Annotated in this window: 58 protein-coding genes (2 of these 58 only partly in view); 23 read left to right on the top strand and 35 right to left on the bottom strand. The window is 59.2% G+C overall.

Features of this window, described 5'->3' with window-relative positions; genetic code table 11:
• The 3 genes from JXR15_RS06115 to JXR15_RS06105 all read left to right on the top strand — a co-directional run.
• A protein-coding gene (locus JXR15_RS06115; RefSeq protein WP_422052361.1) for an outer membrane protein assembly factor BamE crosses the window boundary here: on the top strand, window position 1 shows a 1-nt sliver of it. 473 nt of this gene lie to the left of the window's left edge; a 1-nt sliver of its 474-nt coding sequence is all that appears in the window; its start codon lies off the left edge, out of view; the stop codon is cut by the window's left edge — 1 of its three bases falls inside, at window position 1.
• 84 nt (window positions 2–85) lie between these two features.
• Entirely contained in the window at window positions 86–826 is a 741-nt protein-coding gene (locus tag JXR15_RS06110; RefSeq protein ID WP_422052360.1) for a GNAT family N-acetyltransferase, read from the top strand.
• Window positions 827–875: 49 nt separating this feature from the next.
• Window positions 876–2,690, top strand: coding sequence for an ABC-F family ATP-binding cassette domain-containing protein (locus JXR15_RS06105; RefSeq protein WP_422052359.1), 1,815 nt, complete (start codon window positions 876–878; stop codon window positions 2,688–2,690).
• Between the two features lie 101 nt (window positions 2,691–2,791).
• Here JXR15_RS06105 and JXR15_RS06100 read toward each other — a convergent pair whose 3' ends face one another.
• From JXR15_RS06100 to JXR15_RS06085, 4 genes are all read right to left on the bottom strand, one after another.
• Complete coding sequence (locus JXR15_RS06100; protein ID WP_422052358.1) at window positions 2,792–4,300, bottom strand: leucine-rich repeat domain-containing protein; 1,509 nt, start codon at window positions 4,298–4,300, stop codon at window positions 2,792–2,794.
• Between the two features lie 239 nt (window positions 4,301–4,539).
• Entirely contained in the window at window positions 4,540–5,718 is a 1,179-nt protein-coding gene (locus JXR15_RS06095) for an MFS transporter (protein ID WP_422052357.1), read from the bottom strand.
• Between the two features lie 354 nt (window positions 5,719–6,072).
• Window positions 6,073–6,831 (bottom strand): hypothetical protein, encoded by a 759-nt coding sequence (locus JXR15_RS06090; RefSeq protein ID WP_422052356.1) that lies wholly within the window; start codon window positions 6,829–6,831, stop codon window positions 6,073–6,075.
• Window positions 6,832–7,027: 196 nt separating this feature from the next.
• Complete coding sequence (locus JXR15_RS06085) at window positions 7,028–7,918, bottom strand: AraC family transcriptional regulator (protein ID WP_422052355.1); 891 nt, start codon at window positions 7,916–7,918, stop codon at window positions 7,028–7,030.
• A 159-nt stretch (window positions 7,919–8,077) separates the two neighbouring features.
• Between JXR15_RS06085 and JXR15_RS06080 the strand changes: the two genes are divergently transcribed.
• A complete protein-coding gene (locus JXR15_RS06080) occupies window positions 8,078–9,031 on the top strand; it encodes an SDR family oxidoreductase (protein WP_422052354.1) in 954 nt (317 codons plus the stop codon).
• 198 nt (window positions 9,032–9,229) lie between these two features.
• Here the strand turns inward: JXR15_RS06080 and JXR15_RS06075 are convergent, their stop codons facing one another.
• Window positions 9,230–10,246 carry a ribose-phosphate pyrophosphokinase gene (locus JXR15_RS06075; RefSeq protein ID WP_422052353.1) on the bottom strand — a complete coding sequence of 339 codons (1,017 nt, stop codon included), beginning with the start codon at window positions 10,244–10,246 and terminating at the stop codon, window positions 9,230–9,232.
• Between the two features lie 107 nt (window positions 10,247–10,353).
• On the opposite strand from JXR15_RS06075, the gene JXR15_RS06070 reads away from it, so the two are divergent.
• Genes JXR15_RS06070 through JXR15_RS06060 form a run of 3 tightly spaced genes read left to right on the top strand, consistent with a single transcriptional unit; the run spans window position 10,354 to window position 12,131 of the window.
• Window positions 10,354–10,953, top strand: a complete 600-nt coding sequence (locus JXR15_RS06070; RefSeq protein ID WP_422052352.1) for a 2-hydroxychromene-2-carboxylate isomerase — start codon at window positions 10,354–10,356, stop codon at window positions 10,951–10,953.
• A 16-nt stretch (window positions 10,954–10,969) separates the two neighbouring features.
• Window positions 10,970–11,770 (top strand): alpha/beta fold hydrolase, encoded by an 801-nt coding sequence (locus JXR15_RS06065; RefSeq protein WP_422052351.1) that lies wholly within the window; start codon window positions 10,970–10,972, stop codon window positions 11,768–11,770.
• Between the two features lie 46 nt (window positions 11,771–11,816).
• A complete protein-coding gene (locus JXR15_RS06060) occupies window positions 11,817–12,131 on the top strand; it encodes a hypothetical protein (RefSeq protein ID WP_422052350.1) in 315 nt (104 codons plus the stop codon).
• A 79-nt stretch (window positions 12,132–12,210) separates the two neighbouring features.
• Here the strand turns inward: JXR15_RS06060 and JXR15_RS06055 are convergent, their stop codons facing one another.
• The 6 genes from JXR15_RS06055 to JXR15_RS06030 form a co-directional block, all read right to left on the bottom strand.
• Complete coding sequence (locus tag JXR15_RS06055; protein ID WP_422052349.1) at window positions 12,211–12,894, bottom strand: hypothetical protein; 684 nt, start codon at window positions 12,892–12,894, stop codon at window positions 12,211–12,213.
• 229 nt (window positions 12,895–13,123) lie between these two features.
• The gene (locus tag JXR15_RS06050; protein WP_422052348.1) at window positions 13,124–13,342 is read right to left on the bottom strand and encodes a DUF6500 family protein; all 219 of its coding nucleotides are present in this window, start codon (window positions 13,340–13,342) and stop codon (window positions 13,124–13,126) included.
• Between the two features lie 4 nt (window positions 13,343–13,346).
• A complete protein-coding gene (locus JXR15_RS06045) occupies window positions 13,347–14,396 on the bottom strand; it encodes a threonine aldolase family protein (RefSeq protein WP_422052347.1) in 1,050 nt (349 codons plus the stop codon).
• On the bottom strand, window positions 14,396–14,893 hold the full coding sequence (locus JXR15_RS06040) for a YcgN family cysteine cluster protein (RefSeq protein WP_422052345.1): 498 nt from the start codon (window positions 14,891–14,893) through the stop codon (window positions 14,396–14,398). The genes JXR15_RS06045 and JXR15_RS06040 overlap by 1 nt, the downstream gene beginning before the upstream one ends.
• A complete protein-coding gene (locus JXR15_RS06035; protein ID WP_422052343.1) occupies window positions 14,890–15,822 on the bottom strand; it encodes a bifunctional riboflavin kinase/FAD synthetase in 933 nt (310 codons plus the stop codon). Before JXR15_RS06035 ends, JXR15_RS06040 begins: the two co-directional genes overlap by 4 nt.
• Before the next feature lie 52 nt (window positions 15,823–15,874).
• A complete protein-coding gene (locus tag JXR15_RS06030; RefSeq protein ID WP_294113445.1) occupies window positions 15,875–16,240 on the bottom strand; it encodes a winged helix-turn-helix transcriptional regulator in 366 nt (121 codons plus the stop codon).
• Window positions 16,241–16,334: 94 nt separating this feature from the next.
• On the opposite strand from JXR15_RS06030, the gene JXR15_RS06025 reads away from it, so the two are divergent.
• Complete coding sequence (locus JXR15_RS06025) at window positions 16,335–17,105, top strand: nuclear transport factor 2 family protein (RefSeq protein ID WP_422052342.1); 771 nt, start codon at window positions 16,335–16,337, stop codon at window positions 17,103–17,105.
• Window positions 17,106–17,167: 62 nt separating this feature from the next.
• Here JXR15_RS06025 and JXR15_RS06020 read toward each other — a convergent pair whose 3' ends face one another.
• The 6 genes from JXR15_RS06020 to tyrS form a co-directional block, all read right to left on the bottom strand.
• Entirely contained in the window at window positions 17,168–17,611 is a 444-nt protein-coding gene (locus JXR15_RS06020) for a MaoC family dehydratase (protein WP_422052340.1), read from the bottom strand.
• A gap of 106 nt (window positions 17,612–17,717) precedes the next feature.
• A complete protein-coding gene (locus JXR15_RS06015) occupies window positions 17,718–18,593 on the bottom strand; it encodes a TIGR01459 family HAD-type hydrolase (RefSeq protein WP_422052339.1) in 876 nt (291 codons plus the stop codon).
• 177 nt (window positions 18,594–18,770) lie between these two features.
• Window positions 18,771–19,493, bottom strand: coding sequence for a hypothetical protein (locus JXR15_RS06010; RefSeq protein WP_422052338.1), 723 nt, complete (start codon window positions 19,491–19,493; stop codon window positions 18,771–18,773).
• A gap of 84 nt (window positions 19,494–19,577) precedes the next feature.
• Window positions 19,578–20,195, bottom strand: a complete 618-nt coding sequence (locus tag JXR15_RS06005; protein WP_422052337.1) for a hypothetical protein — start codon at window positions 20,193–20,195, stop codon at window positions 19,578–19,580.
• A gap of 61 nt (window positions 20,196–20,256) precedes the next feature.
• Window positions 20,257–21,012: an SDR family oxidoreductase gene (locus JXR15_RS06000; protein ID WP_422052336.1), complete on the bottom strand. Its 756-nt coding sequence runs from the start codon at window positions 21,010–21,012 to the stop codon at window positions 20,257–20,259.
• A 212-nt stretch (window positions 21,013–21,224) separates the two neighbouring features.
• Complete coding sequence (gene tyrS / locus JXR15_RS05995; protein ID WP_422052335.1) at window positions 21,225–22,478, bottom strand: tyrosine--tRNA ligase; 1,254 nt, start codon at window positions 22,476–22,478, stop codon at window positions 21,225–21,227.
• 172 nt (window positions 22,479–22,650) lie between these two features.
• Here tyrS and JXR15_RS05990 point away from each other — a divergent pair, with 172 nt between their 5' ends.
• From JXR15_RS05990 to JXR15_RS05980, 3 genes are all read left to right on the top strand, one after another.
• Window positions 22,651–24,399: an alpha/beta fold hydrolase gene (locus JXR15_RS05990; protein ID WP_422052334.1), complete on the top strand. Its 1,749-nt coding sequence runs from the start codon at window positions 22,651–22,653 to the stop codon at window positions 24,397–24,399.
• Window positions 24,400–24,522: 123 nt separating this feature from the next.
• Window positions 24,523–24,867 carry a CBU_0592 family membrane protein gene (locus tag JXR15_RS05985; protein WP_422052333.1) on the top strand — a complete coding sequence of 115 codons (345 nt, stop codon included), beginning with the start codon at window positions 24,523–24,525 and terminating at the stop codon, window positions 24,865–24,867.
• Between the two features lie 161 nt (window positions 24,868–25,028).
• Window positions 25,029–26,138 (top strand): anhydro-N-acetylmuramic acid kinase, encoded by a 1,110-nt coding sequence (locus JXR15_RS05980; RefSeq protein WP_422052332.1) that lies wholly within the window; start codon window positions 25,029–25,031, stop codon window positions 26,136–26,138.
• A 75-nt stretch (window positions 26,139–26,213) separates the two neighbouring features.
• Here JXR15_RS05980 and JXR15_RS05975 read toward each other — a convergent pair whose 3' ends face one another.
• Both JXR15_RS05975 and JXR15_RS05970 read right to left on the bottom strand, forming a co-directional pair.
• On the bottom strand, window positions 26,214–26,639 hold the full coding sequence (locus JXR15_RS05975) for a cupin domain-containing protein (RefSeq protein ID WP_422052331.1): 426 nt from the start codon (window positions 26,637–26,639) through the stop codon (window positions 26,214–26,216).
• 70 nt (window positions 26,640–26,709) lie between these two features.
• Complete coding sequence (locus tag JXR15_RS05970) at window positions 26,710–27,690, bottom strand: alpha/beta fold hydrolase (protein WP_422052330.1); 981 nt, start codon at window positions 27,688–27,690, stop codon at window positions 26,710–26,712.
• A gap of 40 nt (window positions 27,691–27,730) precedes the next feature.
• On the opposite strand from JXR15_RS05970, the gene JXR15_RS05965 reads away from it, so the two are divergent.
• Together JXR15_RS05965 and JXR15_RS05960 are read left to right on the top strand one after the other, a co-directional pair.
• A complete protein-coding gene (locus JXR15_RS05965) occupies window positions 27,731–28,204 on the top strand; it encodes a phosphoribosyl-AMP cyclohydrolase (protein ID WP_422052329.1) in 474 nt (157 codons plus the stop codon).
• Between the two features lie 139 nt (window positions 28,205–28,343).
• On the top strand, window positions 28,344–29,228 hold the full coding sequence (locus JXR15_RS05960; RefSeq protein ID WP_422052328.1) for an NAD-dependent epimerase/dehydratase family protein: 885 nt from the start codon (window positions 28,344–28,346) through the stop codon (window positions 29,226–29,228).
• Window positions 29,229–29,258: 30 nt separating this feature from the next.
• Here the strand turns inward: JXR15_RS05960 and JXR15_RS05955 are convergent, their stop codons facing one another.
• Window positions 29,259–30,188, bottom strand: coding sequence for an EamA family transporter (locus tag JXR15_RS05955; RefSeq protein WP_422052327.1), 930 nt, complete (start codon window positions 30,186–30,188; stop codon window positions 29,259–29,261).
• Window positions 30,189–30,241: 53 nt separating this feature from the next.
• On the opposite strand from JXR15_RS05955, the gene JXR15_RS05950 reads away from it, so the two are divergent.
• Window positions 30,242–30,739, top strand: a complete 498-nt coding sequence (locus JXR15_RS05950) for an Lrp/AsnC family transcriptional regulator (protein WP_422052326.1) — start codon at window positions 30,242–30,244, stop codon at window positions 30,737–30,739.
• A gap of 26 nt (window positions 30,740–30,765) precedes the next feature.
• On the opposite strand, the gene JXR15_RS05945 is transcribed toward JXR15_RS05950, so the two are convergent.
• The 4 genes from JXR15_RS05945 to JXR15_RS05930 form a co-directional block, all read right to left on the bottom strand.
• Window positions 30,766–31,992 carry an RNA polymerase sigma factor gene (locus JXR15_RS05945; RefSeq protein WP_422052325.1) on the bottom strand — a complete coding sequence of 409 codons (1,227 nt, stop codon included), beginning with the start codon at window positions 31,990–31,992 and terminating at the stop codon, window positions 30,766–30,768.
• Window positions 31,992–32,354, bottom strand: a complete 363-nt coding sequence (locus JXR15_RS05940; RefSeq protein ID WP_422052324.1) for a YciI family protein — start codon at window positions 32,352–32,354, stop codon at window positions 31,992–31,994. The genes JXR15_RS05945 and JXR15_RS05940 overlap by 1 nt, the downstream gene beginning before the upstream one ends.
• Window positions 32,355–32,400: 46 nt before the next feature.
• On the bottom strand, window positions 32,401–32,793 hold the full coding sequence (locus JXR15_RS05935) for an MAPEG family protein (protein WP_422052323.1): 393 nt from the start codon (window positions 32,791–32,793) through the stop codon (window positions 32,401–32,403).
• A gap of 263 nt (window positions 32,794–33,056) precedes the next feature.
• The gene (locus JXR15_RS05930; RefSeq protein WP_422052322.1) at window positions 33,057–33,527 is read right to left on the bottom strand and encodes an Lrp/AsnC family transcriptional regulator; all 471 of its coding nucleotides are present in this window, start codon (window positions 33,525–33,527) and stop codon (window positions 33,057–33,059) included.
• A gap of 174 nt (window positions 33,528–33,701) precedes the next feature.
• On the opposite strand from JXR15_RS05930, the gene JXR15_RS05925 reads away from it, so the two are divergent.
• Entirely contained in the window at window positions 33,702–35,477 is a 1,776-nt protein-coding gene (locus JXR15_RS05925; protein ID WP_422052321.1) for an MOSC domain-containing protein, read from the top strand.
• 27 nt (window positions 35,478–35,504) lie between these two features.
• On the opposite strand, the gene JXR15_RS05920 is transcribed toward JXR15_RS05925, so the two are convergent.
• Genes JXR15_RS05920 through JXR15_RS05910 form a run of 3 tightly spaced genes read right to left on the bottom strand, consistent with a single transcriptional unit; the run spans window position 35,505 to window position 37,967 of the window.
• Complete coding sequence (locus JXR15_RS05920) at window positions 35,505–36,878, bottom strand: multicopper oxidase family protein (RefSeq protein WP_422052320.1); 1,374 nt, start codon at window positions 36,876–36,878, stop codon at window positions 35,505–35,507.
• A 50-nt stretch (window positions 36,879–36,928) separates the two neighbouring features.
• Window positions 36,929–37,369, bottom strand: coding sequence for a c-type cytochrome (locus JXR15_RS05915; RefSeq protein WP_422052319.1), 441 nt, complete (start codon window positions 37,367–37,369; stop codon window positions 36,929–36,931).
• A gap of 10 nt (window positions 37,370–37,379) precedes the next feature.
• Complete coding sequence (locus tag JXR15_RS05910) at window positions 37,380–37,967, bottom strand: L,D-transpeptidase (protein WP_422052318.1); 588 nt, start codon at window positions 37,965–37,967, stop codon at window positions 37,380–37,382.
• A 284-nt stretch (window positions 37,968–38,251) separates the two neighbouring features.
• On the opposite strand from JXR15_RS05910, the gene JXR15_RS05905 reads away from it, so the two are divergent.
• Together JXR15_RS05905 and JXR15_RS05900 are read left to right on the top strand one after the other, a co-directional pair.
• A complete protein-coding gene (locus JXR15_RS05905) occupies window positions 38,252–39,826 on the top strand; it encodes a sensor histidine kinase (protein WP_422052317.1) in 1,575 nt (524 codons plus the stop codon).
• Window positions 39,823–40,212 carry a response regulator gene (locus JXR15_RS05900; RefSeq protein ID WP_412554422.1) on the top strand — a complete coding sequence of 130 codons (390 nt, stop codon included), beginning with the start codon at window positions 39,823–39,825 and terminating at the stop codon, window positions 40,210–40,212. Before JXR15_RS05905 ends, JXR15_RS05900 begins: the two co-directional genes overlap by 4 nt.
• Before the next feature lie 81 nt (window positions 40,213–40,293).
• Here the strand turns inward: JXR15_RS05900 and eno are convergent, their stop codons facing one another.
• The 3 genes from eno to JXR15_RS05885 all read right to left on the bottom strand — a co-directional run bounded on the left by eno (window position 40,294) and on the right by JXR15_RS05885 (window position 44,051).
• Entirely contained in the window at window positions 40,294–41,568 is a 1,275-nt protein-coding gene (gene eno / locus JXR15_RS05895; protein ID WP_422052316.1) for a phosphopyruvate hydratase, read from the bottom strand.
• A gap of 148 nt (window positions 41,569–41,716) precedes the next feature.
• Window positions 41,717–42,601 carry a DMT family transporter gene (locus tag JXR15_RS05890; protein WP_422052315.1) on the bottom strand — a complete coding sequence of 295 codons (885 nt, stop codon included), beginning with the start codon at window positions 42,599–42,601 and terminating at the stop codon, window positions 41,717–41,719.
• Between the two features lie 145 nt (window positions 42,602–42,746).
• The gene (locus JXR15_RS05885) at window positions 42,747–44,051 is read right to left on the bottom strand and encodes an HlyC/CorC family transporter (protein ID WP_422052314.1); all 1,305 of its coding nucleotides are present in this window, start codon (window positions 44,049–44,051) and stop codon (window positions 42,747–42,749) included.
• Between the two features lie 140 nt (window positions 44,052–44,191).
• Between JXR15_RS05885 and JXR15_RS05880 the strand changes: the two genes are divergently transcribed.
• From JXR15_RS05880 to JXR15_RS05870, 3 genes are all read left to right on the top strand, one after another.
• Window positions 44,192–44,893, top strand: a complete 702-nt coding sequence (locus JXR15_RS05880) for a substrate-binding periplasmic protein (RefSeq protein ID WP_422052313.1) — start codon at window positions 44,192–44,194, stop codon at window positions 44,891–44,893.
• A gap of 171 nt (window positions 44,894–45,064) precedes the next feature.
• Entirely contained in the window at window positions 45,065–45,766 is a 702-nt protein-coding gene (locus JXR15_RS05875; RefSeq protein ID WP_422052312.1) for a substrate-binding periplasmic protein, read from the top strand.
• 126 nt (window positions 45,767–45,892) lie between these two features.
• On the top strand, window positions 45,893–46,711 hold the full coding sequence (locus JXR15_RS05870) for a metallophosphoesterase family protein (RefSeq protein WP_422052311.1): 819 nt from the start codon (window positions 45,893–45,895) through the stop codon (window positions 46,709–46,711).
• Here the strand turns inward: JXR15_RS05870 and JXR15_RS05865 are convergent.
• Genes JXR15_RS05865 through JXR15_RS05855 form a run of 3 tightly spaced genes read right to left on the bottom strand, consistent with a single transcriptional unit; the run spans window position 46,675 to window position 49,300 of the window.
• Window positions 46,675–47,628 (bottom strand): site-specific tyrosine recombinase XerD, encoded by a 954-nt coding sequence (locus tag JXR15_RS05865; protein ID WP_422052310.1) that lies wholly within the window; start codon window positions 47,626–47,628, stop codon window positions 46,675–46,677. The genes JXR15_RS05870 and JXR15_RS05865 overlap by 37 nt on opposite strands.
• 3 nt (window positions 47,629–47,631) lie before the next feature.
• A complete protein-coding gene (locus JXR15_RS05860) occupies window positions 47,632–49,149 on the bottom strand; it encodes a hypothetical protein (RefSeq protein ID WP_422052309.1) in 1,518 nt (505 codons plus the stop codon).
• Between the two features lies 1 nt (window position 49,150).
• Window positions 49,151–49,300 carry a hypothetical protein gene (locus JXR15_RS05855; protein ID WP_283426350.1) on the bottom strand — a complete coding sequence of 50 codons (150 nt, stop codon included), beginning with the start codon at window positions 49,298–49,300 and terminating at the stop codon, window positions 49,151–49,153.
• Between the two features lie 120 nt (window positions 49,301–49,420).
• Here JXR15_RS05855 and JXR15_RS05850 point away from each other — a divergent pair, with 120 nt between their 5' ends.
• Together JXR15_RS05850 and aroB are read left to right on the top strand one after the other, a co-directional pair.
• A complete protein-coding gene (locus JXR15_RS05850) occupies window positions 49,421–49,969 on the top strand; it encodes a shikimate kinase (RefSeq protein ID WP_422052308.1) in 549 nt (182 codons plus the stop codon).
• 3 nt (window positions 49,970–49,972) lie between these two features.
• On the top strand, window positions 49,973–51,085 hold the full coding sequence (aroB, locus tag JXR15_RS05845; protein ID WP_422052307.1) for a 3-dehydroquinate synthase: 1,113 nt from the start codon (window positions 49,973–49,975) through the stop codon (window positions 51,083–51,085).
• A 50-nt stretch (window positions 51,086–51,135) separates the two neighbouring features.
• Here aroB and pepT read toward each other — a convergent pair whose 3' ends face one another.
• Both pepT and ssb read right to left on the bottom strand, forming a co-directional pair.
• Window positions 51,136–52,380: a peptidase T gene (gene pepT / locus JXR15_RS05840; protein WP_422052306.1), complete on the bottom strand. Its 1,245-nt coding sequence runs from the start codon at window positions 52,378–52,380 to the stop codon at window positions 51,136–51,138.
• 134 nt (window positions 52,381–52,514) lie between these two features.
• The gene (gene ssb / locus JXR15_RS05835) at window positions 52,515–53,057 is read right to left on the bottom strand and encodes a single-stranded DNA-binding protein (protein ID WP_422052305.1); all 543 of its coding nucleotides are present in this window, start codon (window positions 53,055–53,057) and stop codon (window positions 52,515–52,517) included.
• A gap of 227 nt (window positions 53,058–53,284) precedes the next feature.
• On the opposite strand from ssb, the gene JXR15_RS05830 reads away from it, so the two are divergent.
• A protein-coding gene (locus tag JXR15_RS05830; RefSeq protein WP_422052304.1) for a lytic transglycosylase domain-containing protein crosses the window boundary here: on the top strand, window positions 53,285–53,575 show its start. It continues 294 nt past the right edge of the window; 291 of the gene's 585 nt are visible here — the first part of the coding sequence; it begins with the start codon at window positions 53,285–53,287; its stop codon lies beyond the right edge, outside the window.

Here is a 53,575-nt window from a genome sequence, read left to right as displayed (position 1 = left end):
AACTGCCAGCGTGATCCAACCTTGTAGGTTTGTCATTCGGATGTCACCGCTATCTCTGATAGGCTGGCGCCGGAAAGGGATGCAGATGGATGAGGCGATTCAACAGGTTGGTCGATACCGTGTGCGGGTTTCGCAAACAGCGCGTGACCTGCAGGCTGCGCAACGGCTGCGCCAATTGGCTTTTTACGGCGATGACACTGCGCTTGATGTGGATGCGTATGATTCACTCTGCCAACATTACCTGATTGAAGATGTCTCAAATGGGAGATTGGTTTGTGTTTTCAGGATGTTACCTCTCAACGGCGGGGCAGACATCAATCGCAGTTATTCGGCACAGTTTTATGAGCTGGAGGCATTAAAAACCTATCCTGGCCGCATGGTAGAAATGGGGCGGTTTTGTATGCATCCGGAGGTACATGATGCGGACGTGCTGCGCATCGCTTGGGGCGCTATGACCAGCTATGTGGATGAAAACAATGTGGAACTGCTGTTTGGCTGCGCCTCCTTTGAGGGCACGGACACCAGCGGCTACCTTGATAGTTTTGCGATGTTGCGCGATCGGCATCTGGCGCCAAAGCGATGGTTGCCGCGGGTGAAGGCGCCCAATGTGTTTCGCTTTGCCTCCCGGTTGCGGCGTCAGCCCAATCTCAAGGCGGCGCAGTTGAGCATGCCACCCATGCTGCGTAGCTATCTTTTGATGGGTGGTTGGGTCAGCGACCATGCGGTGGTCGATCAGAAAATGAATACGTTACATGTGTTTACCGGCGTTGAGGTGAAGGCGATCCCGGCGGCCCGCAAACGACTTTTGCGGGCTTTGGCCTGCTAGCCGCGTAGGCGCGGTTGACGGGGCGGCGTCTGCGGGCTAGGCGCATGCCATGGCACGTATACCTCTTTTACAGATGAGCGATATCTCCCTGACATTTGGCGGAGATCCGGTTTTTGATCAGTTGAACCTTGTGGTGCAACCCGGCGATCGGGTGGCGCTTGTAGGGCGCAACGGGTCGGGCAAATCCACCTTGATGAAGGTGATGGCCGGGTTGGTGGAACCAGACCGCGGCGACATCGTTGTACCACCGGGCGTGAGCGTGGGGTACATGGAGCAAGATCCTGATATGAAAGGGTTTGCCACGCTTGGTGATTTTGCTTCTGCGGCTTTGGAGCCGGGAGAGATGTACAAGGTTGAGCGCGCAGGTGAAGGGTTGAAGTTTGATCCGGCACGCGCGGTTGAGACGGCCTCTGGGGGGGAGCGGCGGCGGGCAGCTTTGGCGCGCCTGATGGCGGAAGCGCCAGAACTGATGTTGCTGGACGAGCCCACAAACCACCTCGATATTGAGGCGATTGCCTGGCTTGAAGAAGAACTGAAGGCAACCCGTGCAGGCTATGTTCTGATCAGCCACGACCGGGCATTTTTGCGTGCTTTGACTCGTGCAACCCTTTGGATTGACAGGGGAATGGTGCGTCGTCAGGAGAAAGGCTTTGAGGACTTTGAAGCCTGGCGCGACAAGGTTTGGGACGAAGAAGACCTGCAGCGCCACAAGATGGATCGCAAGATCAAGGCTGAGGCGCGGTGGGCTGTGGAAGGCATCAGCGCGCGGCGTAAGCGCAACCAAGGGCGTGTGCGGGCGTTGAAAGATCTGCGGTCGGAACGGTCTGCGATGATCAAGCGACAGGGCTCGGCGGCGATGGAGCTGTCGGCGGGACCGAAGTCTGGTAAAAAAGTGATAGACGCCAAAGGCTTGGCGAAGTCCTATGATGGCAAGAGCATTGTTCAGGACTTTTCGCTGACAGTTCAACGCGGAGATCGTGTTGCCTTTGTAGGACCAAACGGTGTGGGCAAAACCACGTTGATTAAAATGCTGATGGGCGAGCTGGAACCGGATGCGGGAACCGTGTCGTTGGGCACCAATCTGCTGCCGGCTGTGTTTGATCAGGCGCGGGCCAAGTTGGATCCGGAGATGACGCTTTGGGACAGCCTTACAGGCGACCCGGAGATGCGGGTGTCGGGCAAAGCCGATCAGGTGATGGTACGTGGGAACCCCAAGCATGTTGTTGGATACCTTAAGGAATTTCTGTTTGATGACCGTCAGGCAAGAGCGCCGGTGCGGTCTTTGTCGGGGGGCGAAAAGGCGCGGTTGTTGTTGGCGAAACTGATGGCCAAGGAGAGCAATCTTCTGGTCATGGATGAACCAACCAACGATCTGGATGTGGAGACCCTCGATCTTCTGCAAGAACTGTTAGATGACTATGACGGCACCGTACTGTTGGTCAGCCACGACCGGGATTTCCTCGATCGGGTGGCCACCACAACCATTGCAATGGAAGGCAATGGGCAGGCGGTGACCTATGCAGGAGGCTGGTCTGATTATCGCGCGCAACGTTTGGATGATGCGCCGAAAAAAGGTGAGAAATCAAAGCAGAAGGCAGAAAAGGCAAAGGCCGAAAAAGCCGCGCCTGCGGCTGGTTTGAGCTTCACCGAGAAGCATCGGTTGGAGGCATTGCCGGGTGTTATGGGACGGCTTGAGGCGGAGATCGCCAAGCTGGAAGAATTTATGGCGGATCCGGAGTTGTTCTCAAAGGAGCCGGTGAAATTCCAGAAAGCCACAGAGGCGTTGGTGGAGCGTCAAACGGCGTTGCAAGACGCGGAGGAGGAGTGGCTGTTGTTGGAAGAAAAGGCCGAAAGCAACGGCTGATTTTCACGTCGGTAAGACGTCGGTATTGCGTCTGCTTTGCGACTGTCCACAGTTTTTGAATATGTTGCGGCGTCACGGCGCCGCAACTTTTGATTTACGTCTCAAGCGTCCGTGCGTTCGCTGGACTCGGCTGCCTGATCTTGAAGTAGCACCACAACGCGATTGGCCATCAGGTGCCGGGTGTGGTCGTAGTCCCGCCCATTGGAGCTCGCCGCCAAGGCGTCTAACTCGTGCATGCTTTGCAATGCGGGCGTATCATTGAGTGCCAAGGTGCAATAGGGGCTTGGCTTTGTGAATTTTGGCAACGTGAGCAGGACCGAGAGGTCGGCGACCTGGCTGCCGGAGATGTCGAGCTGTTCCAGATAGGGCAGCGAGCGCAGCGGATAGAGGTCGTTAACCGCGGTTCCGGTACACCTTAAGTTCTTGAGCAACCTGCATCGCTGAAGTCCATTGATCGAGCTGATGTTGGTGCCAGAGAGACTGAGGTTTTGTAAGTTGGGCAGTTCCGGCCACGGCGCGCGCATCTGGTGGTCTAAGTCCTCCGCCAGCTGGAAATGCAGCGTCCGCAGCGTGTCACAGTGCTCCAATGGGCCGAGGTCCAGATCCGGGTCAGCGCTTTGCAGCAACAGGTAGGCAAGCTTGCGCAGGGACGCGACGGGCGCGAGGTCACAATGGGAGACCGAGCCAATTGACAGATGGTTCAGTTCGCTCAGAGGGGTGACAAAACTGAGATCGGTGATCTGGCCAAGTGATTGGATGGTTAGGGTTTCCAGCCCAGCGGCCTGAGACAAGGCGTTAAACCGTGTGGCCGGGGTGTTCCACAGCGACAGGGTTGTGAGCGCGGGCAGGGTGCCCAGGGCGGAAAGGTCGGTGGTGTCCGCGCCAAACAGGTCCAGCGTGTCCAGCAGTTGCAAGTTGGCAAGCGGTGTGATGTCGACCTTGCCGTCACAGCGCAGGGACAGCGTGGTGAGCGCGTCTGCCTGTGCCAGCGGCGTCAACGATTGGCCCTGGGAAACGCGGGTTTTGAGGTCTGTCAGGTTTGGGCTTTGGGTGAGCGCGGGCAGCGTATCACATAAGGCCAGCAGGTCAGCCTGCTCCAGGCAGGGCAGAGCACCGAGGTGGACCGGCTTGCCCGGATGAGAGATTTTGAGCCGCCGCAGGTTGGGCAGGTCGGGTAAGGTCACGTCAATGTCGGACGGCAGCGACAGATTGAGTTCTTTCAGCTCTGGCAGATCTGCGAGCGGCGACAGATCCGTGACCGGTGAGGCGATGATTTCCAGCGCCTGCAAGTTGGGCAGTCCGCGCAGCGCGGCAATATTCGTGATGGGCGTGTGGCGGATGCAGAGTTTGCGCAAATGAGGCGCAAGCGCGGAGACTTCCGGCAATAAGCGGCCGTTGTCGCCAGAGATCACCATTTGACGCGCACGGGCCTCTTTGTGGCGCTCTAGGCTCCAGGCAAAAAAGGCGGCGGGATCGGCCGGCGTGCCCGTTGGTGTAGGGGTGGTTTTGCGACGCGCCCGCACCTGCGGACGCATGCGTTGTTTGAGGCTCTGTTTGGCCACGGAGAGGAAAGATTGGATTTTTAAACTGGTCAGCACGTGAGAACTCATCAACGGCGCCTGAGAGTGGGAAGGCGCGGGGGGGGAAAAGAAGTCAGGAGCGTTAGTGGAGGTTCAGTCTACTGCGGAACGGCCTAGGGACAACTCACTTTTTGGTAAATTTCGGTGGTTTTTGGGGGGGTGCCCTGTCCCAAAGGCGTAAGGCTCTGAACTTGCCTATAAAACAAAGGCACCCGCCTGCGCGTGGCAGGCGGGTGTGGGCGGTCTTGAAGGTTAAGAACGATCAGGACTTAGGCAGGGACCGTCTTTTGCAACTCCGGCTGTGGCGTCAAATGACGGGCCATCACAAAGCTGAGGCAGAGGCCTGGCAGCAGCGCGGCCAAGGCAAGGGAGATGCCAAAGTGGTCTGCCAATAGGCCGATGATGGGCGGGGCGACGACATTGGTGCCGATCGCCATGACCGACAAGAAGGCAATGTTGTCGGCGTCATGTTCATCTTCCAGTGCGGCGGCGGCAGACACGGCCAGCGGGAAGCCAACCGAAAGGCCAAGTCCAATGAAGGCAAAGCCGACAAAAGACGCCAGTGGCGGGAAAGGCGCCACCAGGATCAGCAGGCCGATGATGGCCAGGCCGACGTTCATACGTGCGAGATTGGTGCTGCCCATGCGGGTTTTCAGGTAGTCTCCAATGAAGCGGCCAAAGGCAACAAAGGCGGAAAACACGGTGATTGCAAGACCTGCGGTGCTGGTGCCTTCGGGCAGGCGTTCAGCCATATAAACGGCGCCCCAGTTGGCCATTGCACCCTCTGCCATGGTCACGGAAATCACAAAGAGCACAATCAAGAACAGGGTTGTTGGGTAATCGCGCAGCTTGCGGCGTTTGGTTTTGCTCGGGGTGTCAGCAGATTGCGGGCGCAGGTTGGGCAGCGGGCGTGCCAACCAAAGGGCCAGGAGGGTTGTGGCTGTGGTGAGGGTCAGCACGGTGATCACCGGCGAGACCGCGGTCGTGAAAATGGCAGCCAAGAAAGAGCTGACCGTCAGGCCAAGCGCCCAGAAGCCGTGGCAGCGGTTCATCACCGATTTCTTTGCGGCCTTCTCCAGCTGACCCGCGTAGACGTTGAGCGCCACATTGAGGAAGGTCATCGCCGCGCCAAAGACCAGCAGCGCCAGGAACAAAGTGATGTGGTCCACCGCGAGAAGTGGCAGGACAACGGTCACCGCCTGAACTGGAAACATGGTGAGCAGGACTTTGGGCGCGCCATGTCTGGCCACAATTTTGGCGGCAAACTTTGACATAAATACAAAGGCCATGGGCAGGCCGAGCAGCGCCAGCGCCAGCTGTGCGTTGCTGAGCTCCAAATTGGATTGCACAAACGGAATATGAGGCAGCCATCCGCCAAGCGCGAAGGGATGCAGGAAGAACAGCGCCATAATGAGGCGCACGGTCCCTGAGGACAGTGTTGGGGGCATGTGAGAGAGTCCTGTTGGCGGATATGTCCGACAGCTAGACCCAAAGGGGAGACGGGAACAAGTCACATGCGTGCATTTCTTTGCGAAAAACAACCTAAAGGGTATTTGAGTTGGGTTTTGCTCTACTCTGTCAGAAAATTGGTTGGGTTTTTTGAGGGCAATTTTGACGGGTCGTCTGGGACTGGAAAGATTCGGGGCGGGCGGGAATGGGGGCGGTGCAGGACGCGGGCCTCACCGCGCTAAGCAACCAGCCCAGAGCGGACCCTTGGCGTGGTCTTTTCACGCAGTGATTATCGTCCGCTTTATCGACAGTCCGATCACCATTGCCAGGCCCCTTTAAAGCCGCGTCAGCCGTTAGCTTGGAAAGATCTTTTTGAAGTGGGTGTCAAAATAGTCCCAAGAGTAGACCGCTTTGTTGCCGGCATAACCTTCGTAGTAAGATTTGCCGGTCGAGGTGGGCAAGCCCGCCCAAATCTTGGCAAGATTGAGCATAAAGGTCGCGCGCGACATCTCGGCGGACTGGAAATCGCTGAGTCCGGCCTCTTCCAGCAACTGGTGGGCCAGCTGGTCCTGTATCTCCGGGCTGAATATCTTGTCGTGCGGCACTTCCTGATGGCGGACAAGGCGGCGCAGGGTGGCGGGGATGAACTGATAGCGGCCAATTGCATGGGGCTGTCCCGGGGTGTTGTCGATCCACTGATAGATCTCGGCGATGGTCATTTTTGTGGGGGGCGCGGCAGGCTTGATCCGGGCGCCATATTGCACGGCGTCATAGCCAGCCTTGCCCGCTTCCGCCCCGGCAATCAGGGTCATCAGCTGCTTGGCGGCGGACGGCAGGACCTGCGTTAGCACTGGCGCAAAGAGGCCGCCGGTGGCACGGCCCCGGAACAGGCTGGCAGTGCCGGGGCGCAAGGCCAGTGCGCCGCGGCTGGTATCGGCGTCCGTCGGTTGCGCGAGGGCAGGTTGTTGCGGTTCACGGGGCGACGTGTCGTTGAAGGAGGCGCGTTGCGCAAAGAAACCGTTCTGAATCAGGGAGACGCTATTGGCCTGCGCTTGGGTCGCCAGGAGGCTGACAGAGAGAAGCGCAAGACGCAAAGAGGAGGCAATCGACATAGGAACCGGCTTTCTGCTGGCGAGGTGTTTCACGCGGACTATGCAGAAAGAGGCTTGATAAAGGGTTTACTGGGGGAGGGTTGGTTTGGATGGGGTTTGGTTTGCGAACTGAGCCGACATGTGGCTCGATGCACCTAGTCTTGATTGCACCACTTAAACTGGAAAATCGCTATAGACATATGTCAACCAGCGCACCTTAGTTCAGTCGTTGAGGCACCTGTGTTGCGTTGCTCCATTGCCGGGGCGACTGCCCGTACATGCGCTTAAACTCACGGCTGAATTGAGATGCGCTTTGGTAGCCCACGTCCCAGGCTGCCTCCGACACGTTCATTCCTCCCGCGATCTTCATCGCGGCGTTGTTGAGCCGCATGGATTTCACGAATTGTATCGGGGACATAGTCGTGGCTTCTTTAAAACGTCGATGGAACACCGCCCTGCTCATGCCGACGTGGGCGGCCATATCGTCGATGGTGACCTGTTCGTTGAGGTGGGTTGCGAGGTAGTCAATGGTTCGCGCGATTTCGTTACCGACACCAAAGGCACGTCTTGCAGCTCCCCCGGCCTCGCCCATGAGGACCGCGTAACACAGTTCGCGCAATCGTCCCGCTCCTAGCACCACCAGATCATTAGGTTTCTCGAGTAATTCGAGAAGCCGCTGCAGTGCCTGTGTGAAGCCGACATCCCAGGACGACAATGCCAAAGCCGAAGGTGCACTTCTCTGCGCTGGTCGAGTGCCACCATCGGCTGTTTCAATTTCCAAGGTGAGTTCGCGCATCGTTCGTGGATCCAAAGTGATCACGACGCCGAGCAGTGGGATCGCTTCGGATGCCTGTGGCGTACCAGCCTCCACTGGCATAGTCATTGGGCATAGCAGGTATTTGTCGCTGCTATAGGCATGGCGCTTACCATCCAAAACGGCCTCTTTCGTGCCACTGAGAATGGCCACAACCGTGGGCTCGTAGATTGCGGGTACGCAGGGCATGGCCTCGGTCACTCGAAAAAGCTGGACCCCTTTCAAGGCGGTGTCGACAAGGCCGGCCTCGGGCAGGCGGCTCTCGATGAGGTCTTTGATCTGATCTTTGCTCATGCACACTAGCTGACAGAGGACTTGTGCCTTTGCAATAGGTGCGAGACGAATGGGCAAGAAATTAAGAGAATGTCGCCTGTTTCCATGCCGTATCAGATTGTATCTGTGCATCCAGGCATAATCACCCAGAACAGCCAGCGCGGGCTGACAGGAGAAAAAATGGCAGATACCACATACGGCCCCAAAGGCTGGACACCCGAGCGCCTCGAAGATCAATCAGGCAAAACCTACCTTATCACCGGAGCCAACGCCGGTGCTGGCTTTCAGGCTGCACGCACGCTTCTCAAGAAGAACGCAAAGGTGGTGATGTTGAACCGCTCGGCCGAAAAATCTGCTGCGGCAATTGCGGGCTTGAAACAGGAACTCGGGGCGCAGGTCGATGTGAGCTTTATCCGCATGGATCTGTCCGTTCTGGACAGCGTGCGCGAGGCCGCCGACGAAGTCTTGAAGACCGTGCCCCGCATCGACGCGCTGATCAACAACGCGGCCATTGCGCAGGTTCCGACGCGCAAACTGACCGTCGATGGCTTCGAAAGCCAGCTAGGCACCAACCACTACGGACATTTTCTGCTCAATGGTCTGCTTTTTGAGCGCATCGCCGAAAGTGATGGCCGTGTCGTGGTCGTTGCCAGCCTTGGCTACAACATGGGGCTCAAGACCATCAAGTTCGATGACATGAATTGGGATCAGGGCTACGGTGCAAATACCGCTTACTCGCAGAGCAAACTGGCGCAGATGATGTTCGCCTATGAACTGCAGGACCGTTTGGCCACGGCTGGACGCAAGGATGTCGAGGTCTTTGTATGTCATCCGGGGTCGTCTGCCACATCACTGATCTCCACTAGCGGCAGTCGAACAATGCGTTTCATCTGGTGGTTGATGACCAAGACGCCAATGGTCCAGACTGCTGAGCAAGGCTCAAACCCTGAGGTCATGTGTGCGACCGAAGGGGCGCTGACCGAGCAACGCGCTTTATACGGCCCAACGGGTCGTTTGGAAGCCGTTGGGCCAGTCGGCAAAGGCACACTGAACGCGCATGCTCATGACAAAGCCGTCATGGCTCGTCTTTGGGATGAGTCTGAGAAAGCGGTCCGCTTCGAGTGGAAACTCTGACCAGTCACACTCGGTAGCTGCCAGCGCCCTGTACAGCAAGTGGACGTTGGTACGCTGTGCAGCATTTGTCGTTGTGAGGTCCTCACTGGCGTCCGTTGCGATTTCGGTTAATGCGGCCCCAGGGTGGACAGCACACCAAAACAAAAAAGCCCCGACGTCTCCGTCGGGGCTTTCTCTATCTCAATTGACCCGCTCAGATCAGGCTTTGAACAGGCCTTCGTAGGCCGGTTCCAGCGTCTCTGTCTCAAACAACGAGCTCACGGACGTGCCGTTGGCTGTGTTCAGGATCGCCTGGGCAAACATCGGGGCGGTGGGCACGATGCGGATGTTGGCGGCGCCTTTCACGGCCTCGGTGGGCTCGATGCTGTCGGTGATGACCAGAGACTTCATCACCGAGTTGGTGATGCGCTCAATCGCCGGGCCGGACAGAACACCGTGGGAGATATAGCTGTGCACCTCGGTGGCGCCGTGCTCGATCAGGACTTCGGCAGCTTTGCAGAGCGTGCCGGCGGTGTCGCAGATGTCGTCTACGATGATACATTTCTTGCCTTTGACGTCGCCGATCACGGTCATCTCGGCGATCTCGCCCGGCTTCTCGCGGCGCTTGTCGACGATGGCCAGCGGCGCGTTGATGCGTTTGGCAAGTTCACGAGCGCGGGCCACGCCGCCCACGTCCGGGGAGATGATCATGACGTCTTCGAGCTGGTCTTTGAACTGCGCCTTGATGTCGAGCGCAAACACTGGCGAGGCGTAGAGGTTGTCGACCGGGATGTCGAAGAAGCCCTGAATCTGCGCAGCGTGCAGATCCATGGTCAGGATGCGCTCGATGCCAGCTTCAACCATCATGTTGGCGACCAGCTTGGCGGTGATGGGCGTGCGGGCCTTGGTGCGGCGGTCTTGGCGGGCGTAGCCGAAGTAGGGGATCACAGCGGTGATGCGGCTGGCCGAGGAGCGGCGCAGAGCGTCGGACATCACCAGCAGTTCCATCAGGTTGTCGTTGGCCGGATTGGAGGTCGACTGGATGATGAACATGTCTTCGCCGCGCACGTTGTCGTAAACTTCGACAAAGATTTCTGCGTCGTTAAAACGCTCTACACGGGCGTCGATCAGGTTGACGTTGCTGCCGCGGTGCATCGACATGCGCCGCGCGATGGCGCTGGCAAGCGGTTTGTTGGCATTGCCAGTGATCAGTTTCGGTTCAAGAATGGTGGCCATAGCGCGGTAATCCCCAGGTGGCTTTGGTGACAGATTCGTGACGTTGCACTCGCCTTAACATGGCCCTAACGTCGCGCAAAGCGACGTGCGAGCTATGGGAGGCAAAAATGGCCACGATCACCTATTATTTCTCAACAATTTCTCCATACACCTATCTTGCAGGCACCCGTCTGGAAGAGATCGCAGCGAAACACGGTGCGGATATTATCTATAAGCCGCTCGATATTGTTGCGCTTTTTGGCCGCACGGGGGGCACGCCACCCAAAGAACGTCACGTCAGCCGACAGGAATACCGCGCGCAGGAATTGGTGCGGCAGGCTAAGAAGTTGGGCATGGAGTTTAACCTGAAGCCGGCGCATTGGCCCACCAATATGGCGCCGTCGTCTTATGCGTTTATCGCGGCGGCCAATGCGGGTGGCGGTGATCTGGGTGCTTTGGCGCATGGGTTTACGCGGGCGTGCTGGGCTGAGGAGAAGGACATTGCGCAGGATGACGTGATCCGCGCCTGTCTGGTTGAGGCCGGGTTTGAACCGGCGCTGGCGGACAGCGGGTTGCTGGTGGGGGCGGAGACCTATGCCCGCAACCTGGATGAGGCGATGGACGCGGGGGCCTTTGGCGCGCCGTTTTATGTGACCGACGATGGGGCACGGTTCTGGGGACAGGACCGGTTGGACGATTTGGACGCGCATTTGGCGGGTGAGTTGTAAGGACACTTTAAGGACCATGGCATTGGACACCAGAAAGACGCCCGACATGCATTGGCGTGTGTTGGGGCAGGGGCCGCGTGCGGCTTTGGCGCTGCATTGCAACCTTGGGCACTCGGGCGCCTTTCGCGGCATCGGCGCGGCGCTGGACGATCTGTTGACCATTCAAGCGCCGGACATGCCGGGCCATGGGCGTAGCGCAGCGTATGTGCCGGGTACGTTGACCGGGCAGACCATGTTGGATGCGATATTGGCGCGTCTGGATGGGCCGGTGGATGTGATTGGGCATTCCTACGGCGGGCTGCTGGGGCTGCGGTTGGCGATTGAGCGGCCAGATCTTGTGCGTTCTTTGTCCTTGTTTGAGCCGGTGACAATGTTGGCGGCCAAGGCGGCTGCGCCGGAGGCCGTGGCCAAGAATGATGCGCATATGGGGCAGGTGTTTGCCCTCAATGACGCTGGTGATCCGGAAGCGGCGGTACGCATGTTTGTTCAGGAATGGGGCGATGGCACGCCGTGGGAGGCGTTGCCGGAAGAGACCCGCGCGACGTTCACGCGGCAGGTGCCGTTTGTGGTGGCCTCTCAGCAAGATGTGCTGGAAGACGTTGGCACCATCATGCCGCGACTGGGCAAGATTGCCGTGCCGGTGGTGGTGATGGACGGGGCGGAGAGCCCTGCGATCATGAAGCCGGTTTGTGATGGGGTTGCTGCTGCTGCGCAGAATGGGCGGCGGGTGACCGTGGCTGGCGCGGGGCACATGGGCATGATTACCCATGCGGATGTGGTGGCGGCTGAGGTGCGGCGGACGCTGGAGTGCTTTTGATTAGGATGAGTTTAGAACCTTTTTTGTGAATGATGGTGGGTGCACTGTGTCAGATCGACAAGAGTTTGATTGGGGCAGTTGGAAGCGCATTGATTGCGCAGAAGCGTTGAGCCTTTTGGTACAGCTGAAAGTCGAAGTGGGGAGGCGTCACCCGCTTTGGAATTGCTTGCATCGAACAGAAGTGCTTGCCAGAGACAGCGCCTCTGATGACGTTTTGATCGAAATAACCGGGACCAGCGGCGTCGCGCTATTTGTGGTGCATTTAACATGGTCACAAGCCGTGGACGCCAACGGCGTTTTTCCAGGCGTTGCAGAGTTGGGTGTTGCCGCTGTGCCAAGTGAGCTACGTTCAGAGAGCTAAAACTGCGTCCGAACCGAGGGGCTAGGAAGCGAAGCGCCCGCCCCGTGGGGGCGGCTGAGGTACGGCGGACGGTTGAGCGTTAGCCGAATTTTGCTGCAAGCTCCAAAAAAATGCGAGGGTAACCGGACGTGATTGATTTCAAGGTGAGGATGGTTTTCTGATACTCGGGTCCAACCAATCCCACTTTGCGATGATACCGGAGGCCGCTGTCTGTAACCCCCGCCAATTTCAAGGCAACCACCGCGTGGTCGCGCGCCTCAGGTTTTTGTTTTGAATGATTGCGGATAATGGCATGTGAGGCATGTAGAATAAATTGTTCCACAACATGCGTTATGCCACGTTTCGAAAACTCGAGTTCCGCTCTCGTCAATGTTTCCAGAGCAAATGAGAATTCGCTTTTAAGGGTCTTTCTTGCGATTAGGTACGGTGCGTCCAAAAGCGCCATAAATGGGAAGAATGGCTTGTCACACTCGTGCTTCAAGATCTCTCGGTAAGCTTCCAAGGCGGCATCAAAGTCTTTCAACTGCTCGTGGGCTTTCGCGGTCGCGTGTTTGACGTCGAGGTCCCAAGAGCGATCACTTCGGGTTTCAAAATAGAATTTGCCTAATCCAAGAGCCGCGTGCGGATGCCGTTCCGTTAGGCAAAGAATCTGAATTTTGAGGTATTGATCTCTTTGGCTGCGAGCGTTGGACAATTTGCTGTGGAAATTCCGTTCAATGTCCGGGTTCCATACTTCATTCCTGTACCAGTCTTCACTTTTCATCACTTACGAATATCCGTCTGAAGGACACAGGTAAAGGTTGCAAAGAATAGATCCTTAGTCCGGGATAATTTGGTGTACCTACGGAATTTGAATTTGGTGGCGCACGAACCGAGGGGCTGGAAGCAAAGCTCCTACCCCGTGGGGGGCGGTTCACCTCTCGGGAGCTTGCTGCGCAAGCCCCTTCCGGCCAACGGGGCGCTGCCAATGCACAGCATTGGCAATAAGGAGGTTATTTGCCTGACAGGATCATGTCTCGAATTTTGGCCGCCTTTTCAAAGTGATCCAACTCGTGGGTTTGGATCCACCATGTGGCAGCTTCCATCAGCAGTTCCGAGTTGTCGTTCTTGTTAGCAAAGAAGGCATAGAAGGACAGGCCGACGGTCTCGCCTTTCTTGACGATTTTGTCGTTGCAGATCTGAACCGCTTTAGCGCGCAGGCTGTCTCTCATTGGATTACTTGCCCGCTGCCAGATCGAGGAATTGGTCGATCAACTCTTTGCTGAGCGACCAGTCGCAGACCAAACGCGCGGTGACCATCTCGGCGTCGTCACCTTCTAGCGTGCCGTCCCAGAGGTGGTAGACCGCGCCGGCGTCCAGCAGGCGTTTGTGGGTGGCGCGGGGCAGGGCGACAAACATCATGTTTGCCTGTGGCGGGTATTTGAATGTCGCTCCGATGGCGCGCAGGCCGCCTGCGAGATGGGCGGCGTTGGCGTTGGCTTTGGTGGCGGCTTCGATCCAGACGTCGTCTTGCAGGTAGCCGAGCATTTGCGCGGAGAGGTAGCGGTGTTTGGAGAACAGGTGGCCGCCGCGTTTGCGGCGTAGTTCAAATTCCCAGGCGTGTTTGGGATCAAAGAAGATCACCGCTTCGACTCCCATGCAGCCATTTTTAGTCCCGCCGAAGCTGACCGCATCAACACCGGCTTTCCAGGTCATTTCCGCAGGTGTGCAGCCTAGCGCAACCATAGCGTTGGTGAAGCGCGCGCCGTCCAGATGCACGGGCAGGTCGTAGGATTTGGCGACATCACAGAGGGCGGTGAGTTCGGCGAGCGTGTAGACGGTGCCGTATTCGGTGACCTGCGTGATCGAGACGGGGCCACGTTGTGGGCCGTGAACACCGCGGGTTTCTTCGCCTTGGATGGCGGCGCGCAGGGAGGCGGGTGTCATTTTGTCGACGTCTTTGTCTGCCGCCAGCGTGAGCTTTGCCCCACCGGTGTAAAACTCAGGTGCGTTGCACTCGTCTTTGTGGATGTGGGCCACCTCCGTGCAGAAGATGGTTTGCCAAGGATCACAGAGGGTTGCGAGCGCCAGTGAATTTGCGGTGGTGCCGGTGGAGACCAGATAGACCGCCGCCTCTGGGGCTTCAAAGATCTCGCGGATTTTGGCGGTGACCTGCGCCATTTCCACGTCATCGCCATAGCCCATGGCATAGCCTTCGTTGGCTTTGGTGATGGCGGCGAGGACCTCGGGCAGTGCGGCGCCGGAGTTGTCAGAGGCAAAGTGCATTAGGAGGGCTCCTCGATGATAAAGTCTTCCCACTGCTCCAGCGGGGTGTCGAATTCGGACACGGTTTGATGCTGCACCGAGACGCCTGCGTCATGCACCGTGTCCGGTGTGCCAGAGATCAGAGGGTGCCAGTCGTGGAGCGGCTTGCCTTCCCAGATCAGGCGGTAGGCGCAGGTTTGCGGCAGCCAGTAGGCGTGCTCGTCGATGTTCTTGGGGGTCATCACGATGCATTCCGGCACAAACTGGTGGCGGATGTCGTATTGGGTGCAGCGGCAGGTCTCATCGTCCAGCAGGCGGCAGGCGACGCGGGTCAGGGCGACCTCGCCGGTGTCTTCATCTTCGAGCTTGTTGAGGCAGCATTTGCCACAGCCGTCACAAAGCGCTTCCCACTCTTTGTCGTTGAGCGAGGTCAGCGGTTTCTTTTCCCAGAAGCGTTTGGCCAGGCCATGGCGCGCGATGGGATCGCTGGGGGCTTTGAGGAACGGGGGACGTGTCATAGGGCGTTTAGGATCTTGCGGGCTTGGTCACAGTCGGCGCCCATCTGGGCGATCAGCGCGTCTAGGCTGTCGAATTTCAGCTCAGGGCGCAGGTAATCGACGAGGCCAACAGACAGCGTGTGGCCGTAAAGGTCGCCTGAGAAATCAAAGAGATAGGTTTCGATGTTGGCTTTGTTTTCGCCAAACATTGGGCGTGTCCCAATGGAGGCCGCGCCAAAGTAGCTGCCGTGATGTGGGCCATCGAGCACGTCGACCAACACGGCATAGACGCCGTATTTTGGCTGGTGCAGATCGTCGATGGACATGTTGGCAGTTGGGAAGCCAAGCTCGCGGCCACGTTGTTCGCCGCCAATCACCGGGCCGTCGATGCGGTGCCAGTGGCCCAGCATATTGGCGGCGTCGCGTGGGCGGCCATCGGAGAGGGCCTGGCGGATGGAGGTGGAGGAGACTTGGCCGTCGCCGCCTTGCACCAGCGGTGCGATGGTGACGCCAAAGCCGTAGGTTTCGCCAAAGGCGACAAGGTCCTCGGCGGTGCCTTTGCGGCCTTTGCCGAAACAGAAGTCTGCACCAACCACCACATGTGCCAAACCGAGGCCTTGGGCGATTACATCACGGGCGAATTCTTCTGGTGTGAGGCTGGACAGCGCGGTGTTGAAGGGCAGCTCATAAAGCTTGTCGACGCCAAGTTTCTCCAGGCGGTGCGCGCGGGTCTCGGCGCTGGCGAGACGGAAGGGCGGGGCGTCCGGTGCGAAATACTCGCGCGGGTGTGGCTCAAACGTCATGATGCCCAAAGGCGCATCGGGTGCGGCTTTGCGGGCGAGGTCGATCACCGATTGGTGGCCCAAATGCACGCCGTCAAAATTGCCAATCGCGACGCTGGCGCCGCGATCTTGAGGGGTCACAAACTGATAGTCGCGAATGATCTGCATGTGGCAGGGTTAGCCCCTTGATTGCTCAGGCGCAAGAGAGGACGGCGTGGCGTTACTCGGCGGCGCGGGCGCGGGCTTCGGAGATGTCGCCAAAGTTCTGCGCCGCCCAGCCAACTAGCGGTTTGAGCACACGCAACAGGTCAAAGCCTTGCTCGGTCAGCGCATAGGACACGGCCAGCGGCGGGCCAGGATGTACGGTGCGGGTGAGATGGCCGTCGCGCTCGAGCAGGCGCAGGTTCTCGGTGAGCACGCGTTGGGTGACATCACCGATGGCGCGTTTGAGCTCGCCAAAGCGCAGCTCCCCGTCCTCTAAAGTGAGCAAAATCAAAAGGTTCCACTTTGCAGTGACTTTGGTCAGGACAGAGCGGACCGGGCAGTTTTCAGCCTCTTCTTTGGTGTGGGCGGTTACTTTGACCATACCTGGTTCCTTTAAGGTGCGTAATTGATACTTGGTGCAAAATTCATACCGTCTTGCCATACATGCAACAAGCTGATTCGAGAGGCTGACCAAAATGACCATCACCGAAACCGTGCTGAACGCGTTCTCCGCGCTATTCATCCAGTTTGACCCGGAGGCGGCCAGCGCGCTGTTGGCGCCGGACTACATTCAGCACAATCCGGCTGTGCCCACCGGCGCGGCGCCGATTGTGGGCTTTGTGCCGGTGATCCAGCAGAGCGGCATGACGGCAACCACGCACCGGGTTATCACCGAGGGCGATCTGGTGGTGATGCACAACACCTTTGACAATGCGCAAGCCTTTGGGGCGGAGACGCTGGTGGCGTTTGATGTGTTCCGGGTGGCGGACGGCAAAGTGGTGGAGCATTGGGACAACCTGCAGCGCTTGGCGGGGCCGAACCCGTCAGGTCGGACCATGACCGATGGGGTCACAGAAATTGTGGACCGCGATAAGACGGCGGAAAACAAGGCGCTTGTGAGTGCGTTTGTGACCGATGTTTTGCACGGGAAGGCTCCTGAGAACATCGCTAACTACATCTCCACGGAGACGTATCTGCAGCACAATCCACAGATTGCAGATGGCTTAGAAGGTCTTGGTGGGGCGCTGCAGATGATGGCGGAGGCTGGCATCGAGATGCGCTATGACGCGACGCATATGATTGTTGCGGAAGGGAATTTTGTTTTCGCTGCGTCAGAGGGCGTGCTGGGTGAGGCGCATACCGCGTTCTTTGACCTGTTCCGAGTTGAGGACGGCGAGATCGTGGAACATTGGGGCACGGTGAGCGAGATCCCGGCTGAAATGGCGCATGAGAACGGCAAGTTCTAAAGCAAAAAGGGCGGTGCTTTTGGCGTCGCCCTTTGAGTTTGGAGGAGTTTTCGGTTGGGGGATCAGTCCAGCTTGCGCGACGGCGCCAGCACGGTGGCTTCGCCTGCGAGCACCTTTTTGCCCTCAACTGTGCACACGCAATCCATTTTGACGCGGCGTTTGGCAAAGTCGATGTCGGTGACGGTCACAGAAGCCACCACGGTGTCGTTGGGGCGCACAGGCGCAAGGAACTTCAGCGACTGGCCCATGTAGATGGTGCCGTGGCCGGGCAGTTGTTCGCCGATCACCGCAGAGATCAGTCCGGCGGTGAGCATGCCGTGAGCGATGCGGCCGCCAAACATGGTGTCTTGGGCATACTCTTCGTCCAGGTGCACCGGGTTGTGGTCGGTGGACACGGCGGCAAACATCTCGATGTCCTGATCGGTCACGGTTTTGCGCACATAGCGGGTCATGCCGATTTCGAGGTCTTCGATAAAGATTGTGCCGCGGGGCAGGTTGTCCAACATTTGGCCCTCCGATTTTTTGGATTGGCTGTGCAACTAAATAACGCTCATCGAGCTTGATTGGCAATATTGTTACTTTGCGGTTGCAGAAAGATCAAGCGCCTTTGTGTTAACGCAGTTTGCCAATCGCAAATTGTGGGGTGACCTGCTGTTCTGCGAGGTAATTCGTTAACGCGGCTTCGTCTGGTTGGTGGGCGGTTTTTGTCTCCGCTGCGGCGAGGCCGCCGGTGATGAAGAGAGAATCGATGTTTTCGCCCATGGCGCCGGAGATGTCGGTGTGGGGGCCGTCGCCGATGGCGAGGATGTCTTCGTCTGCGATGGTGACACCCATGGCCGAAAGGCGGCGGTGGGCGAGGTCGTAGATGGGCGGGTGGGGCTTGCCGAAGTACAGGCTTTCGCCGCCCATTTCGGTGTAAAGTTTGGCCAGCGCCCCGGCGCACCATTCGCGCACGTCGCCGCGATCTACAATGATGTCAGGGTTGGCACACAAGAGCTTCACGCCTTTGGTTTTGGCATAGAGGAAATCGGCGCGGTTCACGTCCGGATCGGCCATGGTGTCAAACGGACCGCAGCAGACAATGCCCTCGGCCTCGGCCAGAGGGACGCGTTGAATGTCGACAGGGTTGTCAAGGATTTCAAGCGGTTGGAAGAAACCTTCGTCGCGTTGCCATTCGCCCATGAAGTAGACTTTTTCCCCGACTGCACCATTGAACATGGCCGAGCGTGCGCTGTCGCCAGAGGTGGCGATGGTGTCATAGGCGTCGTCCGGCACGCCAAAGGAGCCAAGCTGTTCAGCGACACCGGCGCGGGGTTTTGGGGAGTTGGTGACCAGCACCACAATGCCGCCTTTGGCGCGGTAGGCTTGCAGGGCAGCGACGGCCTCTGGATAGGCGGTGACGCCGTTGTGCACGCAGCCCCAGAGGTCGACAAACAGCGCTTTGTAGTTGTCGGAAATCTCGGCGAGTGAGGAAACGATCTTGGTCATGTGTCAGTCCTGCGCGTGAAGTGTTGCGCAAGGTATGGCAGGGGCATTTCCAGAGTGCCAGCGATTCCGGTTGGCGATGTGCTGCGGTGCAGAAGTTAACGGCCAGAACCCACGTCGGTATCTTGTCGGTATCGCGACTGTTTTGCGGAGGTGGGGAGTTGTGCTGCGATGCAGAAATTAACCTTTGGTGCGGTTCATCAGTTTGCGTAGGGCGCCGACGATGCTGCGGAAGGGTTCGACGCGATCGTAGAATCTCAGGTCGTGAATGTCGGTGCGCGAGCTGCGTTGCCCGGCAAGACAAGGCGTGGCGAGGCGGAAGCTGGTGCCGGGCACAATGGTGCGGACCATGTTGAAGGCGCCGTCAAAGAACATTGAGCCACCTTCGGGATGGCCGGAAGGGCGGGAGCGCACCAGTTCGAGGTAGTCATGGAAGGCGCGGATGCTGTCGCCCTGGATGGCCCAGAATTGCGTGCCACGGGTGCCACCGGTCCACTCGGTCAGACCAATGGTCTCGGTGGGCGGGGTTTCGGGTTCCAGATAGCCAAGGGCGGCGATGGACCAGTGGGTGGTTTTTAGATCGGTGAGCACTTTGGCAACCGTGGTGTCTGGCAGATCGTTGAGCTCAAGATCGTCCTCGCAGATCAGGATGCGCTCATAGCCCTTTTCTAAGGCATCCGCCAGCACCCGGGTTTGTGAGAGGAAGTTGCCGAGTGAGCCAATCGAGGGGAACTCGCCTTTCTCTGTCGGGCGGGAGGCCTCAAAGAAAGAGATGTGCGCATTGGGGATGGAGACGCCGACACGGGCGAAGTCGGCGATGGTTTCCGTGCGGCGGTCATCCCGGTAGGGCAGGTTCACGATGTAGACGTGGTCAAAGTGGTCAAGCAGATCAGAAAAGCTCATTTGGGTGTCCGCGCTGGAGGTGTTTTGGATGGTCCTAAAGGCACTTGGCGGCGGAAGTTTGTCAACAGGGCGGTGGTTTTGCGCTTAGGCCAGTTGGGCGGGCAGGCGCAGGGTGGGGCGGAAGCCGTTGCGCAGGGCGATGCGTGTGGGCGCTGGGGTGAGCACGGGGTGTGTGCCTTGCGGGCGTTTGATCGGGGTGGCGTAGCCATTGGGCGTAAACGGCAAGGCCATGTCTTTAAGCAGCAATGTGGGGCCGGTGTCTGTCAGGATGAAGGTGCCGTCTGGCAGGCCGGCAGTGTCTTCGAGGGGGCGGTTTTGGCCGTAGATGCGCGGGATCGCGCGGGCGGCATGAAGTCCTTCGTCAAAGGCAGGCGCGCTTCCCGCGTGGTCGGCGGCGGTGAGGAAAGCCTTGTGATCGGCGCGGCGGCACTCGGCGCAGGGGCGATGTCCAGCGGCGAGGGCGACCGCTTCGTCGTAGAAAAACAGTTCGGTGTAGCGGTTGGGGGCCATGAGTTGGCGTTGGCGGTTTTTGAAAGACAACACGCAGCAGACCCAAGCTTTGTGGCGCCAGCGCCGGTGGGTCAGTTGGCCGTGTTGGTGGGCGGTGTCGTCGTGCAGAATGCCCCGGTTGCCCATGAAGGCCCCGCGCGTGGGGTGAACGAGGATTTGGCCGTCAGGTTGTACGCGGTTTTGGCGGGGCATGGGGCTCTCCTTTGCGGAGAGGATAGCAAGGTGCGCAGGGACTGCGCACCCTACGGTTTTGTTATTGCATGCGCAGGGCGCCGTCGATGCGGATGACTTCGCCGTTGAGGTAGCCGTTTTCCACGATGAAGCCTGCGAGGCGGGCGTACTCGGACGGGTCGCCGAGGCGTTTCGGGCAAGTCACGTCTTGCGCCAGTTGGTCTTGCACTTCTTGTGGTAGGCCTTGCAGCATTGGCGTCAGGAAGATGCCCGGTGCAATCGCCATGACACGAATGCCGGAACGGGCGAGATCGCGGGCCATGGGCAGCGACAGGCCTACGATGCCGCCTTTGGAGGCTGCGTAGGCTGCCTGGCCGCGTTGGCCATCCATGGCCGCAATAGAGGCGGTGTTGATGATCACGCCCCGCGCGCCGTCTGCTTCCGCTTCGTTTTCCGCAATCACCTCGGCAGCGAGGCGAGCGACGTTGAAAGAGCCCACGAGGTTGATGTCGATGGTTTTCTGGAAGGTGTGCAGCGGGTGTGGGCCGTTTTTGCCAATGGTGGTGGCGGCAGGCGCAATGCCCGCGCAGTTAACCGCGGCGGTGATCTTGCCCATGGCCGCTTTGGCGGCTTGGATGCCGGCGGCGGCGCTGACCTCATCGGTCACGTCAACCTTGTGGAAGGTGCCGCCGAGGTCCGCTGCAATCTCTGTGCCGCGTTCCTCGTTGAGGTCAAACAGGGCCACCTTGGCGCCGTTGGCGGCAAAATGGCGGGCGGTGGCTTCGCCCAGACCGGAAGCGCCCCCGGTGATCACGGCGCAGGTTTGATCAAGTTTCATTGGCGGCTCCTCCCAGTGAGACGTCTAGGTCGATAAATGAACGTGTGTTCAAATAACCTGAAGCGGGCGGGTCTGTCTAGGGGAAGAAAGGAGGGGCCAGCCCCTCTGCGCCGTTGGCGCATTCACCCTGGGATATTTGGAGACAGTGAATGGGAAAAGAAAAGGCCCGCCGGGTGGGGCGGGCCTTAGAGAGTTTGTTGCAGGGGGCGGGCTTAGCCGTCCAGTTGCACCAGAGCGTGGCGCTTTTTGCCCGCGCTGAGTTTGATTGGCGAGCTGAGCGCGGCGGCGTCGATCATCAGGCCGGCGTTGGTCAGCGGGGCGTCGTCCAGCTTGGCGCCGTTTTCCTTGATCAGGCGTTTGGCGTCTTTGCCCGATTTGGCCAGTCCGGTTTTCACAATCAGCTGCACAATGGAGATACCATCGCCGAGGTCGTCGGCGGAGAGCGTCACGGTGGGCAGGTCGTCGCCCACGCCGCCTTTTTCAAACACTTCCCGTGCGGTGGCTTCGGCGGTGGCCGCAGCGTCGGCGCCGTGGCAGAGCGTGGTCACGGCGTTGGCGAGGATGATCTTGGCTTCGTTGATCTCAGAGCCTGCGAGCGCGCCGAGGCGGTTGCACTCGTCCACCGGCATCTCGGTGTAGAGTTTGAGGAAGCGGCCCACGTCAGCGTCGGTGGTGTTGCGCCAGAACTGCCAGAACTCGTAAGGCGATCGCATGTCGGCGTTGAGCCAGACTGCACCGTCCGCCGATTTGCCCATCTTCTTGCCGTCAGAAGTGGTCAGCAGCGGGGAGGTGAGGCCGAACAAGCCGCCATCATCCACACGGCGGGTGAGGTCAATGCCGTTGACGATATTGCCCCATTGGTCGGAGCCGCCGAACTGCACCAGACAGCCGTAGCGGCGGTTCAGCTCGAGGAAGTCGTAGGCCTGCAGGATCATGTAGTTGAACTCGAGGAACGACAGAGATTGTTCGCGGTCCAGTCGGGACTTCACGCTCTCAAAGCTGAGCATCCGGTTCACCGAGAAGTGGCGGCCGATGTCGCGCAGAAAGGTGAGGTAGTTTAGATCATCCAACCATTCGGCGTTGTTGAGCATCAGGGCGCCGGTGCCCTCATCGCCATAGTCGAGGTATTTGGCGAAAACTTTCTTGATGCCGGCGATGTTGTCGTCGATCTGATCGTTGGTCAGCAAAGGGCGTTCGTCCGCGCGGAAGGAGGGGTCACCCACTTTGGTGGTGCCGCCGCCCATCAGAGTGATTGGTTTGTGGCCGGTCTTTTGCAGCCAGCGCAACATCATGATTTGAATGAGCGAGCCGACGTGCAGAGATTTGGCGGTGGCGTCAAAGCCGATGTAGCCGGGCACCACACCGTCACAGAGCGCTTTGTCAAAGGCTTCATAGTCTGTGCAATCGGCCACAAAGCCGCGCTCTAGCATCACGGTAAGGAATTCCGATTTGGGCTGATAGGTCATGGTGCCACTCATTTGTCCGTTGGTTGTCTCTGCCTCTAGGGGCGCTTTGCCTCCTGTTAGCACCTTGGACGCCTGTTTGTAAGCCGGGATTCCGCGCAAGGTAGGGGACAGGGTTTCCACACTTTGTGAGGTGGCGTGGCCCTGCTATATTCAGGCTTTTAAAGTTGTTTTCATGAATGATCGTTTTGAGGATTTGACGCACCTCGTCTATGAGGCGTCTTTGGACAATTCCCTGTGGCCCGAGCTGATCTCGGAACTGGCAGAGGAAGTGCACCGCGCGCGGGACAGCCGCTATCTGGAAAGCCCAGAGGCCATGGAGGCGGAGACGCGGGGGTTGGAGAACCTGTCGCGGCATTTTAGGCGGGCGTTTAGCATATCGGAACGGATGGTCGGGTTGCAGGAGCGGGAGGCCTATTTGTCTTCGGTGCTCAACAGCTTTGCCTTTGGGGTGGCATTGCTGAATGAGGACGGGCAGGTGGTGATGGCCAACCGCGCGCTATATGACGTGTTGCCGATGCCCGCTTTGCAGGGGCAGGACATGCAGGTGTATTTGCCCAAGAGCGGGGAAGACCGGCTGTTGTCGCACTGTGCGCAGGAGGCCAATCGTACGGGGCGGGCGTTGGAGTTCAAAAGCCGGGAGGACGGCACAGCCGATTTGATGGTGTTGCCAAGGGAAGAGGCAGCGAGGATTGGCTTCCCGGCGATTGCAGCCAGTGTGGTGATCTCGTCGGGACAGCAGAGCCATATGGGGGTGGCGCATATCGCCAAGGCGCATGGGCTGACCCGTAGGGAAGCTGAGGTGCTGAGCCATATGGGGCAGGCGTATGACTTGCGCGAAGTCGCCAGGCGTATGGGCATTTCTTACGAGAGTGTGCGGACCTACCTGAAGCGGGTGTATGAGAAGACCCAGACCAAGAGCCGCAGTGAGGTGGCGGCAGTGCTGGCACGCTCGCCTCTGATGGCGGTACGGGCACATGGGGACAGTGCGGGGGCAGCGTTTCAGGTGCGCAACCGGATCACCCTGCGCGATGGGCGGCAGCATGAGTATTTCGCGATTGGTCCGGAAGATGGCACTCCGGTGGTGGCCTTTGATGCACTGTCCGGGGTGACAATTGACATGATTGGTTATCCTGAGCGGTGTCATGACCTGATGACGGAGGCGGGTGTTCGGCTGATCTGTCCCTGCCGTCCCGGCAGTTTCCGTTCGGACTTTGTGGTGATGCAGAGCTTGCGCGACTTTGCAGAGGATGTGCGGGAGCTATTGAATCATTTGCAGATTGCTAAAGCAGGTGTCTTGTCGGTGTCTTTTGGCAGCGGATCTGCTCTGGCGGTGACCCATGCGTTGCAGGACCGGATCAGCAAGGCGGTGTTGTCCTCCGCGGCCTATCCGTTTTACCGGCATGAGAACTGGCGGGAGCTGGACCAGTTTTACCACATGTCCTGTATTCTGGGGCGGCACTGGCCAAGTATGTTGCGACAGGTCATTCCGTTTCTGGTGCGCTCGATCCTGCAGAACCGGGATCGGTATTTTGACCGCTATTGCAAACGCTCGCGCAGTGAAGATGACATTCGCATTTTGTCCCATCCAGTGATCCGACGGCGTACCGCGGAGATGCTGGCGCTGCGCACGGCCTCGGGGATTGACGGGATTGTGGAAGAGAACCTGCTCAATGCGCAGGGCTGGGACTTTGATCCGTCCAACATTCGCACGCCAGTGGAGGTGTTTCAGGGGCCGGATGACAATGTGGCCCCCATCCAGGGGGCGGAGCTGCTGGTGCAGCACTTGCATGACGCGCAGCTGACCGTTTTGTCGGGCAAGGGGCACTATCATCACATTGAGAACTGGCCCTGGTTGGCGGCGCGTGCCGCGGGCAAGGATATGGCCCCTGGCAGTCTGCGCTATGACATTCCTGCATTTTGACCAGATGGTAGGGAATACCTGAGGATGGGCTGAATGTCCCCAAATGGGGATAGGATAAGGCGCCTCTGTTCAGGTAATTTTTAAATCATTGAACAGGAATTTATTTATCGGGGGGCGCGGTTATTGTTTGCCTATGTTTTTGAGTTCATCCAGGCGCTCCCCAAACCTGTGTCAACGGCGTGTGGCGTGTTGGGGTTTTGCCTTTACCTGACCAACTATACCCTGATCACTTTTCGCATTCTCAGCAGTCACGACATTCTCTTCTTTGTCATCAATATTTTTGGGGCAGGGTTGGTGTTGGTGAGCCTGGTGCAGGACTTCAACCTTGGGTCTTTTATGATCCAGGTGTTCTGGATCTGTCTTGGCATGATTGCGATTGTGGTACGGATGAAGTCACGCGCAGCCTGGAGACGGCAAGGGCACATAGCGCCTCTGTCTCCGGCCTTGGAGGCTCCCCATTCCCGCTAAGGTCGGAGGGTTCCGGTTCATGGGCCGCCCCACGTTCTGGTTATTACACACAGAGCGTGGGGCATTTCCGATTTGGGCTGGCGATTTGGGGGTCTGATCCTTTAAGGTTTTGCCACCGCGTCTCGGCGCGATGTAGGTGGGCAAACCAAAAGGATAAGGCCATGTTGAAGGGCCAGGGTGAGGCGGCGGTTGTGACCGCGCTGGGCGCGATGTCAGGCACGTCACTGGATGGTGTGGATGCGGCTGTGGTTGAGACCGATGGGCAGGAGATCCATGGGTTTGGGGCAACGGCCTATCGCGGCTATTCCGAGGACGAGCAGGCTGTTCTGACGCAGGCGCTGGGCCAGTGGTCCGGAGCGGAGGCTGAGGCGGCCGCGACGGTGATTGAAGCGGCGCACGCCGAGGTGTTAGGCGGGTTTGAGAACGTCGATCTGGTTGGCTTTCACGGGCAGACGCTGGCGCATGAGCCGCGTGGGCGTGGGACCTGTCAGGTGGGCGATGGGCAAGCCTTGGCTGAGGCGCTGGGCGTGCCGGTGGTTTGGGATTTCCGCTCTGCCGATGTGGAACTGGGTGGCGAGGGCGCGCCGCTGGCGCCGTTTTTTCATTTTGCCTGTGCCAAGTGGTTTGGTGCCTCTGAACCGGTGGTGTTTTTGAACCTTGGTGGGGTGGGCAACATCACCTGGGTGGATCCGCGCAAGGCAGCGCCCGAAGACGAAGGCGCGTTGTTGGCGTTTGACACCGGCCCAGCCAATGCGCCGTTAAATGATATGCTGCGCGCGCGGCGCGGATTGGCCTTTGATGAAGGCGGCAAGGTGGCCGCCAAAGGGACGGTGGCCAGGGGGGCGTTAGAGCTGTTCTTGCAGGAGTCGTATTTCTCAAGAATGCCGCCGAAGTCACTGGACCGAAACGATTTCCCCGAAATGATGGACCTGGTGCGGGAGTTGTCGGATGAAGACGCGGCTGCGACGATGACCGCGATGTGTGCTGCGTCGGTGGCGCAAGGGATGGGGCATTGTCCTGAAGCGCCGAGCCGCGTGTTGGTCACTGGCGGGGGGCGGCACAATCCGGTGCTGATGGAGATGTTGCGGGTGTCGCTGGACTGTGCGGTGGTGCCGGTGGAAGAGGTTGGGCTGGACGGTGATATGCTGGAAGCGCAGGCCTTTGCCTATCTGGCGGTGCGGGTGGCGCGGGGCTTGCCGACAAGCTGTCCCAGCACCACGGGGGTGATGGCGCTTGTCGGTGGAGGCACGGTGAGTGAGCCTGAGGACTAGGCGTTCAGGGCGTCGGCCGACCTCGGGTGGGCAGGCAGGCGCAGCCGGACCTTGCGGTCGGGCGATGCGGTGGGCTTAGCGTGGGATGTCGAAACCCGGGGCGGCCAATTCAAAACCTTCAAACTGAAACGCCGGGGAGACCGTGCAGCCAACCAGCGTCCACTCGCCGGTGCTGCGGGCGGCTTGCCAGTGGTCTTTGGGCACGAGCAGTTGTGGGAACTGGCCAGCTGCGAGGTCGGGGCCAAGCACATGATCGGTGGCTGGGCCTTGGTCGGTTTCGGCAAGTGACAGGATTAGCGGCGCGCCGGCGTGGTAGTGCCAGATTTCGACAGCATCGACGCGGTGCCAGTGCGAAGCCTCGCCTGCTTTCAAAAGGAAATAGATCGATGTGCCTGCCGGGCGCGCGCCGTCTGCGCTTTCGGCAATCCAGGTCTGGCGGTAGTGGCCGCCCTCAGGGTGCGGGGCGAGGTTGAGGTGGGCGATGATCTGATCTGCGGTCATGGGCTGCGTCCGATGTCTATGGTTGGCGACATAGGGGCAGCTTGGCGCAAGGGAGGCAAGCGGAAAGGCGCTATCTGAGCCGGTCCAGGGCGGTGCGGGCAGCGTCGGCGACTTGAGTAGGGGCTTCCAGCGGCAGCAGGTGGCCGTAGTCTGGCAGGGACTGGAAGGTCATGTCCGGGCGGCTGTCGCGCAGGTTGCGGGCGATGGATGGGTCCATGAACAGAGATGGCTTGCCGATGATGACCTCGGTGGGCACGGTGAGGCGTTTGAGGGTTGGCAAGATCAGCGGCGGGGTGGCGTAGAGGTGCGCCTCCCAATTGCGGGGGTATTCCAGTTTGATGCCGGTGTCGTCGGGCACGGTGAGCGCTTCGATCAGGCCGTGCAAGGTGGCGTCGTCAAAGCGGCGGTAGGCTTTGGAGGCGCGGTAATAGACAAACGCTGAGGCGAGGTCTGGCCACTGGGTCGGGCCGCTGAGCACTTCGGCGGCGGGGCCTTTGGTTTGGCGCAGGCGATAAGGCAGCAGTTTGAGCAGCAGGCGGATGCGGCGGGTGACGCCGGAGGGCTCGATCAGTACGAGCCCCTTGAACAGGTCGGGACGTTTGACGGCGGCCATCGCGGTGGTGGCGGCGCCGATGGAGTGACCCATAGCCAGAACAGGCGCGTTTTGCGTGGCCTCGATCCATTCGATCATGTCATCGGCAAAGAGATCCCATTCGCGCCTGGGATTGGGCGGCGGGGCGTCTTGCCACAGGGGGCGCATGGCGAGCGCCTTGAGGTGGTAACTGTCGCCAAGTTCGGAGAGAAACGGCGCGTAGCAGCGTGGGCCAAGGGCGGTGGCGTGGTGGAAGACCACGGTTGGGCCGGTGCTGGTGTTCTGCGAGGCGGCAGCGGTGCCGCCGGAGAGTTTGCTATGGTGCCATGTCATCTGCATGTGGCGCAGGCTAGTTGTGCCGAAGTCGTGCGCAAGGGTGACGTTGGGGACGGTGCTCGCGCGGAAAATTGGCAAAACCGCATTGGTCAGACTTGAAACGGCGCATGTGGTCGTCCACATAGGCTCAAATTTGCTTCTAGTTAGAGAGAGGGACTCTATCGTGGCCATCACTGAATCCGAACTGAGCGCAGCACGTGAAGCCTGGGGCGCGGGCCTTGTGGCGATTTCCAAAGCCTATGAGGCTGGTGGAATTGACGAGGCGCGACCTGTGGCCGAAGGGGTTCTGGACGCGGCCTATGGCTACACTCTGGGTCCTGTGCTGTTTAAGCCTACCCTCGCAAGCGGCGATCAGACCTTCCGTCCAACCAAAAAAGGCGCGCTGTCCTATTTTGTAGGCCATGACGAAGAATACCCGCTGGACGGTGGCTTTGGCATCAAAGGCTGGCGTGAGATGGAAAGCGTGACCTCTGCAAGATTCATCGAGGGCGATGTTGCGATGTGGATGGGCTGGGTGATCCTGACCGACAAGGACGGCAATGTGACCAAGGTCGACAAGAGCTTTGGCTACAAGAAAGACGCCGAGGGTACTCTGCGTATTGTGCAGCACCACAGCTCGCTGCCGTATCAGCCGTAAAGGTTGAGAGAGTTTGTAAGAAAGCCCCGTTTTCGAGCGGGGCTTTTTTGTTTGAAAAGGGTGCTGGTGCCAGACTTGCCTCACCTCGGTATGTGGCGCATCGTGCGTTTGGCTTTCTAGGATGACAGGCGGGGATGCGATGCGGGTTTTCTTTACGGGTGGAAGTGGCAAAGCGGGCAAATGGGCCATTCGGCATTTGCAGGAACAGGGGCATCACGTGGTCAATGCGGATCGGGTGCCTTCGGGGCTGGACTGTTCCGAGCTGCTGATTGATCTCTGCGATGCGGGGCAAGTGATTGGCGCGATGTCGCAATTTACGGATTTTCACGAGTTGGACGCGGGCAAGGGCGTGCCGACCTATGATGCTGTGGTGCATTTTGCGGCGGTGCCGCGGGTGATGATCGGCACGGATGGCGAGTGTTTTCGGCAGAACACGTTGAGCACCTATAATGTGATCGAAGCGGCGGTGAAGCTGGGCATTCCCAAAGTGATCTTTGCCAGCTCCGAGACGACCTATGGCGTGTGTTTTGCAGATGGTGAAGTGAAGCCAGACTTTGTGCCAGTGGATGAGACCCACCCAACTGTGCCGCATGACAGCTATGCCATGTCCAAGGTCTGCAATGAGGCCACCGCGCGCAGTTTTCAGGCGCGCAGCGGTAGCGATATTTATGGGCTGCGGATCAACAATGTGATCGAACCGCATGAATACGCCGAGATGTTTCCGGCCTTTGTCAAAGATCCCGCGCTGCGGCGGCGCAATATCTTTGCTTATATCGATGCGCGTGATCTGGGGCACATGGTGGATTGTTGTCTGAAGACTGACGGGCTGGGCTATGAGGTGTTTAATGTGGCCAACGATGACAGCTCGGTTGGGATACCTTCAAATCAGGTGATTGCGCAGTTTTATCAGGGGGTAGAGGTGCGCGGCGAGATGGGGGCTTACGAGACGTTTTATGCCAACAAAAAAGCCAAAGAGATGGTAGGTTTTGCGCCGCAACATGGCTGGCGTGATCTGTTGGGGTGAGGTTTAGACCCGTGGTTCGGCCTCCTCAGATCAAGTCCCTGTCGTTGCGGGGCGATGCACCGCCACGCCGATCATAACAAGGGCGATCCCCAGCAGGTCGACCATATTTGGGATTTGGCGCAGCACCAATATGCCGATCACTGTGGCTGAGGCTGGCAGCAGGGCCAGCAAAAAGGCAAAGCTGGCGCGGGGCAGGCGGGCCATGGCGAGTTGGTCGCAGACATAGGGGATCACCGAGGAACACAGGCCCACACCGATGCCGGCCAGAACCAACATGGGCGCGCCAAAGGCCTCCAGTGCCTGAAAGAACCCAATCGGCATGACGCAGAGAAAGGCGGCGGTCATGGCGGCGCCCAGGCGCTCGACGCCGCCGGAAGCGCCGCCTTCGGAGACTTTGTGACCCAGGATGATGTAGGGCACAAACAGGCCACCGTTCAGCAGCGCCCAGAACAGCCCCAAAAGGTCTGAGCTCAAGGCGGCACCTTGGGCTGTCAGCAGAGCGGGCACATCGATGAGCAAAGCCACGCCCACAGTGGCCACGGCAAAGGCCAGGTAATTGCGGGGCGTGCGCAGGCCCCAAAGCGCGATGCCAACAGTGCCAACAAACTCAATGGCCGCAACAAGTGCGATGGGCAGGCGCTCCAACGCCAGATAAAACGAACAGTTCATCACCGCCAGACATGCACCAAGGGCCAGCAGCAAAGCCCGCTCGCGCGGCGGGGCGTTTTTGAAGGTGCGCCAGGGTTTTGTGAGGGGAGCAAAAAACAGCGCGGCGGAGGCGATGCGGAACCAGGCAACGCCAAGCACACCGACCACCGGGAACAACAGTACAGCGAAGGCTGGGCCGAGGTAGTGGAACACAGCGGACACCGCAAACCAAGCCTGTGGAGGCACGGTTTCAGACAGGCGGGACAGGTGGTTTGGCGGGCGGGCCGCAGGGCTGGGGGCTTGATCTGACATGGGATCACAATGCAAGTTGAAACGCGCATAGGATATGGTGAGGTGGTGGAAAGATGGCGGAAACTGTGATGGATGCAAAGGTGCGTGGTGAAAATGACCTTCGATCTGAAGGTCGAGTGTTGGACCGTGTTGATGTGGCGATTCTACGGGAGCTGAGCGCAGATGCGCGGATTGCGCGGGCGGAGTTGGCCCGGCGTGTGGGCCTGTCAGCCCCAAGTGTGGCGGACCGGGTGCGGCGACTGGAGGATGTGGGGATTATCACCGGCTACGCGGCACAGATTGATCCGGCCAAACTTGGCTATGGGCTGACGGTTCTGATCCGGGCGCGTCCGATGCCCGGCGAAATGGGCAATATGATTGCGGCCATTCAGGACACGCCACAGATTGTGGTTTGCGAGCGCGTATCCGGTGAGGATTGTTTTGTGGCACGGGCGCATGTGCGCGATGTGGCGGAGATGGAGATGGTGATTGATCGGCTGGTGCCGTATGGGGCGACGAATTCTTCGATTGTTCAGTCTTCGCCAGTGTCAGAGCGCTTGGTGGTGTTGTGATGTGACAGGCGCGGGGGGCAGCGGCATTAGAGGTGCAGCTGTTGCAGTGTGTTCTCCAGGAACTTTCTGTTTGAAGGACTTTGCGCCAGGTTGATGGCTTTTATGTAAGCCGCTTTGGCGTCCTGCATCCGTCCGGCTTTGACAAGCACATCTGCGTAAGCTGCGTAATAGGGTTGAAATGTTTTGAGCTCACTGCCCAGTGTTTCAATTCGGCTGAGGGCGAGATCAACCTCTCCCAGTTCGGCAATAACGGTTGCCCAGTTTAAGGCGACCACAGCTGTTGGCTCATGTGGCCAGAGCGCGCCGTAAAGCAGGGAGATTTGTTGCCAATCTGGTGTCGGGCCTGCCATGTGGCAATCGGCAATGGCTGCTTTGATTTGGTAGGGACCGGGACATTGGCGCTCCATAGCCGCATTGAGTAAGGCGCGGCCCTCCGTGATCATCTGCGTGTTCCACAATTGGCGGTTTTGGGATTCCGGCGGCACCGTTGCGCCGTCATCACCAACCCGCGCCTCACGCCGTGCTTCAGTCAACAGGACAAGCGCCAAGGCGCCTTCAATTTCGGGGTCGTCCGGGCACAGTTTGTCGAGCAGGCGCATCAGGAAAATGGCTTCTTCGCCAAGGTCGCGATCGCTCCTGTCCTCGTTTACATAGCCAACGGTGTAAATCAGGTAGACCGTGGACAGGACCGCGTTTAGTCGAGCGGGCCAAGCTTCCGGTTCGGGGATTTCAAAGGTGGTACCTGTGTCGCGCAAGCTGGATTTGGCGCGGGAGATGCGCTGTCCGATGGTGACGTCCGTGTCCAAAAACGCTGCCGCAATCTCGCGTGTGGTCAGGTTGCACACGGTGCGGAGGGTTAGAGCCACGCGGGATTTCTCTCCAAGTGTTGGGTGACAACAGGCAAAAATCAGGCGCAGGCGCTCATCGGGGATCTGGTCTGCATCTTCGGCCTCAAAATGAGATGGGACAACCGCACCAATGTCGCCGGCTTTTCGTGTCTCGCTTTGGCTTTTTCGGATCCTGTCGATGCCTCGGTTATAGGCAACTTTCATCAGCCAGCCGGTTGGCGCGTGCGGCAGGCCGGAACGGCCCCAATGGGACATGGCGGAGATCAACGCATCTTGCAGGGCGTCTTCGGCCAGTTGAATGTCGCCAAGGCGTGACACTAAACCAGCGATCAGCCGCCCCCGATCCTGCCGCAGCACATCTTCTATGGCTTTATGAATGGCAATAGGGGCGGCTGTGTGTGGCATCAGTTGCCAGCCGGATTGTAATCCATCAACGCACGCACTTCGACGGTTCCCCATTTGGTTGAAGGGATCAATTCGGCGTAGGAGATCGCGGCGTCAAGATTGGGCACGTCGACGATATAGTACCCGCCGAGGTATTCCCGGGTTTCGGCAAAAGGCCCATCCATGGTTTCAGTTTTGCCTTCCTTAACGCGCACGGAGGTGGCGGTTTTGGGTTCTGTCAGGCTCTCACCGTCAACCAGCACGCCGTCTGCTTTCATTTTGTCATTTGCAGCAAAGAAGCCCTGCATCATGGCGTCAAACGCCTCTGTCCCGTAATCGGGTTGCTGCTCGGGGTCGTTGTAGATCAATAGCATATACTTCATTGGAATTCCCTTTCCTGGGGGTGAGTAAACTGGAGATTGTGTGGCTTTAGAAGCCTAGAATGTTCACGCCGAGGCAAACCATCACGTTGAGTGTGGCGAGCATATTAGTGCCATTGCCGACATAGCGCAGGACATGGCTGGCATTGTCTTTCTTCAATCCAAAGGGGTGTGCGACCCGCCCGATCAGCAGCAATACGCCGCTGATGTGCAGGTAGAGTGCGGGTGCGCCCATGCCTTCGGCGAGGATCATCAGGATAAGCAGAAAACTTATCCATTCCGCGCAATTGCCGTGTTGGCGGATGCGCAGAAGCAGATCGCTGTCACCGCCGTCTCCGATGGATTGCCCTAGCGCGCTGCGTTTGGATGTGACCCGCGTCCAGAGAACCATGTAGATCAGGGATGCCAGCAAGGCGTAGATTGGTGTTACTGTGAAAATCACGATGTGCCCTTCCTTTGGGTGTCTGTACCCCAAGGACGAGAGCCACCTCCGGATTTCGACATCGGAGAGGAGAGATTTATCGAATTCTTACACCCTGCACTTTAGTGCATTGATTTAATTGGGGAAAAAATTTCAGTTTTTGTGGCTTGAAACCCGGGATTTTGGGGGCGGGACAAGTGATTGGCACCAAGGGCGCTGTTTTGTTCTGTGGTTCCCAATACCAACACCCGCAGGACGGCGCGCAAGGTTTTGGGCCACTGATGTTAAACCAAGTGCTCTATCGGCAGATCCAAGCCAACCTTTTTGCGGCCCATGACAACAGAGGTGCGGAAGCGGCGGACGTTGGCGTTTTCGAAAAACAGACGGTGGGTGAGCTGTTCAAAATCAGCCATGTCTTTGACCACGCAGATCAGACAGAAGTCTGCTTCGCCAGTGATGTAGTAACATTGCTGCACTTGCGGATCTTTGCGGGTCTGGCGGACAAAGAGGTCGATTTGATCCAGGCGCTCGCGTTCCAGTTCCACCATCACCACAAAGGTCATGTTGTGCCCAAGTTTGTCCGGATCAAGCACAGCTATTTCGCGGTCGATCACGCCAGATTCGCGCAGGCTGCGCAGGCGGCGTTGCACGGTGGCAGTCGAGAGGCCCGTGAGATCAGCAAGTTGTTCCAGGCTGCACCGCGCGTTGGTTTGCAAGGCGTTCAGGATGGTTGTGTCTGAGGGATCGAGGGGCATTGTTCAGATTTGACTTCTTGGCGAGAATAATTCTCGAAAGATATCAGTTTGGTGATCGTGAGTCATCAAAAGGTTCCGGCATAAAGTGCCCATGATACAGCTAGGACACAGTAACTGCCCCGCCCCCATGTTTTGTTTCGCTTTCAATGGCCAAGGGCTTGGGAGGGCGGAGAGATGGTGACTGTTGCTTCGCTCTACCGATATCCGATTAAGGGTCTGCCGGGAGAGGCTTTGCCTTCGGTGGCGCTCACTGACGGAGAGGGTTTCCCCGGGGATCGGCGGCGCGCGATTGAGACTGGCTCTTTGCCGGTGCAGCCAGAGGGAAAGTGGACCGCATGTCAGGCGTTCCAGCGCATGACGATCCGGCCGGAGTTGACCTGTTATGCGGTGCGGTCGGTTGGCGATGTGGTTCGGGTGACTGCGCCGTCCGGGACCTCAGCTACAATTTTGCCGGAGACTGATCAGGTCGCCGCGTTTTCTGAAGAAATGGACGGCCAGACGCAACTGGCGCGGGCAGGGGGAGGACGCGGGTATTGGGACCATCCGGATGCGGCGGTGTCGATCATCAACCTGTCGACAGTGGAAGCGATTGGCAAAGCGCTGGGGCGGGAGATTGATCCGTTGCGATTCCGTGGCAATATCTATGTGCGGGCCAAACCATGGGAAGAGTTTTCCTGGCTTGGAAAAACGCTGCGGTTTGGTGATGTGGAATTGCAGATTATTCGGCCGATTGACCGTTGCAAAGGCACATCGGTGAATGTGCAGACCGGTGCGCTGGACGTGAACATGCCAGCGGCACTCAACCAGTTCTTCGGCCATATCTACTGCGGTGTCTATGCCGTGGTGCGGCAAGGCGGAGATTTGACGCAGGGCGCGTCAGGACGCGTGTTGACAGGTGTGTCAGGAGACGCGCTGGCGCAAGCAGCGGCGGTAGAGACGGCGCCTCCGGTGGCGCAATGGCCGCGTGTTGCGACGGTGGCTTCTGTTGAGGTGGAGAGCGCAGATGTGCGCTCGGTTTGGCTGCAAGACAGCCTGTCGGCGTTGGGCACGGTGAAGGCCTTGCGGGGCGGGCAATATGTACGGCTGCATAATTTGGTCTCTGGCGAGATCTGGCGCAGTTACACGGTGTCCGCCACAGAAGGCGGGCAGCTGCGGATTTCGGTGAAGCGCGATCAAGGGTCGGGGTCACAAGCGATACATTTGCTGGCGGCAGGGGATCACCTGGTGATGAGTGGGCCTTTTGGGGAGGCCACTTTGCGACCGGAAACATCTGCGGTCACATTGGTGAGCGCGGGGATCGGGATCACGCCAACAGTCGCCAAGCTGCGTGAGCTGGTGGCAGAAGGGTGGCAGAAGCCGGTGCATGTGGTGCATGTGGCACGCAGCCTTGAGGCGGCGGCGTTGTGGGCGGAATGTAAGACATTGGCCGCAGATCTGCCGCAGGCAACGCTGACGTTGTACCTGTCGCAGGCGGAAAGACCGGTTGAGGGCGCTTTGGGTGGGCGACCAGATTTAGCGGATTTGGCGACGTCTGTCGCGGAGGCGAACGCAGATGTGCATGTCTGTGGACCGGTTGGGTTTGTTGCCGATTTTGAGGCCCAATTGGCGGCGGCTGACGTGGCTGAGGAGCGGGTGTTTGTCGATCGGTTTGCCTCACCACGCGCGACAGTAGACATGCGCGATATTCCTGAGATTGCGCCGGTTTCGGTCACGCTGGCGCGGTCCGATGTGACCGCAATCTGGAGCCCGTCTGATGGGTCTTTGTTGGAGTTTGCCGAAAAATACGGCGTGTTGCCGCCGTCCCATTGCCGTGCAGGCCTGTGTGGCAGTTGCCGATGTGGCATCAAAGAAGGTCAAGCGACGCGGTTGTCTGGGCCGGAGGGAGAAGACACTACGCAGACGTTGATCTGTTCCTCGGTGCCTTCGGGGCCGCTGGTTTTGGATTTGTGAGGTCTGGGACGGGAGCCTGCCTAAAGCTCACACAACCTTGATCCAGGTGCGCATTCCAGCGGCGGCGTGAGACAGCATGTGGCAGTGCATCAGCCATTTGCCGGGTGCACCCGCGATGAAGGCGATCTCGCGGGTCTCGCGGGGCTGCATTAGAATGGTGTCTTTCAAGGGGCCAAAGCTGCCGTCGGGTAGGACTTCCTGAAAATGGGTGCCGTGCAGGTGCATGGCGTGGGCAAAAGACGTGTCGTTTTGCATCGGGATGCGCACGATTTGGCCCTGGGGGACTTCCACCAGTGGCGTGTCGCTGAGACCGGCCTGGCCATTGAAGGCCCAGACCTGGCCTTTGTCGACCAAGCTGCGTGCGTCCAGTGTTTCGCCTTCGTAGGTGGCTTCGCGCAGGCCGCCCATGGCGCCGCCTTCCATATGCAGGGGCACGTTCAGGGCGTCCGTGAGGTCTGAGAGGCGTGGCATTGGGTTGGCGGGCAGGGGCTTGATTGCGGCGCGAGCGGGTTGGGTGCCTGAGATGGGGATCTCTTTGAGCAGGTAGCCCGTGTCGCCTTCGTGCAGGACAATTTGCAGCGCGTTGGCCTCGTTGGCTGCGGCGTCGATGATCACGTCGGCGCGCTCGGCCGGGCCAAAGGGCATCGCATCGAGTGGTTCAGGTGTGTCCAGCGGCATGCCATCGCGGGCGACCAGTTTGCCGTCGCCGCCTTGTACGGAGACGGTGATGACGCGGTCGGTGGCAACGTTGACAAAGCGCAGGCGCAGGCGGGCGTTTTCGGGCACAGCTTCCGGCTGCTCAGACAGCTGCGCGTGGATGTAGTTGCCAAGCCGTCCGGCGTGGGTCCAATCATGCATGGCGTTAAAATCGTCGGTGATTTGGGCGTCTTCACTGAGCCGCCAATCGTCCAGCACCACCACAATGTCGTGGTCCACGTCTGGCGCGTTGGTTTCTTCCACCACAACCACACCGTAAAGGCCGCGAGCGACCTGTTCGGTGGATTGATTGTGGGAGTGGTACCAGTAGGTGCCGGCGTCTTTGAGCGGGAATTCGTAGTGGAAGCGGTCGCCCGTAGGCACCGCGTCCTGGGTCATGCCGGGCACGCCGTCCATGGGGTTGGGCACGCGGATGCCGTGCCAGTGAATGGCGGTTGGGTTGGGCAGGCTGTTGAGCAGCTCCTGCTTGAGGGTGTCGCCTTGTTTGAAACGCAGGAGCGGGCCCGGAACAGATCCGTTGTAGCCCCAGACCTCGGTCTCCGGATAGTCGCCGAACTCCGCATCTATCAGCTGCACACGGCCTGTGGTGGCTTCGATCACCGGGGCGGTGGCCGCAAGGCCGGTTTTGGGCGTCAGGGCCAGGGCGGCGGTGCTGGCGAGGAACTGGCGGCGGGTGAGGGGCATGGGGGCACTCTTACTGGTCGGAAGTTTGGAGGTGGGCGGCGGTGGCGCGTTTAAAAAATGCCGTTTTCGCGTTGCAGCTCGCGGACGTAGGCCACGATGGCTTTCACGTCGCCTTTGGTCAAGCCTGCCACCGGAGGCATGTTGCCAAAGGCCCAGTGATGAGCGCGCACGCCGTTGTCGACGGCCATGAAGAAGGCCATGTCGGAATGGTGGCCGGGCTCGTAGATCTTGTGCACCAGTGGAGGGGCAACGCCGTCCTGGCCTGCCGCGTTTTCGCCGTGGCAGGCGGCGCAGGTGGCCTCAAAGGCGCGTTTGCCCATTTGCGCCAGCTCGCTGTGAGCGGCGGGCTGTGTAACGGCAACCATGGCGGTGGTGGCTGTGGTTTCGGGGGAAGCGACTGGCTGGGCCGGGGTGGGCTGAAACTGGAGGGCGGCAAATGTTACCGCGCCCAGAGCCAGCACCACGCCCGCGAGGACAAGGGGTTTGGTCATGGTGTTGGGATCAGATCAGTTTGACTTTGGTGCCGACTTTGGTGCGGTCAAACACCTCTTCGATGTGTTCGTTGTAAAGGCCGATGCAGCCGTTGGAGGAGCGGCGGCCAATCTTGCGCGTGTCGTGGGTGCCGTGGATGCGGTAGTATTGCCACGACAGGTATAGCGCGCGGGTGCCCAGCGGATTGGAAGGATCGCCGCCTTTGACATATGGCGGCCACTCGGGGTTGCGCTCGCGCATCGATGGCGTGGGCGCCCAGCCAGGGTTGGCGCGTTTTTCGGTGACTTCGGTGTAGCCGCGTTTGGTGAGTTCGTCGGTCAGCGGCACGGAGGTTGGGTAGATGCGCATCTCGCCATCCGCCGTCCAGTGCTGCAGCACACGCGTGGTGGTGTCGGAAATGATCAGACCCGCGCCAAGCGTGTCAAAATGGTCCTGCCACTCATGGGTGCGGAAGGAGGACACGTTGCGCTGCACGGATGGCTCCGGTTCCGCCTCGGTGAGCGCCAGCGCGGGGGAAGCGGCCACAAAGGGTGTGAGCGAGCTGCTGATCAGAAAGGAGCGGCGGGTGAACCGGGGAGATTTGCGGGTGTGTGCCATGCGTGCCTCGTGATTTTGTTTGCGCATGGTGTGACAGGTTCCAGTGGGGGGAGGTCAACACACATTGGGGTCACGAAGGCGTGAGTGAATGGGGGTGCTACCAGTCCGGCTGCTGTTTGAGAGGCGTTGCAGCTCTTGGTGGTTGAGGTTGCGGATCAGCCTAAAAAGAAGGGCTATGCCTAAGCTGTTCAAGGAAGAGTTAATCTTTTCGTAAGACCAATTGCATACCAAAGGACTTTAGCGTGCCGGACTAGCCAAGATATTAGCGAATAGCGGAGAGCAAAATGAGCAGCGAAACTGGAGACAAGGGCACCAAGGTGGGCTCTATCCAACAAAGTCACCTAAGGCGCAGGCTTTTTGCCACGATCGTTGTTTTGTTGGTTCCGATGTTCATTGCCAGTGCGGCCTCTGTTTTCTTTCATCAGTCTGCCGCTGCGACTTCTCGTTATGTGCTGGCCATGGGCCAGATGATTGAAGCCGTCTCCAAGTTGAAAGGCCATGCGGCGCAATTGGAGATGTCTCGGAGTTTTGATGCGTCGGAAGCACAAGATACTTATGTGCGGGCGTTGGGATACTATTCTGCAATGCGTGCTGCAGATCCGGATGGTGATGAAATCGAAGAGGACGGCGAGTCCGCTACGCGTCAGGCGTTGAATACACGTACCGAAGAGGCCGGTATTGATCCGATTGTTTTGGGCACAGAATTGGGGTTGCTCGGCCATGAAATGCCTGAGGTCTTGGAAGACGTCTGGGAAGAAGAGGAAGATTCCTGGGAGGCAGGCGTCTCTGAGGAAGTTTCTTTGGAAAACTCGATTGGGACCATTCTCCTGGCTGCTGCCGAGATTTTTGCGGATGGCAAGACTGATCCAGCCACGCTGGCAGCCTTTTGGGCCGAGGCCACCACACTGTCTTCCGAGCAAATCGAGCATGTGAACGCGGTGTTGACGCAACAATCCCAGACTGCCGGCGAGTTGCCGGTATTCCTGTCCGTGCTAGTGTTTGTTATTGCGCTGTTCGCGGCGGTTTTTGCCTGGTTTACGGTTGCGAGGCCGCTTGTTGCGGAAATCCTGCGCATTCAATCTGAGCTGCAAGAGGAAGCGCAGGCTGCGCGGGCCTCAGATATGGCTAAGTCGCAGTTCCTTGCCACCATCAGCCACGAGCTGCGCACGCCGATGAACGGTGTTATTGGGGCAGCCCAGCTTTTGGAAGTGGCGGACCTTCCGGAGGAAGACAGAGAGTTGATTGATATTCTGAACTCCTGTGCCGACAGCCAGATGGCGCTGATCGAAGAGATTTTGACCTTTGGCGAGATTGAGGCGGGGGCGTTGCGCATGAAGTCCGAGCCGATTGAGGTGAAGGGCTTCATGAAGAATGCGACCAGCTTTGCGACGATTTTGGCGCAGAAGAAAGACCTCTCGTTTCATCTTGAGGTTCCTGAGAACGCACCAGAATTCTTGGGGGATGAAAAACGGCTGCGCCAGGTGATTGTGAATCTTGTGGGCAATGCGGTGAAGTTCACCGACGCAGGCTCCGTGCATGTCAGTGCTACCGTTGCGCACGCCGAGGGATCGGAGGACGCCGTGTTCTCCGTGGCGGTCACGGACACAGGGGCGGGTATCGCGCCTGAGGATCAGGCCAAGATCTTTGAGCGCTTTATGCAGGCGGACAGTTCCTCCAGCCGGAAGGCAGGGGGCACTGGCCTGGGCCTATCGATTGCGCAGGGCATTGCCCAGGAGGCAAACGGCGACATCACACTTGAGAGTGAAGAGGGCAAAGGCTCCACGTTTACGCTCACCATCCCGACAAAACTCAACACCGCCACCAGTGGCGCATCGCAAGACAAAAGGAACGCAGCATGACCAAGCCAGACTTTTCTGCCCTTAATCCGCGTATTTTGGTGGCCGATGACGAACCGATCAATCTGAAGGTGATGCAGCGACTTTTGAAGCACTGCGGCATCAATTGTGAGGTCGCCAATGACGGTCTCGAGTGTGTGCAAAAAGCGGAGTCTGGGCAGTATGATGTGATCCTGATGGACATCAACATGCCCAATATGGACGGCATTGACGCCACCCGCGAGATCAGCCGTTTGTTGTCCCCGGAGGGGCCAAAGATCATCGCCGTGACCGCAAGTGTGTCCAATATGCAGAAGCAGGAATGTGATGAGGTTGGGTTTTCCGGTTTTATTCCCAAGCCTGTGCGGATTGATAAGCTTGTTGAAGTGCTGTCTGAGCACTTGCACTGAGGGTCATCCAACGAATGTCCAGTGAAAGAAAAACCCCGCTCATTGGCGGGGTTTTTCTGTTTTGCAACCTATCACCAAAGCTTATTTCAGCACGGAGCGGCCAGCGTATTCGGCGGTTTCCCCCAGCGCTTCCTCGATGCGGATCAGCTGGTTGTATTTGGCCAGACGGTCTGAGCGCGACAGAGAACCGGTTTTGATCTGGCCGCAGTTGGTTGCGACAGCGAGGTCGGCAATCGTGGCGTCCTCGGTTTCGCCGGAGCGGTGCGACATCACATTGGTGTAACGTGCGCGGTGGGCCATATCGACGGCTTTCAGGGTCTCGGTCAGGGAACCGATCTGGTTCACTTTCACCAGCATGGAGTTTGCCACGCCCTGCGCAATGCCGTCCGCCAGACGGGTTGGGTTGGTCACAAACAGGTCGTCACCCACCAGCTGGACTTTGTCGCCGATCAGGTCGGTCAGGGCTTTCCAGCCGTCCCAGTCGTCTTCGTCCATGCCGTCTTCGATGGAGATGATCGGGTAGTCGTTGCAGAGGTCGGCGAGATATTGCGCGTTCTCAGCGGAGGTCAGGGATTTGCCTTCGCCCACCATCTCGTATTTGCCGTCTTTGTAGTACTCAGAGGAGGCACAATCGAGGGCGAGGTAGATGTCTTCGCCCGGCTTGTAGCCGGCTTTTTCGATGGATGTCATGCAGAAATCCAGCGCTTTGCGGGTGCTTTCCAGAGCTGGGGCAAAACCACCTTCGTCACCGATGCCGGTGTTGTAGCCCGCGGCGGTCAGTTCTTTTTTCAGGGTGTGGAAGACTTCGGCGCCCATGCGGATGGCTTCGCGGATGTTGGCCGCGGAAACAGGCATGATCATGAATTCCTGAATGTCGATTGGGTTGTCGGCGTGCTCGCCGCCGTTGATGATGTTCATCATGGGCACCGGTAGAACGCGGGCAGAGGTGCCACCAACGTAGCGGAACAGTGGCTGTGCGGTGTGGTCGGCAGCGGCTTTGGCAGCGGCGAGAGACACGCCGAGGATGGCGTTGGCGCCGAGGCGGGCTTTGTTTGGGGTGCCGTCCAGTTCGATCATCGCCTGGTCGATGGCAACCTGCTCAGTTACGTCCATGCCAACGAGGCATTCAGCGATTTCACCGTTCACCGCGTTCACCGCTTCCAGAACACCTTTGCCGAGGTAGCGGTCTTTGTCGCCGTCGCGCTTTTCAACCGCTTCGTGGGCACCAGTGGAGGCGCCGGAAGGGACAGCTGCGCGGCCCAAAGTGCCGTCTTCGAGGATCACGTCAACTTCGACGGTTGGGTTGCCGCGGCTGTCGAGAATTTCGCGGGCAAAGATATCAATGATGGTGCTCATGTCGGAGGATCCCTCGGATGGCTACAAATGTCGGGCGCAGCTATAGCAGGGCGGGGGCAAAAGTAAACGCTGTTTGATAGCGCTAACGGAGGTTTTTCCACAGGTTAGGGCTAACAGTGACAGGAGGACGCTGTTTTGCTGGATCTCCCTAGGCTTGGGCCGGGGTGGCGGCTTTGGCGAGGCGATGTTCACGCATGAAGGTGAAGAGGCCGGAGCCGATGATCAGCGTGGCGCCCAGCATGGTGGGCAGGTCGGGGCGTTCGCCAAAGGCCACCATGCCAACCAGGATGGAGAACAGCAGGCGGGAGTAGCGGAAGGGGGCGACAACGGAGGCTTCGCCGAGGCGCAGTGCCGTGACCACGCCCCAATAGCCTGCGGCACCAAAGGCCACGGCGCCTGCCATCATGGTGAGGTGGGAAGTGTTGACCGTGGCGTAGTCGGCGGCGTTGAAGAGCATCAGCAGCGGGCCCGCGAGGACCAGCGAGGCGAAGCTCTGGAAGGAGACCACAAAGGACGACACAGAGGCGTCGATGGTGCGGGTGATCAGGTCGCGCAGGGCAACCACGATGACGGCGCCCAGAACCAGCAGGGCGTTTGGGTCAAAGGCGTCGGTGCCGGGGCGGATGATCAACAGGACGCCAGAGAAACCAACTAGAATGGCGGTGAGGCGGCGCCAGCCCACTTGCTCACCCAGAAAGAGCGCTGCGCCAAGCGTGATCACCAGCGGCAGGGTCTGGAACACGGCCGCAACCGTTGAGAGGTCGACGCGGGAGAGGGCGGTGGCGAAGAGCACGGCGCCACCCGCTTCACAGGCGGTGCGCAACAACATGCGTGGGGACCAGGCGGCGGGGGCAAAGAGGTTGTCGCCTCGCAGGATGGCAAGCACGGCAAAGACCGCGCCGGAGCCCAGACCCAAGGCCATGAGGATCTGGCCCACAGGCAGGGTCACAGAGAGGGATTTAATGAACATATCCTCAAGCGTGAAGCCAAGCATGGCTGCCACAAGGATCAGAATACCGTGTACGTTTTGCATAATGTTACCCGCGCGTCAGATGGTTCACAGGTGAACAGCAACGGGCGACATGGCAAGCCTGTTTCCGACAAAGGCCACTAAAGCATCATTCAATTTGGTGATGTGGCCCATCACGCGCTGTGCAGGGATGGGCCGGTTTGTCAGCTTAGAGCGGGCGGATTTTCAGGTCGGTGATCCGGTTGGCTTCGCGCCCGGTGACCTCAAACCGGAAGCCATGGAAGGAGAAGACCTGCCCCACGGTGGGGATCATCTGCGCCTCATGGATCACGAGACCGGCGATGGTGTTGGCCTCGTCATCGGGCAGGGACCAATCGGTGGCACGGTTGAGATCGCGGATGGTCATGGCGCCTTCGATCAGGAACTGGCCGTCCTCGGATTTGCGGATCGGGTGGTCAGCGTCTTCGTCAAACTCGTCGGTGATCTCACCCACGATCTCTTCAAGGATGTCTTCGAGCGTGATCAACCCTTGCAACGAGCCGTATTCATCCACCACCAGCGCGAAGTGGGCGTGTCGGCGCAGGAACTCGCGCATCTGGTCGTCGAGCGACGTAGTTTCCGGCACGAAGTAGGGTTCTTTGGCAACTTCGGTCAGGTCAAAAGCCAGTAGGTCGCGGGCGTTGGTTTCTTCCTGCACGGCGCGGGTGTACATGCTGCGGAACAGGTCTTTGGCGTGAACCACGCCAATGATGTTTTCCTGATCGTCTTTGTAGACCGGCAAGCGGGTGTGGTTGCTTTCCAGACATTGTTTGAGAATGTCGGCAGGCGCGTCGTCGGCGTTGATCATTTGGATGCCGGAGCGGTGCAGCATGATCTCTTCGACCACACGATCCGACAGATCGAGCGCGCCCAAGATGCGGTCGCGGTCTTCTTTTTCTACAATGCCTTCGGAGTGGCCCAACTGAATGGCACCCGCGATTTCCTCGCGCATGGCCAGCACTTGGCTGTCCGGGTCGGTTTCCACGCCAAACAAGCGCAGCACGCCGCGCACCAATACGCGTACCGCCGCGACGATGGGGGAAAACAGTGTGACTATGACACTGATCGGGCTGGCCACGGTAGAGGCTGCGTCTTCGGGGCGGGTGATGGCGTAGGTTTTGGGCAGCACCTCGGCAAAGATCAAAACCAGAAGGGTCATGACCAACGTGGCGAGCGCAACGCCACCTTCGCCAAAAGCGCGGGTGAAGAGAGCGGTGGCCAGAGAGGTTGCGAGGATGTTGACCAGGTTGTTGCCCAGCAGCACGGAGCCGATCAGCCGTTCGCTGTCCTCGGTCACGTTCAGGGCGCGTTGAGCCCCGCGATTGCCCTTGTCAGCCTGGGCGCGCAGTTTGCCGCGAGAGGCCGCTGTGAGGGCTGTTTCGGAGCCGGAAAAGAAGGCAGACAGCGTCAGCAAAAAGAAAATCACGCCAGCGGTGATCCAGAATGCGGTGTCAAAAGTTGTGGTGGGCTCCATGGGGTCCTCTGAAATCTCAATCACTTAGGTTTATGGGGGTGCAACGGGGCCGGATCAAGAGGGGGCAGCGCGCTTAAGCCTTCTTTAGGTGGTTTGATCTAAGGGGGCGCCCAGTTCAAACACATATGAAGTGGGATCCAATGAAAGCTTTTGTATTTGCCGCCCTCGCGCTGCCAACCGTTGCTCTGGCTGATGGGGCCAGCGTGTCGTTCCTGACCGAGGATTACGCGCCGTATTCCTGGACGGAGGACGGACAAGCCAAAGGGCATGCGATTGACCTGATCAATGAAGTGGCGGCGCGTGCGGCGCTGTCACATTCGGTTGAGATCACCAAATGGACCCGCGCCATTGCGCTGGCCGAGAAAGACGCGAACACCTGTGTGTTCTCGACCGCACGCACCGCCGAGCGGGAAGCGAAGTTTCAATGGGCAGGGCCGATGTATGTGGAAGGCATGTATCTGATCCAGAACGCGGGTACCAACGGTGAGGTGACGTCTTTGGAACAGGCGCTGACCAAATCCATCGGTACGCAGGTTGGGGATTTCACAGTTGATCTGCTCGAAGAGCTGGGCGCGGCCAAAGTGGATGCGGCACCGGATCTGGACAAGACCATGAAGAAGCTGGCGGCGGGCCGGTTGGACTATGTGATCCTTGGTCAAGAGAGCGCCAACGCGTTGACTGCGGCAGATGCCGGTCTGGAGATCGCGATGGAAGTGTCGCGGGATGAGTACTTCATTGCTTGCTCGCATGATACGCCAGCCACCGTTGTGGCCGAGATTGACGCGGCAATGGATTCTCTTTTGGCGGACGGCACACAGGCAGAGATTGTATCGCGTTACTGATGTGATCCTGAAGCGAGAAGATTGTGGCAAAGCCGGGGCAAGCGTCCCGGCTTTTTTTATTGGGTTTCAGCGGCTTGTGATTTTGTCTGTGCGCAAATGCCGCATGTTTACGTTGCCTTCAGACATGCGGCGCAGAACCGGGGCAGAGATATCAAACAAGGAAATCCACCTATGAAAACTCTTGCACTCTGCGCTTTGGCTTTGTCCACCGCAACGGTGGCACAGGCCGCGGACGTGAAGTTTTTTACGGAAGACTATGCCCCTTACAACTACGTTGAAAACGGTGAGCTGACCGGCCACGGTGTGGACATCATCACCGAGGCGCTGTCGCGCTCTGGTGTGTCCGCCGAGATGGAAGTGACCAAGTGGTCGCGCGCCATCACTTTGGCCGAGCAGGATGCGAATACCTGCGTCTTCACCACCGCGCGAACGCCGGAACGTGAGGACCGCTTCAACTGGGCCGGTCCGATGTATTCCGAGGCGATCTACCTGATCCAGAAACCGGGCGCGAACGGCGACGTGAGTTCTGTGGAGCAGGCGCTGACCAAGAAAGTTGGCACGCAGACCGGCGATTTTGCCGTGGCGTTGCTGGATCGTCTGGGCGCCAGCGACATCGATTTGGCACCAGATGCGGAGATGACGTTGAAAAAGCTGGGCGCGGGCCGTGTGGATTACATGGTGGCGTTGGAATCTGCCGCGGCAGTGGCGATCGAAGACGGCAGCTTTGAGATTGCCATGGAGATTTCCCGCAACGAATTTTTCCTGGCCTGTTCCAAGACCACCGATGAAACGGTGATTGCCCGCATGGATGACGCGATTGACTCGATCCTCGCTGACGGCACCCAAGAAGCCCTCGTAGCGAAGTACGACTAAGTCTCAGTTGAGATGACGTCGGGAAGGCCGGGCCATGTGCCCGGCCTTTTTTGTCTGACGGTCATGTGATTGGCGCTTTGAGCTGGACGTCGTAAAGCTGCGGCGAAGACATGACGGAGGCAGGCAGTGCGACATCAGGATTTGGGTGAATTGGCAGGGCCAGTGCTGCTGTTTGGTGGGCCGTATTCCAATTTGCAGGCCACCGAGGTGGTTTTGGCACAGGCCGAGGCTTTGGATGTGCCAACTGGTCATGTGATCTGCACAGGCGATGTGGTGGCGTATTGCGCACAACCGGCGGAGACGGTGGCGGCGGTGCGCGCGGCGCAGGCTGTTGTGGTGGCCGGAAACTGTGAAAAGCAACTGGCGGCAAATGCGCTGGATTGTGGCTGTGGGTTTGAGGCGGGCACGACCTGTGATCTGTTGTCGGCGGGGTGGTATGCCCACGCCAATGCAGAGGTCGATGCGGAAGCGCGGTGTTGGATGGCGGGATTGCCGGATGTGGTGACGTTTCAGCAGGGTCGTGTGCGTGTTGCCGTGATCCATGGTGGGGTGACCGACGTGGCGCGGTTTGTTTTCTCGGTGTCGCCGGAAGCTGTGTTTGTAGAGGAGATTGCGGCGCTTGAAGCTCTGGTGGGGCCAGTAGACGTGGTGATCGCGGGACATTCAGGTATTGCGTTTCAGCGGCAGGTTGGCGGCGCAACGTGGGTCAATGCCGGGGCTATTGGCATGCCGGAGCATGATGGGCGGCAGGAGACACGGTTTGTGGTTTTGTGCGACGGTTGCGCTGAGATCAAAGCGTTGAGCTATGACGCTGAGGCCGCGCAAGCAGCGATGCAGGCGTCCGGGCTGACGCAGGGCTATGACCGGGCGTTGCTCAGTGGGTATTGGCCGTCTGTGGATGTGTTGCCTCAGGCGTTGCGCTTGCCGTCTTTGGCCAAGGGGTGATGGGTGGTGACCAGTTCGCGCAGGCGTTCATCCAGCACGTGGGTGTAGATTTCGGTGGTGGCGACGTCGGCGTGTCCAAGCAATGTCTGGATCACGCGTAGGTCGGCGCCGTTGGCCAGAAGATGCGTGGCAAAGGCATGGCGCAGGGTGTGCGGAGTGACTTTGGACGGCGAGACACCGGCGGCGACGGCAAGGTCTTTGATCAACATGTAAAAACGGTGCCGGGTGAGGTGGCCCGAGGCACTGCGAGAGGGAAAGAGGAAGCGCGAGGCGGGTTTGCCTTTGGATCGGGCGATATCCTCGGCGGCGTCTAGGCAAACGAGCCATGCTGCAAGCGCATCGCGGGCAGGTGGGGACAGCGGCACCATGCGTTCTTTGCCGCCTTTGCCCATCACCAGGAGCATTTGCGGATCACCGCGCGCGGCGGAGACCGGCAGGCTGACCAACTCGGTCACGCGCATACCGGTGGCATAGAGCAGTTCCATCAGGCAGGTGTTGCGCAGGCGGTCATCGGTGTTGCGCCCGTGGGTGCGGGCGGCGGCGAGCAGGCCATCCACCTCGGTGACTTCCAATGTTTTGGGCAGGCGCTTGGCGCGGCCGGGGCCTTTGATCTGGATCGCGGGATTGTCGGATCGCCAGCCCTCTTCAAAAGCAAAACGGAAGAGTTGTTTGATGGCGGAAAGGCGGCGGGCGCGGGTGGATTGGGCGAGGCCCTGGGCGTCACAGAAGAGCAGGTAGTCTTCGACGTCGGATTGAGACAGCGCGTCAAAGCTGTGGGACTTGCCGTGGGCCCAGGTGGCGAAATCGCGCAAGTCGCGGGCGTAGGCGGCTTGGGTATTGGGCGACGCACCAAGTTCGGCGGCCTGCGCTTCAAGGAAGGTGGCAATCCATTGCAGCGTGTCATCAGGCGCGGCCATGGCTTAGCCTCGCGTGTCCAGAAGCGCCACTTGCAGCGCAGCGCGGCGGGCGGTGTCTTCCAGACCGACGGCGCGGAAGGTGGCGAGGGCTTCGGTCAAGGCGCCGAGGTTGCCGGCGGCGCCGTCGTCCATGAGTTCCATGGCGGTCAGCAGGCTTTCTCCCAATTGGCCGCGGGCCAGCATAGTGGAGATTTCCTGTGGCACACCGGCGTCGTGGAAGGCGTCGGCAATGGCGCGGTGCACCGGATCGGTGGGTTTGCGGGGCGGGGTGCCAAGGGCCAGGCCTGCCAAAAAATCCCGAGGGCCGGAGCGGGCGGCGCGCTCGTAATCTGAGGACAGCAAAGCAATGTCGCGGGCCAGACGGGCGGTGACGCCTTGTAGGGGCAACTGCAACAGCTGCGGGCCGTAGAGTCGGGCAAAGGGCACTTCGAGGTGGACCTGTTGCATGGCGGCCCAGGCTTGGGGGAGTGTGTCGGACACGTCGCGCAGATCTTGTTTGGTGACCGCGCGATCAAACGCCTGCACCGCTGCAACACGGTCCCAGATCATGCCGGAGGCAGATGGGGAGCTTTCGGTGTAGAAACCCAGTAAGGCGTTTTCGTGTAAGGCAGAGGTGCGCGCGAGGCGTTCGGCGGCTTCGAGTTGTGCTTTCCAGCCAGCGGTGTCGCGCAGGTCCGCGTGGGCGTAAGGGCGTGGCAGGCGGGCGGCGGTTTGGCCTTCGCCTATGGCTTCGTAAAGCCGGAATTTGAGCGGGTCGGGTCCGTTGGCGGCAACCAGAAGCGGCTCGCCTTCAAACAGCTCCGGGTCGAGGAAGCGCAACAACAATGCATCCATTTCCTCGGAAATCAAACCAAGGGCTTTTGCGGTGTCGAGCGTCAGGGCGGCAGCGCGCCAGTCACCGGCGCGGGCGGTGCAGAAAATGCGGGACGCATAGTCGGTTGCCAAATGCGGCGCGGCCATCAGGGCTTCGCAAGCGCGGGTTTCCTGGCCCATCAGCAGGGTCACGTCGAACCAGCGTTGAAAAAGTGACGGGGTAGTTGGTCCTGCCCGGTCCAGCAAGGCTTCGGCTTGTTCCAAGGCGCCCATTTCAACCAGTTTGTCGACGCGGGCCAAGAGGAGCTCATTTGTGACGCCAGTTTCGCGCGGCGCGTCCGCTTCGGCCAACAATAGCGTGTAAAGCAAAGCTTGCATCGCAGGCAAGACATCGGGGCGTTGGGCCGCGACCAAACCGCTGAGCGTGTCGGCATCAGAAGCTGACCACAGCGAGGCGGGCAGGCCGGTCACGTTAGAGGGCAACAGCCCAACGGCATCTTGTGAGGTTTCTGACAGCGGACTGACATTGATCGCAGGTGTGGCGACGCCTTCGCTGACCGGAGCTTCGTTGAGCGGCAAGCCCATATCCAAGGTCACGGTTGGGGTGTGATCGAGCCAGTCAATTGCTGAGAGCGGTGCGTTTTGCGCGTGCAGGGTGCTGGTGGAGAGAAAGAGCGCGGCGAGACCGGTGCGGGAGAGGTGTGTCACCCTATTGTCCTGTCAGCTCAAGAGGAATGCGCACTTCCGCCTGTGGGGCGGAGAAATCCGCGCCAAAAATTGGCCCGAGATAGGCGTATGCCACCAAGGCCACCGCGGCCAGCACCACTAAAAATAACAAGGCTCGAAAGAGTCTGCCCATAATATCCTCGATTTTTCTGCCTGCTTTTTTTCAACTTATAACTGGCCTTTCCAGCAAGATCACGTCATTCAATGTCGAAACCACACTTTTGGGCAAGGCTTAGCCGATTGCGGGCGTTTGATGAGCTATGATTTGAAAAAAACCGTTGTGTTTGTTGGCATGATGGGGGCGGGAAAAACCGCTGTTGGCAGGGCGTTAGCCGCCAAACTTGATGTGCCATTTATCGATTCCGATGCCGAAATCGTGAAGGCTGCGAATATGAGCATTGCTGAGATTTTTGAGCGAGACGGAGAAGCGTTTTTCCGCCTAAAGGAGAGTCAGGTGATTGCGCGCCTTCTGGAGGAGGAGCGTTGCATTCTTTCCACCGGTGGTGGTGCTTATTTGGCGGAGGGCAATCGCGCGGAGATATCAGAGCGCGGTGTTGCTGTGTGGCTGGATGCGGATGTGGAGCTTTTGTGGAACCGGGTGAAACATAAGGACACCCGGCCGCTGTTGCGCACGGACAATCCGCGCAAAACCTTGGAAGAGATCTTTGAGGCACGGGTGCCTTTGTATGGCCTCGCGGATCTGCCGGTGAAGGCGGACGCTGGGTTAAGTATTGAAGAAATGGCAGATCGGGTGGCGCAGGCGTTGTTGGACGCGCGCCCCGATGTTTTGGCGGAGATGTAAGCCGTGATGGAAACCGTACATGTTGGCCTTGAGGGCCGGGAATATGATATTCACATCGGTCCGGGGTTGCTGGCAAAATCTGGCGCGCTGATTGGGCCAATGCTGGCGCGCAAACAGGTCTGTGTGGTCACGGATGAGAATGTTGCGGCGCTGCATCTGGAGACGTTGCGTGCGGGCTTGGCGGCGGACGGCATTGCCATGGAAGCGTTGGTGCTGCCTGCGGGCGAGAGCACCAAGAGCTGGGCTTATCTGGAGCAAACCGTTGAGTGGCTGCTGTCGCAACGTGTGGAGCGCAAAGACCTGGTGGTGGCGCTTGGCGGCGGGGTGATTGGCGATCTGACCGGGTTTGCGGCGGCCATTCTGCGCCGTGGGGTGGGGTTTGTGCAGATCCCAACCAGCCTTTTGGCGCAGGTGGACAGTTCGGTGGGCGGCAAAACCGGCATCAACAGTCCGCTGGGTAAGAACCTTGTTGGGGCGTTTCATCAGCCGCGACTGGTGCTGGCGGATATTGATGTGTTGGGCACGCTGACGCTGCGTGATTTCCTCGCTGGCTATGGCGAAGTGGTGAAATACGGCATGCTCGGCGATGCCAATTTCTTTGAGTGGTTGGAGGCGCAGGGGCCTGCGTTGGCCGCAGGCGATGAGGCGGCGCGAATTGCGGCAGTGAAGCGGTCTTGTGAGATGAAGGCCGAGATTGTGATGCGTGATGAGACCGAGCAAGGGGATCGCGCCCTGCTCAATCTGGGGCACACTTTTTGTCACGCGCTGGAAGCGGCGACGGGGTATGGCGACCGTTTGTTGCATGGCGAAGGCGTGGCCGTGGGCTGCGCGCTGGCGTTTGAACTGTCGATGCGGTTGGGGCTCTGTGCGCAAGAGGCGCCAAGTCGGGTGCGTGAACATTTGCGCGCCATGGGCATGAAGGTGGACCTGAAAGACATCGAGGGCGACCTGCCAGATGCGGACGTTCTGTTGGATCTGATGGGCCAGGACAAGAAGGTGGTCGACGGCCAGCTGCGCTTCATTTTGGCGCGGGGCATTGGCGAGGCCTTTGTGACTGCAGATGTGCCGCGTGACGTGGTGCGCCAGTTGCTGCACGAAGAGCTGGAGCGGCGGTGAAACTGCAAGAAACTGAATGGTGAAGCCGACCCAGCGGGTCGGCTTTTTTGTTATTTGGCGGCGATTTGTACGAGTTTGGAAATCATGCGAGTGGCGCTTGCCATATCTTGCACAGAAACCCATTCCAGCGGGCCGTGGATTTCCATCATGCCGGTGTAGAGGTTGGGGCAGGGCACGCCCAATTCAGTCAGGCGGGAGCCATCAGTGCCACCTCGAATTGGCACGGAGTCAGGCTCAAAGCCTTCAGTGCGAATGGCCTCGCGGGCGAGGTCTACCGGTGTCATATCATTTTCGAGCCAATAGCGCATGTTGCGGTATTGTTTGCTGATTTCGCAGGCCACTTTGGAGCCGGGGAAGTCATTTTCGGCTTTGGCACAGGCGGCTTTCAATCGGGTGGCCTGCGCCGCTAGATCGTCCATTTCAAAGGCCCGCAGGATGAACCGCAGGGTGGCTTCGCTGCTGCCGCCTTCCTGGGCGTAGACATGGGTGAAGCTTTCGCGGCCGGAGGTGGTTTCCGGGGTAGTGCCGGGCTCGTCGAGATCAGAGACAATCTGTGCTGCCACGTGCAGGGCGTTGGTCATCTTATCTTTGGCGTAGCCGGGGTGGGCGGAGGTGCCGGTGATGGTGACCACAGCGCCGTCAGCGGAGAAGGTTTCATACTCCATGGTGCCGCGTTTGGCGCCGTCCAGCGTGTAGGCAAAGTCGACGCCAAAATCGGCGGGCAGATCGGCGTGCACGCCTTTGCCAATTTCCTCATCCGGAGTGAAGGCGATGCGGATTTTGCCGTGTTTCAGGCCCGGCGTGGTCAGCAGGTGCTCGGCCATGGTCATGATGATTGCAACGCCGGCTTTGTCGTCGGCGCCCAGCAAGGTGAGGCCGGAGGCGGTGATGATGTCTTCGCCTTCTTTGCCTTCGAGATAGGAGGAAGTCGATGGGTTCAGAACCAAATCCGGGTTGTCCGGATAGGTGATGTCGCTGCCGTCCCAATTAGAAATCACGCGGGGTTTTACGCCGGTGGCATTGAACTGTGGTGCAGTGTCGACATGAGCGCAGAAGCCGATTGTAGGAGCGGTCTCCACGGTGGCCGACACGGTGGCGAGGACTACCCCATAGGAGGTCAACTCCACATCGGAGGCGCCGATACGTTCCAGCTCGGCCACAAGATGGCGAGACACATCGAGCTGGATCTCTGTGGACGGGATGCTCGCGGAGTGCTCATCTGATTGGCTGTCGATGGCACAGTAGGCGACCAGTCGGTCGGTGAGTTGCTGGTCAAAACTTGTTTGGTCGCTCATGTCGGGCCTCGCTGAATGATCGTTCACTTGTGCCGGACATTGGGAGAAGTTTGCGCCGGTGTAAAGATGGGCAGGGGGAGCACAACAAAAAGAGGCCGCCAAATGGCGACCTCTGAACATACTGTGTCTGTGACTTAGAACGGGATTTCGTCGTCCATGTCGCGGCTTGGCGCTGGACCACCCTGGTTGCCACCACCGCCGCCGCCGAAATTGCCGCCGCCGCCACCACCTTGATCGTAGCCGCCGCCGTAGCCGCCGCCACCTTGGTCATAACCGCCACCGCTGCTGCCGCCGCCAAAGCCACCGCCGCCATCGCCGCCGCCGGAGCGGCCGTCGAGCATGGTCAGCACGCCGTCAAAACCTTGCAACACCACCTCGGTGGAGTAGCGGTCCTGGCCGGATTGGTCCTGCCATTTGCGGGTTTGCAATTTGCCTTCGACGTAGACTTTGGAGCCTTTGCGCAGGTATTGCTCGGCGATACGTACCAGGCCTTCCTGGAAGATGGCCACGGAGTGCCATTCAGTGCGTTCTTTGCGTTCGCCGGTGTTCCGGTCTTTCCAGGTCTCGGAGGTGGCGATGCGCAGGTTGCACACTTTGCCGCCGTTCTGGAAGGAGCGCACCTCAGGGTCGCGCCCCAGGTTGCCAATGATAATTACTTTGTTCACCGATCCGGCCATGCGCCTATGTCTCCCACGGATTCTTTCTCACGATTTGGGGCACCATACACCACTGCGGGGGATGAATGGGAAGCGGTTTCTCCAATACCTTAGGCGGAAACTTGTGGATAACCTGAGGTGGGAAAACCGCGGCGCGCGCGGGAAATTGCCCAAGCGCAGTCTGCGGTCTGGAAAATTCCCTGCAATTTGATTAAGAAGGCCGCAAAAGCAGGGTGGAGCAGGCGCATATGTCGCGCAGGATTTTGGGACTGGTGATTGGATTGGCCTTGGTTTCTGGGCCGGCGGCGGCGCAAAACCTGTCGACCAAATCCAATGAGCGGTTGTTCAAGAACCAGACAAAAGTTTTGGATGGCCGGGCGTCGGAACAATATCGCAATTCTGTGCGGCTCAAACCTAAGCCGGTGATTACACCGTCTAAATGGGGTGCTGGCAGCTACAACGGCAAGTATCGCGGCCCGTATCTGGTGATGGCGCAGGAAGCCGCGTTGTTGCATGGGGTTCCTGTGGACCTGTTCCTC

It is taken from the genome of Shimia sp. (assembly GCF_049116215.1).
Classification (GTDB): domain Bacteria; phylum Pseudomonadota; class Alphaproteobacteria; order Rhodobacterales; family Rhodobacteraceae; genus Shimia.
This window is presented reverse-complemented; position numbering and strand designations above follow the sequence as displayed.

Excerpts from the sequence above, each read along its gene's own strand:
- JXR15_RS06010 (WP_422052338.1), bottom strand. The coding sequence starts at position 19,493 with ATGAGCTTTTCTGATCTGCTTGACCACTTTGACCACGTCTACATCGTG.
- JXR15_RS06110 (WP_422052360.1), top strand. The coding sequence starts at position 86 with ATGGATGAGGCGATTCAACAGGTTGGTCGATACCGTGTGCGGGTTTCG.
- JXR15_RS06065 (WP_422052351.1), top strand. The coding sequence starts at position 10,970 with ATGGCATTGGACACCAGAAAGACGCCCGACATGCATTGGCGTGTGTTG.
- JXR15_RS05890 (WP_422052315.1), bottom strand. The coding sequence starts at position 42,601 with ATGCAAAACGTACACGGTATTCTGATCCTTGTGGCAGCCATGCTTGGC.
- JXR15_RS06090 (WP_422052356.1), bottom strand. The coding sequence starts at position 6,831 with ATGTCGATTGCCTCCTCTTTGCGTCTTGCGCTTCTCTCTGTCAGCCTC.
- JXR15_RS05945 (WP_422052325.1), bottom strand. The coding sequence starts at position 31,992 with ATGCCACACACAGCCGCCCCTATTGCCATTCATAAAGCCATAGAAGAT.
- JXR15_RS05900 (WP_412554422.1), top strand. The coding sequence starts at position 39,823 with ATGACCAAGCCAGACTTTTCTGCCCTTAATCCGCGTATTTTGGTGGCC.
- JXR15_RS05940 (WP_422052324.1), bottom strand. The coding sequence starts at position 32,354 with ATGAAGTATATGCTATTGATCTACAACGACCCCGAGCAGCAACCCGAT.
- JXR15_RS05875 (WP_422052312.1), top strand. The coding sequence starts at position 45,065 with ATGAAAACTCTTGCACTCTGCGCTTTGGCTTTGTCCACCGCAACGGTG.
- JXR15_RS05865 (WP_422052310.1), bottom strand. The coding sequence starts at position 47,628 with ATGGCCGCGCCTGATGACACGCTGCAATGGATTGCCACCTTCCTTGAA.
- JXR15_RS05880 (WP_422052313.1), top strand. The coding sequence starts at position 44,192 with ATGAAAGCTTTTGTATTTGCCGCCCTCGCGCTGCCAACCGTTGCTCTG.
- JXR15_RS06080 (WP_422052354.1), top strand. The coding sequence starts at position 8,078 with ATGGCAGATACCACATACGGCCCCAAAGGCTGGACACCCGAGCGCCTC.
- JXR15_RS05960 (WP_422052328.1), top strand. The coding sequence starts at position 28,344 with ATGCGGGTTTTCTTTACGGGTGGAAGTGGCAAAGCGGGCAAATGGGCC.
- JXR15_RS06050 (WP_422052348.1), bottom strand. The coding sequence starts at position 13,342 with ATGAGAGACAGCCTGCGCGCTAAAGCGGTTCAGATCTGCAACGACAAA.
- JXR15_RS06030 (WP_294113445.1), bottom strand. The coding sequence starts at position 16,240 with ATGGTCAAAGTAACCGCCCACACCAAAGAAGAGGCTGAAAACTGCCCG.
- ssb (WP_422052305.1), bottom strand. The coding sequence starts at position 53,057 with ATGGCCGGATCGGTGAACAAAGTAATTATCATTGGCAACCTGGGGCGC.
- JXR15_RS06085 (WP_422052355.1), bottom strand. The coding sequence starts at position 7,918 with ATGAGCAAAGATCAGATCAAAGACCTCATCGAGAGCCGCCTGCCCGAG.
- JXR15_RS05990 (WP_422052334.1), top strand. The coding sequence starts at position 22,651 with ATGAATGATCGTTTTGAGGATTTGACGCACCTCGTCTATGAGGCGTCT.
- JXR15_RS05855 (WP_283426350.1), bottom strand. The coding sequence starts at position 49,300 with ATGGGCAGACTCTTTCGAGCCTTGTTATTTTTAGTGGTGCTGGCCGCG.
- JXR15_RS06035 (WP_422052343.1), bottom strand. The coding sequence starts at position 15,822 with ATGCAGATCATTCGCGACTATCAGTTTGTGACCCCTCAAGATCGCGGC.
- JXR15_RS05950 (WP_422052326.1), top strand. The coding sequence starts at position 30,242 with ATGGCGGAAACTGTGATGGATGCAAAGGTGCGTGGTGAAAATGACCTT.
- JXR15_RS06105 (WP_422052359.1), top strand. The coding sequence starts at position 876 with ATGGCACGTATACCTCTTTTACAGATGAGCGATATCTCCCTGACATTT.
- JXR15_RS06100 (WP_422052358.1), bottom strand. The coding sequence starts at position 4,300 with ATGAGTTCTCACGTGCTGACCAGTTTAAAAATCCAATCTTTCCTCTCC.
- JXR15_RS05970 (WP_422052330.1), bottom strand. The coding sequence starts at position 27,690 with ATGTGGACGACCACATGCGCCGTTTCAAGTCTGACCAATGCGGTTTTG.
- JXR15_RS05850 (WP_422052308.1), top strand. The coding sequence starts at position 49,421 with ATGAGCTATGATTTGAAAAAAACCGTTGTGTTTGTTGGCATGATGGGG.
- JXR15_RS05885 (WP_422052314.1), bottom strand. The coding sequence starts at position 44,051 with ATGGAGCCCACCACAACTTTTGACACCGCATTCTGGATCACCGCTGGC.
- JXR15_RS05925 (WP_422052321.1), top strand. The coding sequence starts at position 33,702 with ATGGTGACTGTTGCTTCGCTCTACCGATATCCGATTAAGGGTCTGCCG.
- JXR15_RS06040 (WP_422052345.1), bottom strand. The coding sequence starts at position 14,893 with ATGACACGTCCCCCGTTCCTCAAAGCCCCCAGCGATCCCATCGCGCGC.
- JXR15_RS06055 (WP_422052349.1), bottom strand. The coding sequence starts at position 12,894 with ATGAAAAGTGAAGACTGGTACAGGAATGAAGTATGGAACCCGGACATT.
- JXR15_RS05920 (WP_422052320.1), bottom strand. The coding sequence starts at position 36,878 with ATGCCCCTCACCCGCCGCCAGTTCCTCGCCAGCACCGCCGCCCTGGCC.
- eno (WP_422052316.1), bottom strand. The coding sequence starts at position 41,568 with ATGAGCACCATCATTGATATCTTTGCCCGCGAAATTCTCGACAGCCGC.
- JXR15_RS06070 (WP_422052352.1), top strand. The coding sequence starts at position 10,354 with ATGGCCACGATCACCTATTATTTCTCAACAATTTCTCCATACACCTAT.
- JXR15_RS06020 (WP_422052340.1), bottom strand. The coding sequence starts at position 17,611 with ATGTTGGACAACCTGCCCCGCGGCACAATCTTTATCGAAGACCTCGAA.
- pepT (WP_422052306.1), bottom strand. The coding sequence starts at position 52,380 with ATGAGCGACCAAACAAGTTTTGACCAGCAACTCACCGACCGACTGGTC.
- tyrS (WP_422052335.1), bottom strand. The coding sequence starts at position 22,478 with ATGACCTATCAGCCCAAATCGGAATTCCTTACCGTGATGCTAGAGCGC.
- JXR15_RS05980 (WP_422052332.1), top strand. The coding sequence starts at position 25,029 with ATGTTGAAGGGCCAGGGTGAGGCGGCGGTTGTGACCGCGCTGGGCGCG.
- JXR15_RS06095 (WP_422052357.1), bottom strand. The coding sequence starts at position 5,718 with ATGCCCCCAACACTGTCCTCAGGGACCGTGCGCCTCATTATGGCGCTG.
- JXR15_RS05955 (WP_422052327.1), bottom strand. The coding sequence starts at position 30,188 with ATGTCAGATCAAGCCCCCAGCCCTGCGGCCCGCCCGCCAAACCACCTG.
- JXR15_RS06025 (WP_422052342.1), top strand. The coding sequence starts at position 16,335 with ATGACCATCACCGAAACCGTGCTGAACGCGTTCTCCGCGCTATTCATC.
- JXR15_RS06045 (WP_422052347.1), bottom strand. The coding sequence starts at position 14,396 with ATGCACTTTGCCTCTGACAACTCCGGCGCCGCACTGCCCGAGGTCCTC.
- JXR15_RS05930 (WP_422052322.1), bottom strand. The coding sequence starts at position 33,527 with ATGCCCCTCGATCCCTCAGACACAACCATCCTGAACGCCTTGCAAACC.
- JXR15_RS06015 (WP_422052339.1), bottom strand. The coding sequence starts at position 18,593 with ATGACCAAGATCGTTTCCTCACTCGCCGAGATTTCCGACAACTACAAA.
- JXR15_RS05910 (WP_422052318.1), bottom strand. The coding sequence starts at position 37,967 with ATGGCACACACCCGCAAATCTCCCCGGTTCACCCGCCGCTCCTTTCTG.
- JXR15_RS06075 (WP_422052353.1), bottom strand. The coding sequence starts at position 10,246 with ATGGCCACCATTCTTGAACCGAAACTGATCACTGGCAATGCCAACAAA.
- JXR15_RS06000 (WP_422052336.1), bottom strand. The coding sequence starts at position 21,012 with ATGAAACTTGATCAAACCTGCGCCGTGATCACCGGGGGCGCTTCCGGT.
- JXR15_RS05975 (WP_422052331.1), bottom strand. The coding sequence starts at position 26,639 with ATGACCGCAGATCAGATCATCGCCCACCTCAACCTCGCCCCGCACCCT.
- JXR15_RS06005 (WP_422052337.1), bottom strand. The coding sequence starts at position 20,195 with ATGCCCCGCCAAAACCGCGTACAACCTGACGGCCAAATCCTCGTTCAC.
- JXR15_RS05905 (WP_422052317.1), top strand. The coding sequence starts at position 38,252 with ATGAGCAGCGAAACTGGAGACAAGGGCACCAAGGTGGGCTCTATCCAA.
- JXR15_RS05915 (WP_422052319.1), bottom strand. The coding sequence starts at position 37,369 with ATGACCAAACCCCTTGTCCTCGCGGGCGTGGTGCTGGCTCTGGGCGCG.